A 48501-nucleotide genomic window follows, 5' to 3' on the forward strand; every position below is an offset into this window, starting at 1 on the left:
GATGCATTGCGCATGGCGTGGTTCAAGCGTCATCCGGGCAAGCAGGCCGGGCTGCTCTTCCACAGCGACAGGGGCAGCCAGTACGCCAGCCAGGCCTTCAGGGACGCACTCCAGGAGTACGGCATCACCGGCTCGATGAGTCGCAAAGGAAACTGCTGGGACAACGCATGCAGCGAGACGTTGTTCGGCTCGTTGAAGGTGGAGCGACTGCACGGCAAGCGATTCAAGACCAGACGCGAGGCGAAGGACGAAACCATCGACTGGCTGCTCTGGTACAACCGCGCTCGGCTGCATTCGACACTGGCCTACGTCAGCCCGATGCAGTTCGAGCAGGACTGGCTTGCCAATCAGCCACAGCAAGCCAATTCATGAACTCGGCTATGGGGTACGGATTCCGGGGGCAAGGTCATACCTCCGAATGAACGCGCGCGTCATCGAGATCACACGGCATTTCCTGTCGAGCGACAAGCCTATCGCCTCCGTCTGCCATGGCGCGCAGATACTGGCCGCCACCGGCATGATCACGGGCCGCAAGCTCAGCGCTTATCCGGCCTGCCAGGTCGAGGTGGAGCTTGCGGGCGCTGAGTACATGGGCATCGCAATCGACAGTGCCGTGACGGACGGCAATCTGGTGACGGCGCCGGCCTGGCCTGCGCACCCGGCGTGGATCGCCCAATTCTTGATCGTGCTCGGCACGCGCATCAGCCTGTAGCATTCCGACGGGTCACCCCGACAGGAGTCATCAATGTGCAAGATATTCATCAGCGCCGACCCCGCCAGTTATGAGAGCCGCACCGGATCCGTACGCCTGCATGGCGTAGTCACCAGCCTCAGGTTGGAGAACCTGCATTGGGCTGTGCTGGAAGAGATCGCTGGCCGCGATGGCATGACCGTGGCGCAGTTGATCGAAAGGCTTTACGACGAATTGGTGGTCGAACGCGACGCTGTCGGCAACTTCTCCTCCTTCCTGCGGGTCTGTGCACTGCGCTATGAGAACCCGATCGCCCATGGCCTCATCCCTCGAGACGCAACCATCCCGATCCGCTCCCTCGATGCAAACCGCGTGCTCGAAGGTCTGCCCCGCGCGTCGAGAGTGGTGGCGCCATCAGGCGAAGGCCTGCATCCCAAGCGGGCACTGAACTGAGCTTGTATTGTTCGAGCTGCACGGCAGAGGGTGGTCGAAAGCAAGTTTAATTGTCGTCGAGGGACCGCTTTCACACTGTGGCTCATGCGCTTCGGGTCGGAAGTACCAGTTCGCCGCCATCAGGAGCTGTTGTGCGCAGGACATCGTCGCCGAGTAGTTGATCGGCCAATCCCCCCGCAGGTGCCGAACGGCAAATTCTGAGTTACCGCGGACAGACGTTCATGGCGCCGGCCAAACTCAAGTATCGGCGCACGCGGCCATTCGGGAGGTCAATGGCCGACAGCATCCAGTCTGGTTCGGTCCGTTGACCGGTAAGCAATGGGATGAACGCCCCCACCCGTACCGGCATCGACGTGCCAAAGTGGCGGCGTTGATCAACCACTTGTGTTGCGGCCGGTCGTGATTCGAACCACTTACTGGGAATGTCGTTGACCCATCAGCCGGAATTGGTAATCATTGCCAGCATTGGGTTCGGGAGGTAACGGTATGGGTCAGCCCAATGCCGGCATATGGGTCAGATATGAGCCGGCGCCAACAACCATGCCCAGCTGCGACTCCGCAAGAAGGACAAGAGCGAAGTTCTCGCGGATAGATGGTTTAAAAATCAAGAGCCGGGTTGGGTTTCCTGGCATGACAACTACGTGTGTTACCGAACTGGCGATGACGGCGGAGTGATTCAGCTCCCGCCCATCTGGCTAGAAAGATGGTTTGCGAAGCTGCCTTGATGGCGCTTCGAGGAGCCGCCCCTTCTCACACAGCCAGCACCGTCCCGCGCACCTCACCCATCCCGATGCGCACCGCCCCGTCACGCTCGCACCAGCCGCGCAGCGTCAACGTGTCGCCGTCTTCCAGGAACGTTCGCTTCTCCCCATTCGGCAGCGTGATGGGTTGCTTGCCGCCCATCGTGAGTTCGAGCAGCGAACCGGCCTGATCGGGCTCGGGGCCCGACAGCGTGCCGGAGCCGAGCAGGTCGCCGGGCTGCAGGTTGCAGCCGTTCACCGTATGGTGCGCAACCAGTTGCGCGGCGGTCCAGTAGGCGGCCTGCGTGGTGTTGCCGAGCGTGAGACGCACCGGTGCGCCGCCGGCCTCACGCATGGCTGCGGTCTGCAGCAATACCTCGAGCGTGATGTCGAGCGCGCCCGCATCGCGGTTGGCTTGCGAATCGAGGTACGGCATCGGCTGCGGGTCGTCGGCCGGCCGCTCGAACTTCGCGCGGAACGGCGCAAGCGCGTCCATCGTCACCAGCCACGGCGACACGGTGCTGGCGAAATTCTTCGCCAGGAACGGGCCGAGCGGCTGGTATTCCCAAGCCTGCAGATCGCGCGCCGACCAGTCGTTGAACAGCGTCACGCCGAACAGGTGCTGCTCGGCCTCGCCCATGCCGATCGGCTCGCCCAGCGCATTACCCTGGCCGATGAAAAAGCCGAGCTCCAGTTCGTAATCGAGCCGCTTGCTCGGGCCGAACGACGGTTCGGCCGCATCGGGCGCCTTGGTCTGCCCTTGCGGCCGTTTGAACTGCTGGCCGCTGACGCCGATCGACGAACTGCGACCGTGGTACCCGATGGGCACCCATTTGTAGTTGGGCATCAGCGGCTGGTCCGGGCGGAACAGTTTTCCCACCGTGGTCGCGTGATGGATGCCTGTGTAGAAATCGGTGTAGTCGCCGATGCGGCAGGGCACGTGCATCGTGACCTGCGCAGGATTGACCAGCGCGTTTTCCCACTCCGACTGGCGCGCACTGCCCTTGGTCAGGCCTTGTGAAATAAGGGAGCGCAACGCGGCACGTTTTGCTGGTGTGGCGGCCATCAGCACGTTCATGTCGTCGGTGTCGATCAGCTTGGCCATGCGCAGATCGAGGATCTTGTCGCCGATGGCCACACCGATGCGCCGCTCGTGTCGCGGTGCGCGGCTGAAGGTGCCGAAAGGCAGGTTCTGTATTGGAAAATCGCAGCCCGTGTCGTTGGCCGATTCGACCCAGCTGCGGCGCTTCGGGTCGTGCGTTTCATTGATCGTGGTCATGACTTGAATTGGTCCTTGAGGCCAGCCCAGCAATCGGCATAGGCGTGGTCTAGCACCGGGCTCTGCATGGCCCACTGCGTCGGGATGAACCGAAAGCGGCTCTCGAACATGAAGGCCAGCGTGTTGTCGAGCTTCTGCGGTTTGAGGTCGGCGTGGCTGGCCTTGTCGAAGGCTTCTTCATCCGGGCCGTGCGGCACCATCATGTTGTGCAGGCTGGCGCCACCGGGCTTGAAACCGCCCGGCTTGGCGTCGTACTCACCGTAGACCAGCCCCATGAATTCGCTCATCAGGTTTCGGTGATACCACGGTGGTCTGAAGGTGTTTTCCATCACCAGCCAGCGCGGCGGAAAGATGACGAAGTCGCAGTTGGCCGTGCCGGGCGTGTCGCTCGGCGAGGTCAGCACGGTGAAGATCGATGGGTCGGGGTGGTCGAAGCTGATCGAGCCGATCGTCATGAAGTTGGCCGTGTCGTACTTGACCGGCGCCAGGTTGCCGTGCCACGCGACCACGTTGAAGGGCGACTGCTTCATGGGTGCGCGCCAGAAGCGGCCACCGTATTTCTTGACGATCTCGTAGGCGCCGCCTGCGTCTTCGAAGGCTGCGACGGGCGTCAGAAAGTCACGCGCGTTCGCGAGTCCGTTCGAGCCGATCGGGCCCAGCTCGGGCAAGCGGAACTGCGCGCCGTAGTTCTCGCAGACGTAGCCGCGCGACGGACCCGCGCCAGCCTCCGAATCCGGCAACGCAACCTTGAACACCACGCCGCGCGGCAGCACCGCGATCTCGCCGGGCTTGACTTCCAGCACGCCGAGTTCGGACGTGATGACCAGTCGGCCCTGCTGCGGCACCAGAAGCATCTCGCCATCGGCGTTGACGAAGGCGCGACGGTCCATCGACCGGCCGGCCAGGTAGACGTGCGCGGCGACGCCGCTCTGCGCCTCGGCATCGCCGTTGGCGGCCAGCGTGTGCATGCCGTCGACGAAGTCGGCGGTGGCGGCACTGCCCGCGCCGGTTGCGGTGTCGAATGGGATCGCGCCCCAGCGCATGGGCTCCGGCGGCAGCGCGATGCTGCGGTCGCCCCCCGTGGTCCACACCGGCTGCTCATAAGGCGCATAGCGGCCGGACACTACGGAGGGCTGGCGGCGGTAGACCCAGGTCCGCCGGTTCTCGTGGCGGGGCGCGGTGAAAGCGGTGCCGGAAATCAGCTCCGGGTAGAGATCGAACGGCGCGCGCTGCGGGCTGTTGCGATGCTGCGGCAGCGCGCCGGCAACGGCTTCTGTCGCGTACTCGTTGGCGAAGCCGGATTGATAGGAAAGGATGTCTGTGCTTGTCATGGAATGTCTCGACGAGGGGTCGATATGAACAGAATTTTCTCAGGCCTGCCGCGCCGTGGTCAGCGCCTGGCGCAGCACCGCCATCGATCCGATGTGGTTGGCGAGCACCAGCACCAGACGGGCGTTGAGTGCGTGGCTTTGTTCGGTGTTGAAGCCTTGATGCGCTTCGATGAGCGCTTCGTAGAAATCATCGGGCGCTTCGAGATTGGGCGTGGTGACGAGAGGGGCTGAAGTTGTGTTCGATGGGCTGGACATGACAGGTTCCTTTTCAGCCACGCGCAAGGGCACGGTCGAGCGCTGCTCGGATCGCTCGCGCATCCGGTTGCCGCCATCGCGCGCACACATGCTGGTCGGGACGCAGCAAATAGACAGTGCCGGCTTGTGCGTCGTAGCGCTGCGTGGCGAGGGCATGCGCATCGTCGAGCGGCACCTGAAAGACTGCGACCTGCACATCGGCAGCGGACGCACCCTCTGCAACAGCACTCGCGCTTCGGTCGGCGGCGGCGCCATCGCCGAACACCAGCGCTGCGAAGTTGCCGGTGCCGACGGCGCGCAGCAACCATCCGGGCTCGCCTACTCTGACGCGTGACGCCAGCGGCGCATCAGCCGCCACGGCACCCGGCACCATGCGCCCTTCGAACCCATCGCCCTGCACGTCCGCGGTGTTGAGTGGCGACGCATGCAATGTCGCCGGCACCGACAAGCGCCCGCTGTTCACCAACGTGCGCGCGAACGGTTGCGTCTTGGCGAGTTGCAGCACGGCATCGCGAAACAGCCGGCTCACTTCGCTCTTGGGCGTGATGAAGTCGGTGGCGCGGGTCGAGTTGAGGATGTTCTCGTCGGCAGCCGCTTCGCGCTCGTCGGCGTAACTGTCGATCAGCGAATCGCTCGCGTGACCCCGCAGCACCGCAACCAGCTTCCAAGCCAGGTTCTCCGCGTCCTGCACGCCCGAGTTGGCACCGCGCGCACCGAAGGGCGACACGCCATGCGCAGAGTCGCCGGCGAACAGCACGCGGCCGTGCCGAAAGCGCGCCATGCGTAAACAAGAGAAGGTGTAGACGCTGGCCCATTCGAGCTCGAAGGGCGCGTCTTTCATGGCCGAGTTGGCGAGCAGCGCCTGCACGCGCGGAATGATGTTTTCCGGCTTCTTCTCTTCCTCCGGGTCGGCGTCCCAGCCGAGCTGGAAATCGATGCGCCAGACGTTGTCGGGCTGCATGTGCAACAGCACGCTCTGATTCGGATGGAACGCCGGATCGAACCAGAACCAGCGCTCAGCCGGCCGGTCGAGCTTCATCTTGACGTCGGCGATGAGGAAGCGGTCCTTGAAAGTTCGGCCCTGCGCCTCTTGCCCGACGAGTTGCCGCAGCGTCGAGCGTGATCCGTCGCACGCAGCCACGTGATCGGCCGCGATGCGGTAGTCGCCCTCGGGTGTCTCGATGGTCAGCACCGCATGCTCGTCGAACTGCGCGATGGCCTTGACCTTGCTGCGCCAGCGGATGTCGATGAGAGGCAATGCGGCGGCACGCTCCGCCAGAAAGCCTTCGACGTAGTACTGCTGCAGGTTGATGAAGGCCGGGCGCTCGTGGCCGGGTTCCGGCTGCAGGTCGAATTCGTAGACCTGCTCGTCCTTGAAGAAGACACGACCCAGCTTCCACGACACACCCTTGACGACCATGCGGTCGCCGCAACCGAGCCGGTCGAAAATTTCAAGCGTGCGCTTGGCAAAGCAGATCGCTCGGGAACCCGTCGAAAGGCGATCGTCGTTGTCGAGCAGTACGACCGGAATACGCTGCTGCGCCAGGTCGATCGCCAGTGCGAGCCCGACCGGGCCGGCACCGACGACGACGACCGGATGACGCGCTGGCGAAGCTGCGTCCTTAGCGGCGTCTTGATCCGGATGTCGAACGTAGTCGAATACTTGCCGCTGATAGTCGACCGGCGCCACGGTCAGCCCTCCAACGTATTCCACATCTCCACATCCCGCTCCGCAGTCCAGATGCGCGGATGGTCGTAGCCAGTGGCTTCGTCGTAGGCCCGTGTCACGTCGAACGGCATGCAGTGATCGAAGATCACCCAGTGGCCGTAGGTCGGGCGCAAGGCGGCCATCGTTTCCTTGTAGATGGTGTTCAGGTTCTTGCCGGCGGCCACGCCGTTGTTGACCATCGTGTAGACGTCGGAGATGAAGGCGCGGGTGGAGGCAATGGCCTTCTTGACGTCGAAGGCGTTCTCCAGCGCGGCGCCGCGGCCGGGCACGAGCTTCTCGAAGCCGTAGGCCGACAGGTGGTCCAGCGTGGTGGGCCAGTCCCTGAAGTAGCAGTCGCCGGCGTAGGCGGTGCTCTGGTACTCGACCAGGTCGCCGGCAAAGCAGATCTTCTGGTCTTCCAGGTAGGCGATGGTGTCGCCCTTGGTGTGGCCGCGGCCGATCTGGGCGATCTTGACTTCGAGCTTCTTGCCGAGCCAGACGCTCATGGTGCCGTCGAAGGTCATGGTCGGCCAAGTGAGGCCGGGCGGCATGGATTCGACGTTGCGAAACAGGCGCGGGAAGCGGCCGATTTCGCTGGCTTTGTCTTGTTCGCCGCGCTCGACGATGAGGTCGTAGGTGTCGCGGCTGGCGATGATCTGCTCGGCGCCTTCCTTGAAGTAGGCGGAGGCACCGAGCACGCGCACCGCGTGGTAGTGGCTCAAGAGCACGTACTTGATGGGCAGCGGGGTGATCTCGCGGATGCGGCGGATGACGTCTTGCGCCATGCCGGGAGTGGCTTGCGTGTCGACGACCATGACGGCTTCGTCGCCGATGAAGATGCCGGTGTTGGGGTCGCCTTCGGCGGTGTAGGCGTAGGCGTTCTCGGAGAGGCGGGTGAAGCTGACGGTTTTCTCGGCGAGGTCGGCCTGGCTGGCGAAGACTTTGGGGGGGGTGTTCGTGGGTTGGGTCATGGTGCGTGTCTCCGGTTTGTCGCGGGCGCATGCCGCGGCGGTTCGATCTTCGATTCGTCTAAAAAGAATACGTTCGCTCTGTGCGAATCATCGAGTCTAGGATGCCGATCAGTTAATGTCTAACTCTTTTCACATGAACGAACTTGCCACGCGCCCATGACCATCGACATCGACCGCACGCAACGCGGCATCCAGAGCATCGAAGTCGGCGGCCAGTTGCTGCGCGCGCTGGTGCACAACGGCCGGCCGATGGCGCTCAAAGACCTCGCCCGCGAAGCCGAAATGAGCGCCGCCAAGGCGCATCCGTACATGGTCAGCTTCGGGCGGCTCGGGCTCATCGAGCAAGACGCCATCAGCGGTCACTATCTGCTCGGTCCGCTCGCTTTGCAACTGGGGTTGATCGGGTTGCAGCAGGCCAATCCGGTGCAGATCGCGACGCCGCTGATCGATGCATTGGCACAGCGCATCGGCCAGACGGTCGCGATCGCGGTGTGGGGCGATCGCGGCGCGACCATCGTGCGCATTGCGGAGTCGCCAGCGGCGGTGCACGTCGCCATGCGGCACGGCACGGTGTTCTCGCTGACCGACACGGCGTCTGGCCGGCTCTTCGGCGCCTACCTGGATGCGGCCATCGTGAAGCAGCAGCTCGAGGCCGCCCGCGCGCGTCGCAAGCTGCGCGACCGCGAAGGGGCGGCCAAGGTTGTCGGCATGCCGCCGCAGCCGCCTGTGCCGGCATGGAAAGACTTTGAAGTGCAGCTCGACGAAGTTCGGCGCCACGGCATCAGCCGCTCGGAAGGCGAGATCGTGCCGGGCGTCAATGCGATGTCGGCGCCGGTGTTCGACCACACGGGTGCGATCAAGTTGGCCATCACCGCCATCGGTGCGGCCGGCATCTTCGACAGCCGCTGGAACGGCGAACTGGCGAAGGCGCTCAAGGCGTGCGCCGACGCGGTGTCGCAGCGGCTGGGTGCGCCGCGGCGCTGAATCAGGTCATCAGCCAGCCGCCGGCGACATCGATGACCTGGCCCGTCACGAATGCGGCGTCCGGGGACGTGAGATAGCAACACACATCGGCGACCTCGGACGGTTCGCCCAGGCGCTGCAGCGGCGTCACATCGATCACGGCATTGTTGGTGGCATCGGAGACGGTGCGGACCAGCGGCGTGGCAATGCGCCCCGGCGCGAGGGCATTGACGGTGATCCCGTGAGGCCCGAGTTCGCCGGCGAGGTGACGGGTAAAGCCGATCAAGGCCGATTTCGTCGCACTGTAGTGGCACGCCACGATATCGCCCAGGTAAGCCTTGGCGGCAACCGAAGACATCGACACGATCCGCCCGTAGCGCCGATCGATCATGCCGCCGGTCACCAGGCGCGAGAAGTTGAAGGCGCCGTTCAAGTTGACGCCGACCACGCGCTGCCACTCGGCCGGGTCCATGCGATGCACCGGCACCGGCTTGCCCTCGTGCTTGGGCGAGATGCCTGCGTTGTTGATCAAGATGTCGATCGGGCCGAGCACCGATTCGATCTCATGCTGCGCCTGCTCGCAACTCGCGTAGTCGGCCACGTCGGCCGCCGCGAAGTGTGCGCGGCACCCGCGGCTGCGCAGCTCGGCCACTTGACGCTCTCCTGCCTCGCTGTTGAAATCGACGATGCCCACGGCGGCACCTTCGGCGAGATAGCGCTCGACGAGCGCAGCCCCGATGCCGCCGCTTCCGCCAGTGACGAGCACGACGCGGTCAGCGTGCCGCATCGGCACCCTCTTTCACCACCAGCATGATCTTGCCGATGTGCCGGCTGCTCTCCATCAGCTGGTGCGCCTCGACCGCGCGGGCGAGCGGAAACACCGCGTGGATGACGGGCAGGCAGCGTCCCTGCTCGAGCACCGGCCAGACCTTCTCGCGCAGTCTCGACACGATGGCCGCCTTCTGCTCGGCGGTGCGCGCACGCAGCGTCGAGCCGGTCAGCGTGAGACGCCTCAGCATCACCGGGGTCGCGTCGAAGTCGAAGCGGCTGCCCTCCAGGAACGCCAGCTGCACCAGGCAGCCTTCGAGCGCCAGGCTCGCGATGTTGCGCACGATGTAAGGCGCACCGACCATGTCAATGATGATGTCGACGCCCTGGCCTGCGGTCTCTTCTGCCACCACGACAGCGAAGTCTTCTTCGCGGTAGTTGATGGCGCGGCGCGCTCCCGCGGCCACGCAGGCCTGCGCCTTCTCCGCGTTGCCGACGGTCGTGTAGACGGTGGCGCCGAACTCGCGGGCCAGCTGGATCGCGGTGAGGCCGATGCCGCTCGAGCCGCCGTGGACCAGGACCGACTGGCCCGACGCGAGCCGCGCGCGATCGAAAAGATTGGCCCACACGGTCAGGTACGTTTCCGGCAGTGCCGCGCCCTGCAGCAGGCTGAGGCCCTGCGGCACCGGCAGGCAGTGCCGCGCATCGGCGACGCAATAGTCCGCATAGCCGCCGCCGGGTGTCAGTGCGCAGACGCGATCGCCCACGCGCCAGGCATCGACGCCGTCGCCCGTCGCCGCGATCACGCCCGCGACTTCGAGCCCCAAGTAGGGCGAAGCGCCTTTGGGCGGCGGATAGTTGCCCGAGCGCTGCAGCACGTCCGGCCGGTTGACGCCGGCCACGTGCACTTCGATCAGCACCTCGCCCGGCCCGGGGATGGGGCGCTCGTCGTCGACCAGTTGCATCACGTCGGCATTGCCGCCTGCACCATGCACTATTCGTTTCATGTCTTGTTCTCCTGTTCGGTTGTGGGTGGATTCGATTCGTTCCGCGTGAGGTCCTTGAGACTCTCGCGCAGCGTCAACGTCGTCTTCAAGGCGCCCGTTTCGCCCAGCGCACGGCCTTCGATCAGGGCGACGATGCGTTCGGCCGACAGGCGTCCAACCTCCGACGTCGGCACGCGCAGGGTCGTGAGCCGCGGCTCCACGAGGCTGGCAAGTTCGATGTCGTCGGAGCCGGTGATCGAGAGCGTGTCGGGCACCCGGACGCCGCGGTCGCGGCACTCGCCGATGGCGCCCACGGCCTGGATGTCGGTGCCGCAGATCAACGCCGTCGGCCGGTCGGATGTGCCGAAGAGTCGGGCGATGGCACTGCGCCCGCCCTCGAAGGTGAAAGGGGTTTGGACGATCCAGTCTTCCCGCAGTGCGAGTCCGTGCGCCTTCAGCGCAGCGCGTGTTCCCTGGATGCGTGCGCGCACCCGTTCGTTTCCCTCGGCGATGCCCGGACACAGCGCGATGCGCGTGTGGCCGCGCTCCGCCACGAGGCTCGCCATGCGTTGTGCGCCGTCCAGATAGGAGAAGCCCACGCATTGCCCCGGCTTTGTCTCGTCGACGGCGAAGCTCAACACGCAGGGCAGCCCGTGCTGGCGCTGCAGTTCGTACACGCCGTCGGCATGGTCGGTGCCGACCAGCACGATGCCGTCGACGCCGCGCTCGACGATCGTGCGCAGCAGATCGACCTCGCGTGCCGGTTCATAGTCGTGGCTCGCGACGAGCACCTGATAGCCGAGGCCCCACAGCCTCTGCTGCAGCGACTGGATCGAGGCCGCGAAGATGGGGTTGTCGAGCGTCGGATAGATGGCCGCGATCGTCTTCGTGCGGCGCGATGCCAGCGCTTGCGCCGCGCCGTTGCGCACGTAGCCAAGTTGCGACACCGCACGCTGGACGCGTTCGAGCGTGTCGGGACGCACCTCGCGCGGCACCGAGAGCGCGCGCGACGCGCTGCCGAGCGAGACGCCGGCCAGGCGTGCGACGTCTTCGAGCGTGGCGCGGCTCTTCATGGCGATTCGTTCATCGCGGCCGGTCCGCCAGGATCATGTCAGCGCCCCTCTCGGCCACCATCATCACGGCGGCCTGGACGTTGCCCGACACGATCTTCGGCATGACCGATGCATCGACCACGCGCAAGCCCTGCACGCCGTTGACGCGCAACCGCGAATCGACCACCGCGAGCGCATCGCTGCCCATGCGGCAGGTGCCGATCGGGTGGTAGATCGTCTGTCCGTTCTGCCGTGCGAAGTCCAGCCATTCCGCATCGTCGTGAACCGCATCGCCGGGACCGGTTTCGTGCGAGATGTAGTGCGCCATCGCAGGCTGCGCGACGATGCGGCGCGCCAATTTCATGGCTTCGACGAGGCATTCCTGATCGACAGCGCTGTCGAGAAAATTCGGCCGGATCGCGGGCTGCGTTTGCGGATCGGGCGATGTCGCGTGCACGCTGCCGACCGATTCGGGTCGCAGCTGGCTCACGCCGATGGTCATGCCCGGCTCGCGATCGAGGATGCGCTCGGCCGCGTTGGCGTAGCTCGCATGCATGAAAAAAAACTGCGCGTCCGGACGCGCCATGTCGGGCCGGGTCTTCACGAAACCGTGCACGAGCCCGGTGCCAAGCGTCAGGATGCCGCGCCGCTGCACGTAGTAGCGGACGACTTCGCGCACCAGCCGCCAGCCGCGCGACATCTCGTTCAGCGTCACGGCATTTCGAACGCGCCAGTTCATGCGCGTGGCGTAGTGATCGATGTAGTTCTCGCCGACGCCGGGCGCGTCCATGCGCACTGCGATCCCGAGCGGGCCGAGCACGTCTTTGCGACCGATGCCCGACAGTTCGAGCAGCTGGGGCGATTGAAAAGCACCGGCCGCGACGATAACTTCCAGCTGTGCATCGACCGAAATTTCCTGCCCGCCCTGCCGATAGACGACCCCGACGCAGCGCGTGCCTTCGATGCGCAGGCGTTGTACGTGCGCGTCCGTCTCGACGACGAGGTTCGATCGGTGCCGCACGGGTGCGAGGTAAGCGTCGTACGCGCTCCAGCGCCTGCCTTTGTGCTGGTTGACCTGGTAGTAGCCGAAGCCTTCCTGGTCGTCGCCGTTGTAGTCGGCGTTCATCGGCTGGCCGTCTTCCGCGGCGGCGGCGAGGAAGCTTTCCGCGATCGGGAAGCGCTCGCTCACACGCTCGAGTCGCAGCGGGCCTTCCTTGCCGCGCAGCGCAGCGCCCACGGCGTAGTTCTCCAGCTTGCGGAAGTAGGGTTCGATGTCCTGGTAGCCCCAGCCGGCCGCACCTGCGCGCGCCCAGTCGTCGTAGTCCTCGCGCTGGCCGCGCACGTAGATCATCCCGTTGATGAGCGTAGAGCCGCCCAGGCCGCGGCCGCGTGGCACCGAGATGCGGCGCTCGTGGGTATTGGCTTCGGCCTCGGTCTTGAAGAGCCAGTTGTAGCGCTTGTCGACCAGCAACTTGCTGAAGCCCGCGGGTATCGCGATCCAGCGGCTCGCCGGTTCCCCGCCCGCCTCCAGTAGCAGCACGCGCTGCTTGCCGTCTGCGCTCAGCCGGTTGGCCAGCACGCAGCCAGCAGCGCCACCCCCGACGATCACATAGTCGAAGGGTTTCACGCTGGCGCTCCGGCGCGCGCAGCGACCGCCGGCATCGGCTGGTCGAGCATGAAGGCCGCCATGTGGCGAATCTGGCTCGCGAGCATCGGCGCGCCTTCGTGCACGCGGCAGCCGCGGGCGCGGGCGGCCGCCAGCAAGGCGGTCTCCGCCGGGTCCATGATGATTTCGGCGACGATCTGTTTCGCGTCGAGCCGCGTCGCATCGAACGGCAGCGCATCGCCGGGGCGCAGACCGAGCGAGGTCGCGTTGACCACGATGTCGTGGCCCGCCGGGTCGGAAGTACCGACCGAGACCTCGATGGCGGGGTGCGCCTCGCGAAGCCGCCCGACCAGGCTCACCGCCCTGTCGACACTGCGATTGGCGACCGTGATGCGAGCCACGCCGGCCTGCACCAGCGCGAACGCGATAGCGCTCGCGGCACCGCCGGCGCCCGCGAGATAGACGCTACGGCCTGCCGGGTCGATGCCCGCGCCGCGCAGCCCATCGACGAAGCCGATGCCGTCGAGCATGGCGCCACGCAGCCGCCCATCGGGCATCCGATGCACGACGTTGACAGCGCCGATCTGCCGCGCCTCGTCGCTCACTTCATCGCACAGCGCGACCGCACTGGTCTTGTGCGGCACCGTGACCACGCAACCGAAAAAGTTCTGCATGCCGCGCAAGGCGTTCATCACCCGGGGCAGGTCGACCTCACTCACATGCAACGGCACCATCACCGCATCGATGCCGTGCGCGCGCACCAGTTCGTTGATTCGCTGCGGCGTCTTCACATGGTGAATCGGGTCGGCCACGATCGCCAGAAAGCGCGTGTGACCCGTGATCTCGAACGGACTCGAAGTCATGGTGCAAGGTGTCGGTCAATGGCCAAGATAGGCCTTGCGGATATGCGGGTTCACCAGGAGATCCTTGCCGGTGCCGGACAGCACCACCTCGCCGTTCTCAAGCACGTAGCCACGGTCGGCGAGCTGCAAGGTGTGAAAGACGTTTTGTTCCACCAGCAGCACGGTGGTTCCCTGGTCGGCCACCTTGCGAACGATCTCGAACATCTGTTCCACCAGCAACGGCGAAAGGCCCAGCGAAGGCTCGTCGAAGATCAAGAGGCGCGGGCCGGCCATCATGCCGCGCGCGATGGCGACCATCTGTTGCTCGCCGCCCGAGAGCGAGACGGCGAGTTGCTTCAATCGCTCCTTGACCCTGGGAAACAGCACCAGCAGTTCTTCCAGTTTCTGCGGATAGGTATCGCGTGCCGATTTCTTGAACGCGCCCATGCGCAGGTTTTCTTCCACCGTCAGGAAAGGAAAGAGCTGCCGACCCTCGGGAATCATCGTCACGCCGAGTTCGACGATCTCGTGCGGCTGGCGCGCGCTGAGCGCAACGCCGTCGAGTTCGATGCTGCCGGCGGTGGCGCGCACGATGCCGCAGAGGGTTCGCAACGTCGTCGTCTTGCCGGCGCCGTTGGCGCCGACGATGGTGACGATCTCGCCTTGTTTCACATCGAAAGAGATGCCGCGCAGCACTTCGCTCTTGCCGTAGCCGGCCCGCAAATCACGAACCTTCAGCATGGGTGTAGCCCTTTCCGAGGTATGCCTGGATGACCTCGACATCGTTGGCGACTTCCGCGGGCAGGCCTTCCTTGAGCACCTTGCCCAGATGAATGACGACGATGCGGTCGGACAGCGCCATCGTGGCCTGCATCAGGTGCTCGATCATCAGTACAGACACGCCCGCGTCGCGGATGCGCCGGATCATCACGATGGCCCGCGCGACGTCCGACGGGTTGAGTCCGGCGAGCACCTCGTCGAGCAGCAGCACGCGCGGGGATGTGGCCAGCGCGCGCGCGATCTCCAGCCGCTTCATGCCGCCGACGGTGAGGCTTCTGGCTTCGGTGTCGAGCAGCGGGGTCAGCTCGGTCAGTTCGGCGACGGAGCGTGCCAGGGCCTCGGCTTCGTCGCGCCCCTTGGTGCGCATGAAGGCGCCGAGCAGCAGGTTCTCCAGCACCGACAGGCCGGCGAACGGCTGCACGATCTGGAAGGTGCGGCCGACGCCCGCGCGCGCAAAGCTTTCGGGGCTGTGCGGGGCTGACCACGCACCCGCGGCATCGCGGATCGTCACCGTGCCGCCATCGGGCCGCAGGAAGCCGGAGAGCTGGTTGAAGACAGTCGTCTTGCCGGCGCCGTTGGGCCCGATCACCCCGAGGATCTCGCCCTCGTGCAGCGTCAGCGTCACCTTGTCGGTCGCCTTCAGGCCGCCGAAGCGCTTCTCGATGTTGTCGGCCTTGAGGATCGGCTGGCCGACGCTCGCCGTGTCGCGCGCGACCACCGGCAACGGCGCCACCTCGACGCGCCGGGCTCTCGCGAAGTTCGGTAGCTTCTCTATCCATCGGCCCACGCGAGGGCCGAGCTGGCCGACCAGTCCGCGCGGAAAGAACAGCACCACCACCACCAGCACGACACCGTAGACGAAGCCATGCGTGCCGTTGCCGAAGGCGCTCAACCAGCCACGCGCCAATTCGGCGATCGGCAGCACGATGACCGCGCCGAGCACCGGACCCGCCACGGTGCCGAGACCACCGATGAGCGCGAACATCGCCACCTGGATCGACAGCTCCAGCGAGAACGCCGACGACGGCTCGATGAAGGTCAGGTACATGCCGTGGAAGCTGCCCACCAAGCTGGTGAGCACGGCCGAGATCACGGCGGCCGCGATCTTCACCTTGACCGGATTGATGCCGATCGCACGCGCTGCGTCTTCGCGTTCGCGCACCGCGATGAGGTAGTAGCCGAAGCGCGAGTGACGAATCGCATGGCAGATGCCGAGCACCCCGATCAGGAAGCCGAACGCGACCAGGAGGTAGGCCCACTTCTCGCGAAAGATCATCCACTTCAGCCCGATCTGCAGCGGCACGTTGATCCCGCCCGCGCCGTGCGTCCAGGCTTCTTCATGGTTGACCAGGAGCCGCGCGACTTCGAGAAAGGCGATCGACGCTAGCGAGAAGAAGGGCCCGCGCAGGCGCAGCGTGGGGTAGGCGATCACCAGCGCGACGACGGCCGAAACCGCGACCCCCGCGAACATGCCGATCCACGGCGAAATACCGAAGTTCAGCACCAGCAGGCCGGCCGCGTAGCTGCCAATGCCGTAGTACACCGCGTGCCCAAGCGACAACTGGCCGGCGAACCCGCCCACGATGTTCCAGGCCGAGGCCAGCGCCGCGAACACGCACACCTGGATCGCCAGGTGAATGACGAAAGGCGACTGCGTCGCGATGGGCAACAGCAACAGCGCGGCAAGCGCCAGGTAGGCGACGTACCCCCGCGGGGCCAACAGATTGGGCATCATTCGGAACCTTCGCCGAGGCCGAACAGCCCGGTCGGCCGCACGATCAAGATCACCAGGAAAATCACGAAGTAGACGACCTCCTTGAGGTCGGGGCCGACATAGAACCCCGCCAGGCTGTCGATCAGGCCGATGAACATCGAACCGATCACCGCGCCGGGCAGGCTGCCCATGCCGCCGAGCACGACGATCACGAAAGCGGTCAGCACGAAGTAGCTGCCGACCGTCGGGAACACCGGGTATTGCAGGGACAGCAGGCACGCGGCGATGCCGACGAGCGCCGAGCCGATGCCGAACGCCAGCACGTAGGTCTTGTTGACATCGACGCCCATCAGCGCCGCGGCGGTCCGGTTCTGCGCCAGCGCCCTGAACGCGCGGCCGGTGTAGGTCCGCGTAAGGTAGAAGTGCATCGCCACCGCTACGGCGATCGCAACCACGAAGGTGACGACCTGGCCACTGACGAACGTCAGCGGGCCGAGGCTCAGGTTCTGGTTACCGAATGCGAACTCGACCTTGCGGATGTCGGCACCGAACAGCAGCAGTCCCAGGTTGAGCAGCGCCGTCGAGACGCCGACGGTCGCGAAGACCTGGATGTGCGCGTCGGCCGAGAGCAGCGGCTGGATCACGTAACGCTGCATCGCGGCGCCGACCAGGAACAGGAAGACGATGACGATAGGAACCGCGAGGTAAGGGTGCAGGCCGAGGCGGCTGGCACAGAGCCATGCCACGTACATGCCGACCATCAGGAATTCGCCGTGCGCGAAGTTCACGACGCGCACGACGCCGAAGATCAGCGTCAGACCGATGCTGATGATGGCGAAGGCCCCGCCGAGCAGCAGGCCGTTCACCACCAGCTGGAGCAGCAATGACATGGGAACTCCCTGTGCGCGGGAGAGCCCCGCGCGATGGATGGCTAGTCGCCTGAAAAGCGACTCAGGGTGCCGCGATGGGCTTGGCGTTGGCCACGTCTTCGGGATATACCGTGGCGAGCTTGCCCTGCTGCCACTGCATCAGGTTGAGCGTCGCGGCCGTGTTCTGGCCTGTCTCATTGAACTGCACGCCCCAGCCAGCCGCCGTGCTGCCGACCGGGGCGCGATAGGCCATCGCCGCATCGCGAATCTTGTCCTTGTCGGTCGACTTGGCACGTGCCAGCACTTCAAGCATCGCCTTCGCGCCGACGTAGTTCGCGAGGCTGTGACCCGAGCGGGGCGCCGACGAGAACTTCTTCTGGTAAGCCGCGACGAACTCGGGCAGGCCGGGTGCGCCCGCCGGGTTCATCGTGATCTGCGGGAAGTCGACGTCGTACACGCCTTCGATCGGTGCGCCCACCGCCTGCGCGGTGTCGGTCAACGAATGACCGCCGCCGCCACCGATCACCGCGCGCGGCTTGTAGCCCGCAGCGGCCGCCTGGCGGAAGAACAGGACCGCGTCGTTTTGGTAGGCGGTGTGCAACACGACATCGGCGCCCGCGCCCTTGAGGCGCAGGATCACCGAAGACAAGTCGACCGTCTTGGAAGAGTAGGCCTGCACCTCGACGACGGGAATGCCGAGGCGTGCAGCGCCTTCCTTTTGGGCTGCGGCCACAAGCGAGCCGTAAGGGCCGTCCTCGTGAATGATCGCGAGCTTGAGGGTCTTGGGATCGACTTTCAGCATGGGCGCGACCACCTTGACCAGCGCCTCGAGCGTGCGGTCGCCGATGTTCTTAGCGGTGGGGTTCACGCGAAACAGGTACTTGAAACCGCGGCCCGTGATCGTGTCGGCGGTGGCGCCGAGTTCGAAGTACGGGACGCCCGCCAACTCGGTGACTTGCGTGGCCGCCTGCGAGATGCCCGATGCATAGCTGCCGAAGACGGCGACGACGTTTTCGACCGATGTCAGCCGCCGCGCTTCACCCACGGCTTGGCTCGCATCGACCGCATCGGCCTTCACCAGCGTGATCTGCCGACCGTTGATGCCGCCGGCGGCATTGCGTTCGTCGACCGCGAGTTGCACACCCCGATAGCTCTCGTCGCCCAGCAGGGCAAGGCCGCCGCTGAACGGATAGAGCGCTCCGAGCTTGAGTTCCTGGGCATGGGCCGGCGCGCCCACCAGTGCGACCGCGATACCGACGCCCGCCACGACACGGCGCAGAGCTTTGAACATGGTTTGTCTCCAAGTGGTTTTGAGTGCGATGAAACGCTTCAGACCCACCGGATCGAACTGTCCGGCTATGGGGCGATGAACGTGAAAAAGTCTAGTTTGAAGCGCTTCATTTAAATATCCGGGTTGACCCGCGGTGCCGCGGATCTAGGCGCGCACCTGCGAGATCTGCGTCACCGGCTTCAGGTTGGTGTAGTTCGCGACATCGTTGCGGATGTCCTTCGCGTGCGGCGAAAACGCAGCGTAGAACGCATCGGTCGACTCGAAGTACATGTGCACCGCAGCCACGAACGAAGGCCGGCTGCCCGGTGCCGGGCCCGACACGCCTTCGTCGATCTCGACCTTCTTCAAGGCATCGCCGAGCATCTTCTGGATCATCGTCACATGCTTGTCGGCGTAGTAGTTCATGTCGAAGGTGCTGCCTTCGTCGTTGGGATAGAGGACGCTTACTTTGATCATGCGAATTACCTTTCGAGGTTGGAAGAACTCATTGCGCCGCTTTGTTCCCGACGCCTGTACCGATACCGAGATACGTATCGATGATGCGTCGGTCGTGCAGCAGATCGCGGGCCGCACCGGTGAGCGCGACAGCGCCCATTTCGAGCACGTAGCCGCGGTCAGCCACCTGCAGCGCGGCACGCGCGTTCTGCTCGACCAGCAGCACCGACACGCCGTGTTGCCGCAACGACGACACCACCTGCAACACCTCGCGCACGATGAGTGGCGCCAAGCCGAGCGATGGTTCGTCGAGCATCAACAGGCGCGGCCGTGCCATCAGCGCGCGGCCGATGGCGAGCATCTGTCGTTCGCCACCTGACAGCGTCGAGGCCATCTGGCCGCGCCGTTCGCGCAGCCGAGGAAAGATCTGGAAGACCTCGTCCATGCGCGCCTTCTGGTCGCGCCGGCCGGTGCGCCAGCGATTGAAGCCGCCGAGCAGCAGGTTGTCTTCGACCGACATCTCGGCGAACAACTCGCGCCGCTCCGGCACCAGCGACACGCCACGCGCCACCATCGCCTCGACGCTCGGGCGCGCGATGCGCTCACCGCTCAGCGACAGCGCGCCCTTCGCCGGCAGCAAGCCCATCGCAGCGCACAGCAAGGTGGTCTTGCCGGCGCCGTTGGGGCCAATCACGGTGACGATCTCGCCTTCGTTCACATCGAGTGCGACGTCGTGCACCGCTTCGACCGCGCCGTAAGAGACGCTGAAGTTTTCGAGCCTGAGCAAAGGGATCATGCGTTGCGCCTCACTGCTTCGAGCGCTTCGAAAGGTTCATCGTCGGCGACCCCCAGATAGGCTTCGAGCACCTTCGGATCGGCCTGTACTTCGGCTGGCGTGCCGGCAGCGATGACGGTGCCGAACTCGAACACCGTGATGCGATCGGCCAGGTTCATGACGAACTCCATGTCGTGTTCGACCACCAGGATGCCGAGTCCTTCACCCCGCAACTGCGACAGCAGATCGGCCAGCGCGCGCTTCTCCAGATGGCGCAGGCCAGCGGCCGGCTCGTCGAGCAGCAGCACCGCGGGCTGGCTCGCCAATGCGCGGGCGATTTCGACCACGCGCTGCTGCCCCAATGCGAGCGAGGCCGCCGGTGCATCGGCGTGCGCGCCGAGGCCGCAGCGCTCGATCTGCACGCGCGCTTCTGCCAGCAACGCAGCCTCTTCGGCGCGGTCGAGCCGTAGCATCGAAGCGACCCAGCCACGCCGCGCTCGGCGGTGCGCACCGAGCGCCACGTTCTCGATCACGCTGCGCTGGCCGAGCAGGCGGACATGTTGAAAGGTGCGGCTCAGACCCAGTGCAGCGAAGGCACGCGAAGGCTGTAGCAGCATGGTGCGACCCATCAGCTGGACTTCGCCCTCGGTCGGGTCGTCCACGCCGGAGATCATGTTGAAGAAGGTGCTCTTGCCTGCTCCGTTGGGGCCTATGAGCGCATGAATTTCGCCGGCCTTGCAGTCCATCGTCACCGCGTTGTTCGCGATGAGGCCGCCGAAGCGCTTGGTCACCGCGGTCGCCTGCAACAGCACTTCGCCGCGCGCCGGCAACGTGCGCTGCGTCAGGGCCGCGACATCGCGTGGCGCATGCGCTGTCTCGGGTCGGAGATAGCGCTGCGCCAGACGCCCCAGAGTCGGCCACAGTCCGTCGGCGAAACGCTGCAGCACCAGCACCATCAGGAGACCGAATACGATCACTTCGAAATTGCCGCTGGTGCCGAGCAGGCTCGGCAACACGTCCTGCAACTTCTCTTTCAACAGCGTGATCACGGTCGCACCCAGCACGGCCCCCCACAGGTGCCCCGAGCCGCCGACCACCGCCATGAAGAGGTACTCGATACCGATGTTCAGGTTGAACGGCGTCGGGTTCACGAAGCGCTGCATGTGCGCATAGAACCAGCCGGAAATCGCCGCCATCAGCGCCGCCAGCACGAAGAGCTTGACGCGATAGCGGGCGGTGTCGACCCCCATCGATTCCGCCATCAGCCGCCCGCCTTTCAATGCGCGAATGGCGCGGCCTTCACGCGAGTCGAGCAGGTTGTGCAGCAGCCACAGGCCGACCAGCAACGCCGCCCAGACCACGATGCCGAGCGCCCGCGGCGACGCCAATGACACGCCGGCGATGACCAGCGGCGGCACGCCGGTGATGCCGGTCTGCCCACCGAGAAAATCCATGTTGCCGAACAGGTAGTAAAGGCTCAGTCCCCAGGCGATGGTGCACAGCGGCAGGTAGTGGCCCGACAGCTTGACCGTGACCGCGCCGAGCGTCCATGCAACCGCGAAGGTCAGCACCAGCCCAAGAACCAGCCCGACCCATGGCAGACCCGCCGCACCAACGACGCTGCCGAGCGCGGCGACCGCCATCGGCGAGGTGCAGACCCACGCCGTCGCATAGGCGCCGATGCCGACGAAAGCCGCCTGGCCGAACGACGTCATGCCGCCGACGCCGGTCAACATCACGAGCCCGACCGCGACCAGCGAATAGAGCCCGATGTAGGTCATCACCACCACGGTGAACTCGGGCAGAAAACCCCACACCACAGCGAGCGCCACGATGACCGCCGCGGTGAGATGGCGGCGTGTGAGCCAACGCTTTTCCACCGTCATTCTTCGTCCTCCACGTGATGACTCTTGAGCGAGCGCCACCACAGCACCGGAATGATCAGCGTGAACACCAGAACCTCCTTGAAGGCACTGGCCCAGAACGACGAAAACGCTTCGAGCTGACCGACCAGCAGCGCGCCGGCCAGCGCCATCGGATAACTGCCCAGCCCGCCGACGATCGCAGCGACGAAGCCCTTGAGGCCGATCAGAAAACCTGTGTCGTAGTACACGGTCGTCAGCGGCGCGATGAGCAAGCCGGACACGGCTGCGATCAACGCCGACAGCGCGAAGCTGACGTCACCCGACAGTTCGGTCGGGATGCCCATCAGCCGCGCGCCGACGCGGTTCATCGCGGTGGCGCGCAAGGCCTTGCCGACCATCGAGCGGCCGAAAAACAGGAACAGCAGCACAACCAGCACCAGGGTCGTCCCGACCACCACCAGCGACTGCCCGCTGACCTGGAGGCCGCCGACTTCGAATCGGGCATCGGAGAAGGCCGGCGTGCGAGATCCTTCGGCGCCGAAGAAGAGCAAGCCGAGCCCGGTCAGCACGCCGTGCAGCGCGACCGACACGATCAGCAGCATCAGCACCGTGGCGTCGGCCAGCGGTCGGAATGCCAGCCGATAGAGCAGCGGCCCCAGCGGCGTGATGATGACCAGGGTGTTGGCCGCCTGCGTCCACAACGAAGCAGGCCGCCAACCGAGCACCAGCACGCAGGCCAGCACCGGCAACGCGACGCACCAGACCAGTGCCGAAGTCCAGTCGACCGTGGCACCACGTTTCCAGCGCCACGCTTCGACCACCAGCACCATGACGGCCAGTGCGACCAGCAGCCACAAAGTCGGCGGGATGCGGCCAGCCTGCATGGCGGCCATCGACAACGCGCCGAACGCGACCAGCTCGCCCTGCGGGATGAAGATGACGCGGGTTACCGAAAAAACCAGCACGAGGGCCACCGCCATCAGCCCGTAAACCGCGCCGTTGACCAGGCCGTCCTGCACCAGGAGCAGGGCGATCTGAAAATCCATTACTTACTTTCCGAAGTCACGCCTCAAGGCTGATCAGGGCTGGTATTTCCACGCGCCGTTTTCGATCTTGACCATCACGCGGGCTCGCTGATCGAGACCGAGGTGATCGGTCGGCGACATCGTGAAGATGCCGTGGGCGCCGGGCATCTCCTTGGTCTGCTCGAGCGCGTCGCGCAGTGCTGCGCGGAACTCCGGCGTGCCGGGCTGCGCTTTCTTGAGGGCGATCGGCACGGCCGCCGTCATGAGCAGGCCGGCGTCCCAGGCGTGCGCGCCGAAGGTCGATACCGTCCCCTTGCCGTACGCCGCTTCATAGGCCGCGACATAGGCCAGCGCGCTCTTGCGCACCGGGTTCGAGGCCGGCAGCTGCTCGGCCACCAGCACCGGACCGGCAGGCAGGAAGGTGCCTTCAACATCCTTGCCGCCAACGCGCAGGAAGTCGGCGTTGGCGACGCCGTGCGTCTGGTACATCTTGCCGGCGTAGCCGCGCTCCTTGAGCGACTTTTGCGGCAGCGCGGCCGGCGTGCCGGAACCGGCGACCAGCACCGCATCGGGCTTGGCGGCCATCAGCTTCAAGGTCTGGCCAGTGACCGACGTATCGGACCGTGCGAAGCGCTCGTTGGCGACGACCGTGAGGCCCTTGAGGCCTGCAGCCTTGGCGAACTCCTGCGACCAGCCTTCGCCGTAGGCATCCGAGAAGCCGATGAAGCCGACCGTCTTGATGCCGCTCTTCTGCATGTGCTCGGCGATGGCGAGCGACATCATGATGTCGTTCTGCGGTGTCTTGAATACCCATTTTCGCTTGGCGTCCATCGGCTCAATGATGCGTGCCGAAGCGGCCATAGAGATCATCGGCGTCAGCGCCTCGGCCGCGACGTCGATCATCGCCAGCGAAGCCGGCGTGACGGTCGAACCGAGGATGATGTCGACCTTGTTTTCGGCCAGCAGCTTGCGCGTATTGGTCACGGCCGCGGTGGTGTCCGATGCGTCGTCCAGCACGATGTAGTTGATCTTTTGGCCGCCGATGGTCTTGGGCATCAACGCGATGGTGTTCTTTTCGGGGATGCCGAGCGATGCGGCCGGGCCAGTGGCCGACAGCGTGACGCCGACGTTGATGTCGGCATGCGCGGACAGCGCCGCAGCCAGCAAGCCGACCAGCAACAGGGGATTCAAAAGCTTCATTCTTGTCTCCAGGAAATTGAACTCAAACAGAAAAGTTGGAACGACGGGCGCAGCGCGCCAGAAGGTCGGGGAGAGGCGTAGTAGAGAGTCTCGCGGGCGTTGCCGCCATCGGGATTGACCCCGGCTCGCGTGAAGATTTCAACGCTCGTCGAACGACAGCACTACGCGATCGGTCAGTGGATGGGCCTGGCACGTCAATACGAACCCGGCGGCGACTTCCTGCTTGTCGAGCGCGAAGTTGCGCTCCATGCGCACCTCGCCTTCGACCAACTTGGCGCGGCAGGTACCGCACACGCCCGAGGTGCACGAGAAAGGCACTTCGAGCCCTGCAGCAGAGGCGGCATCGAGGATGCTCGGCTGGCCCTTGCGAAACGAGATCTCGCGCTGCAGTCCATCGCGCACGATGACGATGCGGGCCTGTTCGGCATCGCCGGGCAGTGCTTCGTGCAACACCGCGTCCACTGCCGTCCCGGCTGCGGCGCCAGTCGGAAGCGCGACGCCGAAGCGCTCGATGTGAATGCGTTCTTCGGGCACGCCGGCAGCGAGGAGCGCCGCCTCGGCCTCGTCGTTCATCTGGAACGGCCCGCACACGAACACCTCGTCGATCTGGGCTGCAGGCACCACGCTTCGCAGGAACTCACCGATCTTGTCGCGGTTCATCACGCCATGGTTCAACGGCGCATCGGTCTGCTCGTCGGAGAACACGTGCTGCAGCACCAGCCGCGTCATGTAGCGGTTCTTCAGGTCTTCGATCTCTTCCTTGAACATCGTCGACTGCAATTGCCGGTTGCCGTAGATGAGCGTGAAGCGGCTCAACGGCTCGCGTGCCAGCATCGTCTTCATGATCGACAGGATCGGCGTGATGCCGCTGCCGCCCGCGATACCGACGTGATGCCGCTTCGTGGTCGGATCGAGCGGCACGAAGAAGCGACCTTGCGGTGCCATCACGTTCACCGTATCGCCAGGCTGCAGGTGCGCGTTGATCCAGTTGGAGAACACACCCCCCCGCACCTTGCGGACGCCGACGCGCAGCTCGCCGTCGTCGACGCCGGCGCAGATCGAATACGAGCGCCGCAAGTCCTGGCCGTCGATGTCGGTGCGCAGCGTGAGGTACTGCCCTTGCGTGAAGCCGAAGACTTCGCGCAACTCGGCCGGCACCTCGAACGACACCACGACCGCCTCCTGCGTATCGGGCTCGACCGCGCGGACGCGCAGCGGATGAAAGATGACGCTCATATCGGCTTGAAATATTCGAAGGGTTCCTTGCACGCGAGGCAGCGGTAGAGCGCCTTGCATGCGGTGGAGCCGAAGGCCGACAGCCTCTCGGTATGGCGGCTGCCGCAACGCGGGCATTCGAGTGGCTGCATGTCGAGGCCGCGACCGAAAAAGCGGATCGGTACCGCCTCACCTACCCTGACTTTGGCGATCACGTGCGGTGGCGCAATACCGTATTCGGCCAGCTTGCGACGGCCTTCGGCGCTGATCCAGTCGGTCGTCCATGCCGGCGCGCGGCGCAAGGTGACACGGGCCGGGCCGAGCCCTGCTCCGTCGATGGCCGCCAGCACATCGTGCTCGATGACCTCTGTCGCGGGGCAGCCGGAGTACGTCGGCGTCAGCACGATTTCCAGTCCGTCGTCATGCGCGATCACGTCGCGCACGATGCCGAGATCCCGCACCGACACAGCCGGCACTTCGGGGTCGAGCACCGTCGCAAGCACCTCCCAGGCGGCCTCGACTTGCGCGGCATTCGGCACGAGCATTGCAGCAGTCACCACACACCTCCAGGGAACGCGCGCTGCAGGTATTGCATGTCTGCCAGGATGAAACCCATGTGCTCGCTGTGCCGGCCCCGCTTGCCGTCGCTGCGGAAGGCGGAATCTTTCGGCACCGTCAAGCCGGCTTCGTCGAGGATGAGCCTCATGTCGGCCATCCATGCTGTCTGAAGATCAGCCCAGCGCGGGCCGATGCCAGCAGCGCTCGCTTCATCGTCGATCGCATCGGTGTCGAACAGTTCGGGCACGTAGCGCCACAGGTCGACCAGCGCAGTCTCCATCCGGCGGCGCGACTCATCGGTGCCGTCGCCCAGTCGCACGACCCAGTCACCCGAGTGCTGCTGGTGGTAGCGCGCCTCCTTCACCGCCTTGCCGGCAATGGCCGCGAGTTCGCTGTCGCTCGACGCGGCCAGCCGTTCCCACAGCAGCTTGAGCCAGGTCGCGATCATCGTGTTGCGCAGCACGCTGAACGCGAAGTCACCGCGCGGCAACTCGACCATCGTGAGATTGAGGTAGTCGCGCTCGTTGCGCAGAAACGCAAGCTGGTCTTCGTCGTGCGGCACGTCTTCCAACTCGCCGGCACGGGTCAACACCGCACGCGCTTGGCCGAGCAGATCGAGCGCGATGTTGGCCATTGCGATGTCTTCTTCGAGCACCGGCGCATGGCCACACCACTCACCCAAACGCTGGGCGAGGATGAGGCAGGTGTCGCCGATGCGCAGCAGGTATTGCGTGGCGGGCTTGCGATCGAGTTCGATGGAGGATTGCATTGTTAGTAGCTCCCGTTGTGCTGCGGGTTGCCTTGTTCCTGGCGGTGATCAGAGCGCTTTGAACAAAGATCACGTCGGTGGCGTGCTCTCCGCAGCGAAATAAAGGAGGAGCCCGAAGGGCGGGGGACATTCGCGGAGGAGAGCACGCCGTCGGCGTGAGCCCACCCCCTACTGCACCGCATTGAAGCTGGAACAACTTTCATAGCTCACATGTGATCGACAGCTTTAGGCAACACATAGAACGTCGGATGCCGATACACCTTGTCTTCCGCCGGATCGAAGTACGCGGCCTTGTCCCCCGGGTCGTTGGCGACGATCTGGTCGGAGCGCACCACCCAGATGCTGCTGCCTTCTTGCCGTCGGGTGTACACGTCGCGCGCCATCTGGATCGCCATCTTCGGGTCGGCCGCGTGCAGGCTGCCGCAGTGCTTGTGATCGAGTCCAGCCTTGCTGCGCACGAAGACTTCCCACAGCGGCCACTCAGGTTGAGTAGCCACGTTGGCAGTCGAAGCTTCGCTCGTCATGCGGCCTCCTTCATCGGCTGCTTCTGCGCGTGCGCCATCGCTGCTTCGCGCACCCATGCACCGTCGTCCCACGCTTTGACACGCGTTGCCAGACGTTCGCGATTGCACGGCCCATCGCCACCAACGACACGCCAGAACTCGCTCCAGTCGATGGTGCCGTGGTCGTGCGCCTGGCGCTCTTCGTTCCACTTGAGGTCCGGGTCGGGCAAGGTCACGCCGAGGATGCGCGCCTGCTCGACGGCGGCGTCGATGAACTTCTGCCGCAGGTCGTCGTTGGAGAACCGCTTGATGCCCCAGCGCATCGATTGCGCCGAGTTGGGCGACTGATCGTCGGGCGGGCCGAACATCATGATCGACGGCCACCACCAGCGATTTACCGCGTCTTGCACCATCGCCTTTTGCGCGTCGGTGCCTTGCGTCATCATGGTCAGCAGCGCTTCATAGCCCTGGCGCTGATGGAAGCTTTCTTCGCGGCAAATGCGAATCATGGCGCGGGCATACGGCGCGTAGGAGCAGCGGCAGATCGGCACCTGGTTCATGATCGCGGCGCCATCGACCAGCCAGCCGATGGTGCCCATGTCGGCCCATGTCAGCGTCGGGTAATTGAAGATCGAGCTGTACTTTGCTTTGCCCGTGTGCAGTGCATCGAACATCTGGTCGCGCGAGGTGCCGAGCGTCTCTGCCGCAGCGTACAGATAGAGACCGTGACCGCCTTCGTCCTGCACCTTCGCCAGCAAGATCGCCTTTCGCTTCAAGGTCGGCGCGCGGCTGATCCAGTTGCCTTCGGGCAGCATGCCGACGATCTCCGAATGCGCGTGCTGGCTGATCTGCCGCACCAGCGTCTTGCGGTAATGGTCGGGCATCCAGTCCTTGGCCTCGATGAAATCGCCGGCATCGATGTGCGCATCGAAGCGCTCTTCGAGGCGCATCTCTTCGGCCGAGCGGATGGCTTTCTTCTTGCCATCGGCGTCACTACCGTCCTTGCCCATCGTGTCCATCGCTTGCGTGTACATGGTGTCTCCTGTGTTCAATGTGGGCGCGTGTCGACCACGCGCCGCGCCTTGCCGGTTTGAGTGCGCTCGATGCTGTTCGGATCGAACACGCGCACCTGCGTCGAAATGCCGATCAGCGTCTTCACGCGGTGCTGCACCCACTGCGCGATCGCGCTGCGGTCGCCTTCGGTGATCGCGCTTCCGGTGGGCTGCAGCTCGCAGTGCACTTCGACCTGGTCGAGCAAGCCGTCGCGGCTCACGTGCACTTGATAGAGGCCCGACAGCCGCTGGTGCGCGAGCACGATTTCTTCGACCTGCGTCGGGAACACGTTGACGCCGCGGATGATCATCATGTCGTCGCTCCGCCCGACGATCTTGCCCATGCGGCGGAAGGATCGCGAGGTCGGCGGCAGCAGCCGGGTGAGGTCGCGCGTGCGATAGCGGATGACGGGCATCGCCTCTTTGGTGAGCGAGGTGAAGACCAGCTCGCCCTCTTCGCCATCGGGCAACAACTCGCCGGTGTCGGGGTCGATGATCTCAGGGTAGAAGTGGTCCTCCCACACCACCGGACCATCCTTGCTTTCGATGCACTCGCTTGCGACACCGGGGCCCATCACTTCTGACAGACCATAGATATCGACGGCGTCGATGCCGGCCTTGTTCTCGATGTCGTGGCGCATCGCTTCGGTCCACGGCTCGGCGCCGAAGATACCGATCTTGATGCCGCTGCTGCGCGGATCGACGCCCTGGCGCACGAACTCTTCCATGATCACCTGCATGTAGCTGGGCGTCACCATGATGATGTCGGGCTTGAAGTCGCGGATGAGTTGCACCTGCTTTTCGGTCTGGCCGCCCGACATCGGGATGACGGTGCAACCGGCGCGCTCGGCCCCGTAGTGCGCACCCAGGCCGCCGGTGAAAAGGCCGTATCCATAGGCGACATGGATCATGTCGCCGGCCCGGCCACCGGCCGCACGAATCGAACGCGCGACCAGGTCGGCCCAGATGTCGATGTCGTTCTTCGTATAGCCAACCACCGTAGGTTTGCCGGTCGTGCCCGAGGACGCATGGATGCGTGCCACCTGCGTGCGCGGCACCGCGAACATGCCGAACGGGTAGTTGTCGCGCAGGTCGCCCTTCACCGTGAACGGGAACTTCGCAAGGTCGCTCAGTTGCTTCAGGTCGCCGGGCTTCACGCCCTTGGCGTCGAAGGCTTTGCGGTAGTGCGGCACATGGTCATAGGCGCGTTGCAGCGTCGCCTGCATGCGTTGCAACTGCAGCGCGACGATCTCGTCGCGGCTGGCGACTTCGATCGGCGACAGGTCGCCGGGTTCGGGGCGCTTCGCGGTCATGGGGTGTCTCCCGCAGCGGCCACGGTTTCGGGCGCGATCGCTGTTGCGATGGGCTTTACCGCTGGCCTGCCTTTCAGGGTGTGCGAGCGGCCACGGAACACCGCGATGCGCTCACCGCGCTGGTTGGTCACTTCGGTGTCGTAAACGCCGGTACGGCCGCTCTTGGAAATCTCGATGCAGCTTGCAGTGAGCTGGTCGCCTTGCCGCGCCGGCGCGATGAAGTCGATGCCGAACGACGACGCCACCGTGAGCTCGTCGTACGAGTTGCAAGCGAAAGCGAAAGCCGAATCAGCGAGCGTTGCGATAAAGCCACCGTGGCAGGTGTCGTGGCCATTGAGCATGTCTTCGCGCACACGCATCGCCAGCGTGGCCGCGCCGGGCGCAATGGCGAGTACCGCCATGCCCAATGTGCGGGTCGCGCGGTCGTTGCGCAGCATGCCCTCGCCCACGCGCTCGGCGGTTTGCTGCGGTGTCGGCTGCAACGTTGGCATGCTTCAGCGATCGGTGAAGCGCGGCGCGCGCTTGTTGCGGAAAGCGTCGACGCCTTCGAGGTAATCGTGCGCGGCGCCGAAGCGGCTTTGCAGCTGCGCTTCGTTGGCGAGCGCACCGGCCAGGTTCATGTCTTGCGCTGCCGACAGCGCTTGTCGCGTCGCGACCAACGCCTGCGTCGGCATACCGGCGAGGCGCGTCGCCAACGCGGTGACGGTGTCGATCAGCGCAGCGTCGTCGACGCACTGCCAGATCATCCCCATCGCCGCGGCGTCTGCAGCCGGCACCTTGTCGCCGAGCATCGCAAGGCCCAGCGCGCGGGCACTGCCGACAAGGCGCGGCAGCAGCCACGTGCCGCCGGTGTCGGGCACCAGGCCGATCTTGGAGAACGCCTGGATGAAGCTGGCCGAGCGCGCCCCGATCACGAAGTCGCAGCACAGTGCGAGATTGGCGCCGGCACCCGCCGCGACGCCGTTGACAGCTGCGATCACCGGTACTGGCATCGATCGGATACGTTCGACCAGTGGCGCGTAAGTGCCGGTGATCAGCTGGCCGAGGTCTTTGCCGGGCGCAGCCATCGGATCGCTCAGATCCTGCCCGGCGCAGAAACCGCGTCCGGCGCCGGTGATGACGACGCAACGCACATCGGCATCGTCGGCCGCAGCGTTCAGCGCAGCAATCAGCTCGGCGTGCATGGCGGTGGTGAAGCTGTTCATCGCGGCCGGACGGCTGAGCGTCAGCGTGGCGATCGCGCCGCTTCGGGCTGCAAGTATCGAAGGCTCCGTCATCGTGGTGTATCTCCGTCGCTCGGCAAAACACTATTGACCGACCGTTCGGTAGATTTTAAGATTCGTCGATCGGGTCGCGCAAGCCCCCGCCGTCGCATTGACGTCGGTGCAAACCCTGAGGAGACAAAACATGCCCTGCTATGCCATCGAAGGCGTCGTGCCCGTGGTCGACCCGACCGCCTACGTGCACCCGACCGCCGTGCTCATCGGCGACGTGATCGTGGGCCCGGGCTGCTACGTCGGACCGCTGGCCAGCCTGCGCGGCGACTTCGGCCGCATCGTGATGAAGACCGGCTCCAACGTGCAGGACACCTGCGTGGTGCACGGCTTTCCGCTGCAGGACACGGTCATCGAGGAGAACGGCCACATCGGCCACGGCGCGGTGTTGCACAGCTGCATCGTGCGGCGCGATGCGCTGGTCGGCATGAACGCGGTGGTGATGGACGAGGCCGAAGTCGGTGAAGCATCCTTCGTCGCGGCCTGCGCTTTCGTGCCTGCCGGCATGAAGATTCCGCCGCGCAGCCTGGTCGCCGGGATGCCGGCCAAGGTCAAGCGCGAACTAGGCGACGCCGAGATCGCCTGGAAACTCGAAGGCACCCTGACCTATCAGGCGCTCGCGCGCCGCTGCCTCGCCAGCCTGGTCGAAGTGCAGCCGCTCACCGTCGTCGAGGCCGATCGGCCGACCGTGCAGCGTTCGTCGGTGCGCTCGCTGGTCGACACCAAGCGCAACGCTTCGGCGGACTGACCCGATGGCACGCGGAAGAGCCGCCAACTACGACGACCAACGCGACATGATCCTGGCGCGCGCGGCCGGGTTGTTCGCGCAGCGCGGCTATCCGTCGACGTCGATGAACCAGGTGGCGGAGGCGTGCGGGCTGTCGAAGGCGACGCTGTATCACTACTACCGCGACAAGTACACCTTGCTCGTCAGCATCGCCGACGATCACGTGTCGCGCCTGGCCGCGCTGGTGGAAGACGAAGCCAGCCTGGCGCTGCAAGGCGAAGCGCGCCTGCGGCACTTCATCCAGCGCATCGTCGCGGAATACGCCGATGCACAGGACGCGCACCGCGTGCTGACGGAAGACGTCAAGTTCCTGGGGCCGACCGACCGCGAGCGCGTGCTCGGCAAGGAGCGCAAGGTGGTCGCCGGTTTCGCTAAAGCGGTGGCCGAAATGCGCGGAGACAAGCCGGGCAAGGCGCTGTCAAAGCCGCTGACCATGCTGCTTTTCGGCATGATCAACTGGATGTTCACCTGGATGAAGCCGGGCGGCAACCTCGACCATGCGGCGATGGGACCGATCGTGGCGGATCTCTTCATCGGCGGCATCGGTGCCGTCGCTGCGCCGGTGTCGCCGGTGAACGTCAAGCCGGCTTCATGAATCCGACATCGCGCGGGTAGGTGTAGGTCGTGCCGTTCACCACCAGCGTGTTGCCGTTGAAGTTCTTCAGGTTTGGCAGGATGTCGAGCAGTTGCGCATCGTTCAGGCCGAACCACTTGCCCATGGTCGCGCCGTACTGATCGACCGAGGTGGTCGGGATCAACCGGCCCTGGCCGACGTGGCCTTCGTAGCCGTCGAGCGTGGAGGTGTTGTTGATGCTCACTGGTGGCGGCGCACCGTAGATCATGTTGCCTCTGACCGCGCCGCCGACCACGAAGTGGTGGTTGCCCCAACCATGGTCGGCGCCGTCGCCGTTCGATGCCAGCGTGCGGCCGAAATCGGATGCCGTGAAGGCGGTCACCTTGTCGCCGAGGTTTTCGGCAACCATCGCCGCATGAAAGCTGGCCATGGCGTCGCTCACTTGCTTCAACAACGGCGCCTGGTTGTTGATCAGGTTGTCGTGCAGGTCGAAGCCGCCCATCGAGACCATGAACACCTGGCGCTTGGCACCCGTCGTAGCGCGTCCGCGAATCAGGCGCGCGACCATGGCGAGCTGGTTGCCGAGGTTGGTGGCCGGCACCGGAAACGTCCCGGCGGCATAGGGCTGCGCGATGGCGGTCGTCACCGTGCCTTCAGCCTCCACCGCGCGCTTGGTGACTTTGTTGTATTCGTTCTCGAGCTTGTGCGTACGGGGTTGTTGGGTCAGCGCCTGCATCGCCGACTTGACCGTAGCCGAGCCGTACAAAGTGGTGCCGGAGGCCGGACTCACACTGTTGATGCGCACGGCACCGCCGCTGCTCACCTGGTATTGCAGCGCACTGTCGCCCGACAAAAACACCGCGTTGCCGGTGACCGAAATACAGGTGAAGAGCGACGTGCTGTTCTGGCCGAGCACCAGGTCGCCGATGTTGCCGCCCCATCCCACGGTCGAGCCTTCGGGCGACGACGATTGCCATGTCGACTGTTGGTCATTGTGCGAGAAGAGCTTGGGCGGTTGCGGAAACAGCTTCTTGTTGCTGTTGTTGAAACCGGCGCGGCTGAGCGGCACGACCAGCGGTCCGACGTTGAGCTGCACCGCCGCATTGCCGGCATCGAAGAGGCTCTTCATCGCCGTCATTGACGGGTGCAATGCGTATTGGCGATTGCCCGACAGCGGCGTGGTGGGGCTGAGCGCGGTGGCGGCCAGGTCGGCCTTCGCGATCGCGATGCCGCCGGCCGACTGAACGCCGCCGCGGATGGTGCTGTACTTGCCGTAGCTGTCGTCGTCGTAGGTAACGACGGTGTTGGCGTAGTCGCAGCCACCGTACAAAAACACGCAGACAAGCGCCTTGTAGTCGGTGGCGGTCTGCGCAGCGGCCTCACCCATGGTGGCCAGGTTGAGCGCGAACGGCATGGCAGTGCCAGCCAATGCCAGGGAACTGGAACGCTTCAGAAACGCTCGGCGCGAATGGCCCTTCGGGTCGATGTAATGCATGGGGGCGCCTATTTCTGGATCAGGTATTCGGGGGAGGCCAGCACCATCAAAATCGCCGCGTAGATGCGGTTGTTCTTCAGGGTGTCGTTGGTGCTGCCGGCCGGGATGGGCGGCGTTGCGAGCGCATTGGTGATCAGCGCCACAGTGGCCGCCGAAAGCTGGTTGGCGCACATCACGAGGTTGAGCCGGCGCACGAGTGCGGCTGCATCGAACACCAGCGATTTTTCGACCGTGTAGCTCGCGCTCACATCCTTGGTGTCGTAACCGTTCTGAAGGATGTTCTGCATGTAGTTGAGGTACCCGCCGACGCTGGTCTCGTTTACCAACTGGAACTCCGGCGCGACCTTGCCTTCACTGGCCAGCACCGTCGACGGCGGCACATAACCGGGCCTGAAAAAATTGAACACCGAAGGCGAGCGCAGCGGGCTCTGGCCGAGCCGATTGGCCGCATCCGAGGTGTTGTCGACTTTCCAGGTGTCCTTGACCGAGGTCACGCCGAAGCTGCGTGCCCATTGCACGAGGCGCAGCATCGGTTCGCGCAGGCGGCCGAAGTTGGGGTCGGTCAGACCGGCCGGGCTGCGTGCTTCGTTATCGAGCAACACGGCCGCGAAGACGCTCTTCATGTCGCCACGAACACCGGCACCGTTGTCGGCGAACACGGCCGCGACGCGTGCAATGTAGGCTGCGCTCGGGTTGCTGGTAATGAGCCGCTCGATCAGCTGCTTGCAGATGAAGGGCGCGGTGTTCGGATGATTGGTGAGCGTGTCGAGCGCCGTCTTCAGTGAAGCGGCACCCTTGGTACCGGCCGCGATCGTGGTGCCGAGAAAGTTCGACGCCATCGTCGAATGGTTGTTTTCGGTCAGCACCATGGGCCGTTGGGTCCACTGGTTGCTTTCGATCGTGTAGGTCTGGCCCGGTGGCGTGAAGACGCCTTTTTCGGCCGTCTTGATGTCGAGGTCGTAGCCGGTGAAGACCCGCGCGATGTTGGTCACGTCGTCTTGCGTGTAGGTGTCGAGCGGCGTGCCGTCGGCCGCGCGCTTGATGCTGCCGTCGGCATTGAGCTGATACAGCCCCAGCGTCATCAACTGCATGACTTCGCGGCCAAAGTTTTCATCGGGCTGGCGGCCGGACGAATTTTCTTTCATGTTGCCGCGCGTGTTCAGGTAGAAGCCCATCGCCGGATTCAGCGTGATGTCTTCGAGCAGCTTGCGGAAATTGGTGGTCACGCTTGCGACCATCGTGTCCCAGTACTGCGCCATCATCATGTCGGGCCAACTCGATCCGATGTCATTGGCCGACACCACGAAGATCTCGGAGAAGACCATCGCCATGCGCTTGCGGAACCCGTCCGGCGACGACATGAGCTGGTTCCAGATCATGTTGTCGGTGTAGGCCGTGTTGTAAGGCTTGCTGGCGAGCCATTGCCAGCCGGTTTGCGAAGGCGCCAGGTCGGCCTGCTCGCCGATCCAGGTCAGGTAGCCCTTCGCGCGGACCGCCGCGATGTCGGTTTCCGTCGCCGAGAACTGCGCCTGCAACAAGAAGCGCGCGGCCTCGTCGTCGGTCTTGGCGGTGGTGTAGATGTAGGTGCCGGCGGTCGGCGTGTTTTGCAATGCGGTGAGAGACCCGGCCGCGACCTGGGTGCTTCCGGTCGAGGTGGCTCCGTTGGTGCCACCGGCGGCCAGAAAGGCAGCGCCACTGCTCCCTCCACCGCCGCCACCGCCGCATGCGGCGAGAGCCGCCGCGGCCGCCAGCGCCGCCGTCAGCGAGAGCCGGCTGCCGTGTCCGGCTTCGCTGGGTGTGCTGCCAGAACTTTCGTTTGACGAAAGGGCGCGCGTTGTCTCTTCGGTCGCGATTTCGCGACCGGTCTGCAAGTCTTCGACCATGGGTTTCCTCGTCCTCGACGCTGTTGCGTCACTCCGCTCAAGGCAAATGCCGTGCCCGACCATGGGTGGGCCACAGGAACTCTAAAGGACGTCTGTAGGACAAGGACTGTAAGAAGATGTGACTTTTTTCGTCACATCGATACAACTCGGCATTGCGCGTGCCGAAAAATGTCGGTCAGTTTTTGGCTGCTTCGAGCGCGTTTCGGGTCTGCAGGGCGACCGCCCTTGCCGCCGCCGCAAAGTCGTCTTTGTCAGAGGCGTAACAGATTGCGCGCGATGAATTGACGACGATCGGCGCATCGCTTCGCCAACCTGCGCGGACAGTTGCAACGGCGTCACCACCTTGGGCTCCGACGCCCGGGATAAGTAACGGAACCGTCGGCGCTAAAGCACGCACCCGTTCTATTTCTGCCGGGTACGTCGCGCCGACGACAAGGCCGAGTTGCCCGTTCAAATTCCATGGACCTTGCGCGAGCCGTGCAACGTGTTCATACAAAAAAGGTTCTCCTTTTATGCCGGCGAGTCGCTGGCCCTGCAGATCGGCACCGCCCGGGTTGCTGGTTCGGCACAGCAAAAAGGCGCCTTTGCCGTCGTGCCGGAGATACGGCTCGACCGAATCGAACCCCATAAAAGGCGACAACGTGACCGCATCGGCGCCGTAACGCTCGAAAGCCTCACGCGCATATTGCTCAGCGGTCGAGCCGATGTCGCCACGCTTGGCGTCGAGGATGACCGGGACATGCGGCACGTTGCGGCGCAAGTGCTCCATCAACTGCTCGAGTTGGCCTTCTGCGCGGTGCGAGGCGAAGTAAGCGATCTGCGGCTTGAAGGCGATCGCCAAGTCGGCAGTGGCGTCGACGATGCGGGCGCAAAAGTCGTAGATCTTGCTGGCGTCGCCTTTGAGGCCTGCCGGAAAGCGGGCCGGCTCCGGATCGAGGCCGACGCACAGGAGCGAGCCGTTCTGGCGCTCGGCGGCGCGCAACTTGTCGAGAAATGTCATGGGCCGATTCTAGGAAGCGACGCGCTCGAACTCGGCGGCGGCCAGACAGAGGTCGGCCCAAGCCTTGGCCTTGTCGGCCGGATTGCGCAAGAGATAGATCGGGTGATAGCTGGCGACCAGCGGGGTTTCCGCCACGCCTTGATCGACTTGTACTTGTGCAACGCGGCCGCGCAACTTTCCGAGCGGCTCGTCGCTTTGCATCAGACCCTGGGTCGAGAGCGGCCCCAGCGCCAGCACGAGCCGGGGTGCCAGCGAGGCAGCCTGCGCGGCGAAGCCGGTGCGGAGCGGCGCTACGTCGCCTGGCGGCGCACCGGTGGCGCTGCGGTGAACGCGCGCCAGATGCACCGGCGCCGTCCCGCGATCGAGTTGCAGCGCGCGCAGCATGTTCTGCAGCAGACGCCCCGCCTCGCCGGCAAAGGGTTCGTCGTCGTGGCGACGGTCGGCCGAGGGCGGAGTGTCGACCACCAGCAGCCAGCCGTTTTCGGGCGGACCGCTGCCGTCGTAGAGGCGGATTGCGGGTTCGATCAGGATGGCGGCGGTTTGTGCCGTGCCCGGTGTGCGCCGGGCCGCTGACGTTGCCGCCGGCACACCTGCCGCTGTCCCGTCATGCGCCGCTGGAGCGTTCGCGGCTGGCGGCACGACGGCGACGCGTTCGCGTGCGGCAACGGGCGCCTCGGGCGCCGCGCTGGTGGCCATCCGCTCCGCCGTCGGCCACCAGACCTTGACGCCCATTTCTTCGAGCATGGCCCGCTGGCGTGCATCGAGCTGCATCGTCGCTTCGGTCATTGCAGGGCGCCCCAGGCGCTGCCGGTTTCGTCGAGCCGCAAGCTCATCACCACGGCGTCTTCGCGACGATTGCCGAGGTCGGGGTAGTAGGCCTTGCGCACGCCGACACGGCGAAAGCCCTGGCGCGTATAGATGTCGAGGGCGCGCTGGTTGCTCTGCCGCACTTCGAGCCAAAGCCATTGCGCCGCCTGGACGCGCGACCAGCCGCAAAGGGCTTCGAGCATCAACGGCGCCCAGCCCTGCCGCTGAAACGCCAGTGCCACGGTGAAATTGAGCAGATGGACCTCATCGACGCCCTTCATGGCAACGAAGTAGCCGATGAGCGTATCGCCGCCCATCAGCAACTGGCAGTGATAGCCGGCCGTCATCGAGTCGGAAAAGTTGGTCGGTGTCCAGGGGTGGCTGTACGCAGTGCGCTCGACCGCGCAGACCGTGTCGATCCAATCGGCGGTCAGTGGTTCAAGCCGGGCTTCGAGGGGCTGGAGGACGGCGCTCATTTCAATGCAGTAGCAACAACGGCGCCAGCTTTAAGGGCGGCCCGTTCTTCGGTGGTCTGGGCGACTTTATCGCGGACGTACAGCGGTGCGGCGTCGGCCGGGGCGACGGCGCGGCCGGCCACGAGCAGTGCAGGTGCCAGCCGCAGCATGGCGACGGCGGTCGGCAGTACCGGATGGCGCGCGGTGCCGGCTGCCAGACGCTCGCCGTAGGCGGGGAAGGCGTTGCCGGCGAGCGCGAAACCGGGCGGGACGACCAGCGCTTCGGGCGCCAGCAGCTGTGCTTCGCCTAAGTCGGCGAGATCGCTGATCTCGGTGCGACAGGCCTCGGCTCGGCTGCCATCGCCCAGTTCGTTTTGGCCATCGAACACGTAACACGCCGCATAAACCTGGTCCATCCGCGCATCGAGCACCGACACCACCCGCGTCGCGCCGAAACGATGGTGCGCTTCTTCGGCCACTGCATGCAGGGTGTCGACCGGCAGCAGCGGCACATCGGCGCCGAAACCCAGCCCCTGCGCCACCGCACACGCGGTGCGCAACCCGGTGAACGATCCGGGCCCGCGACCGAAGGCGATCGCGTCGAGCTCGCGCAGCGTGAGCCCGGCCTGGGCAAGCAGTTGCAGGACCAGCGGCAGCAGCGTGGTCGACGACTGCGCCCCGCCGGCACCGCTGTGCTCGAAGAGCAAGTCGCCGTTCTGCACCGCGACCGACAACTGGTCGGTGCTGGTGTCGAAGGCAAGCAATTTGGGCATGCGGCGATTATCGAGGCGCGGGCCGGCCGGGATAATCCGGCGATGCCTTTCGCCCTTCCCAAGCCCTGGCGCCAAGCCGTCGTTTTCGCATGTGCCCTGGCCGCCATCGCGCACGCCACCGCGCAAGCGCTCCCGTCTGAAGTCGATGCCGCCCTGACGCGCGCCAAAGTGCCGCGCGATGCGATCGTCATGTTGGTCGCCGATGCCGATGGTGTACGGCCGCCGCGGCTCGCCTGGCGCACGCAAGTGCCAGTCAATCCGGCATCGATCATGAAGCTGGTCACGACCTATGCCGCGCTCGACCTGCTCGGCCCGGCCTTCACCTGGACCACGCCCGTCTACGTCGATGGGCCCATCGTCAACGGCGTGCTCAACGGCAACCTGTACATCAAGGGCCAGGGCGACCCCAAGCTGGTGATCGAACGCATGTGGCTGCTGCTGCGGCGCATTCAGGGGCTGGGCATCAACAGCATCGCGGGCGACATCGTGCTCGACCGCAGCGCATTCGAAACCGTGGAGGCCGATCCGGCCGCGTTCGACGGCGAAGGCTTGCGCCCCTACAACGTGGCGCCCGACGCGCTGCTGCTCAATTACAAGTCGGTCGTGATGACCTTCGTGCCGAACCGCGCCGCGCAAACGGCCCAGGTCAACTTCGAGCCGTCACTGACTGGCGTGACGATGCAGCGCACGGTGCCGCTGTCGGCCGGCGACTGCGGCGATTACCGCGCCACGCTCGCCGCCGACTACGCCGATGGCGCACGCATCGGCTTTGCCGGCAGCTACCCCGCAAGTTGCGGTGAAAAGGTCTGGGCCGTTGCGTACGCCGACCCGCGCAGCTACGCGGTGCGGGCCATCGGCGGGCTGTGGAGCGAAATGGGCAGCCAGCTCAAGGGCCAGGTGCGCGAAGGTCGGGTGCCGGCCGGGCTCAAACCAGTATTCGAAGTCGCCTCGCCGCCGCTCGCCGAGGTAATTCGCGACATCAACAAGTACAGCAACAACGTGATGGCGCAGCAGCTCTTCCTGACGCTCGGGCTGCAGCAAAAAAACCGCGGCACGCTCGACGGCGCGCGCGACACGGTCAAGCAATGGTGGAACGACCGCATCGGCACCGGCGAAGGTCAGCCGGTGTTCGACAACGGCTCGGGCCTGTCGCGCAACGAGCGCATCACCGCCGCCGCGCTGGCCAAGATGCTGCAGGTGGCCTGGCGCTCGCCGGCCATGTCGGAGCTGATGTCTTCGCTGCCGGCCTCCGGCGTCGACGGCACGCTGCGCAAGCGCGCACTGCGCTCGGGCGGCGCGGCGCACCTGAAGACGGGCACGCTGCGTGACGCGGCGGGCGTAGCGGGCTTTGTCGATGGCGCCAGCGGCCGGCGCTACATCGTGATCGCCATCGCCAACCACGCCAATGCGAGTGCGGCACGGCCGGCGTTCGATGCACTGGTCGACTGGGCGACCCAGGACTGAAACTGACTGGCTGATTCAGGCTGCGGCGCGCTGCAGCCTGTCGCGCACGCCTTCCCACTCGGCGTCGGCCGGTGGCGTTTCGACCCATATCAGCCTCACGCCCTGTGCATCGAAGGCCCGCAGCACGGCGAACAACTGGTGCGCGCTGGCGACCGCGTCGTCGGGCATGCGCCGTTGCACGATGTGCGGCGACGGGCTCCTGAGCACGCTGCGCGACCACACCGCGATGTGGCGCGCATTGGCGCCGAGCACGTCGAGCGCGGTCTGCATGGCGCGTGCGTCCATCAAGCGCAGCTTGGCGGCCGGGGCGTAGTGCGATTCGAGCGTGCCCGATGCGCGCGGGTCGGGCGACGCCAGCTCTTGCTTGCTGCGGAGCGGCTGGCCGCAGGCCGCTTCGATTTGCGCACGCGTGATGACGCCGGGCCGCAGCAGCACCGGCGCGCCGCGGCTGCAGTCGACGATGGTCGATTCGATACCGACCTCGCACGCGCCGCCGTCGAGCACCAGCAACGCGTCGCCGAACTCCTCGTGCACGTGCTGCGCGGTGGTGGGGCTGACCCGGCCGAACCGATTGGCGCTCGGGCCGGCCAGGCCGGGAACGCCCAACTCGGCGCAGGCGACCAGCAGGGCCTGCGCGACCGGGTGCGCCGGACAGCGCAGACCGATGGTGTCTTGTCCGCCGGCGGCGGCGGCGCCAACGCCGGGCTGCCGCGTGACGACCAGCGTCAGCGGGCCGGGCCAGAAAGCATCGGCGAGCGCTTTGGCGAACGGCGGTAGCGGCTGCGCAAAGCGCGACAGCGATTCTTCGCCCTTGATACCGGCCGCGATGTGGACGATCAGCGGATGGTCGCTCGGCCGGCCCTTGGCCTTGAAGATACCGGCCACCGCCGCATCGCTGCTCGCGTCGGCGCCCAGCCCGTACACCGTCTCGGTCGGAAAGCCGACCAGCCCGCCGGCTCGCAACACGAGCGCTGCGTCGTGCAGGGCGTCAGGCGTTGTCCCATCCCTGATCATTGGCAGCCTCTTCGGCGAAGCGAGGTGTGCACGATCACTCGGACAACGGAATCGGAAGGCCCAGCAATGCGGCTGCGAAATCCGCCGTGCCGCGCACTTCGTCGATGTCCGCGCCAGTGATGTTCAGGTGCCCCATCTTGCGACCGCGCCGCGCCTCCGTCTTGCCGTAAAGATGCAAGTGCACCCCTGACAGCGCCAGCACGTCCGCCCATTCAGGCTCCATCGGCTCGTCGGCCGATGGGCCGCTGCTCTCGTTCCTGAACCACAGATCGCCAAGCAGATTGAGCATGACCGTCGGGCTGTGCTGTCGCGGCTGCGTCAACGGCAGACCGGCGAGGGTGCGCACCTGCAACTCGAACTGCGACAGGTCGCACGCGTCCATCGTGTAGTGACCGCTGTTGTGCGGGCGCGGTGCCATCTCATTGACGACCAGCGCGCCGTCGGCCAGCACAAAAAATTCGACGCACAGCACGCCGACGTAGTCGAGCCCGGTGGCGATCGACTTGGTCGCCGCGATGGCACGCGCCGCCAGATCGGCCGGCATGTTGCCTTCATGCACCTCGGTGACGGCAAGGATGCCGTCACGATGCAGGTTGCGCTGCGCCGGAAAGTTGACGACCTGGCCATCGTGCCCGCGTGCCACGAGGACCGAGCATTCGAATTCGAGCGGCAATCGTTTTTCGAGAACGCAGGCGACGCTGCCGGTGTCGGCCCAGGCATCGGCGAGCTCGGCGCGAGTCGTCACGTGGCGCTGGCCCTTGCCGTCGTAGCCGAGGCGCGCTGTTTTCAGGATGCCGGGCAGCAGATCGTCGGCCACGGCGTCGAGCTGGGCTACCGACTCGATCACCGCATACGGTGCGCACGGCACGCCGCAGCGGGCGAAGTGCGCCTTCTCGGCGATACGGTCTTGCGCGATGGCGACGGATGCCGCAGCGGGTGCGACGGGCCTGGCGGCTGCCAGGTGGTCGAGCGACGGTGCGGGCACGTTCTCGAACTCGGTCGTGATGGCGTCGGCAAGACCGGCGAGCCGCGCAAGTCCATCGACATCGATGTAGTCGGTCTGGATGAAGTGGTGGCTGACGCGGCCGGCCGGGCTGGCGGTGTCGGGGTCGAGCACTGCGGTGAAGTAGCCCATGCGCTGCGCCGCGTGCACGAACATTCGGGCCAGCTGGCCACCGCCCAGCACACCCAGCGTGGTGCAGGGCATCAGCGGCAGACCGCGAATCACAGCGCGCTCCCGCCCTGCGGGCCTTGCGTCGCCAGCGCGATCACGCCAGCGCTTTCGTAGCCGGCCGGTGGCAACGTCATCGCCGTGGCCGCTTCGGTCTGCCGGGCACGGAAGGCGTCGAGCTTCGCGCGCATCGGCGCATCGTTGACCGCCAGCATCGCCACCGCGAAGAGTGCCGCGTTGGCCGCGCCCGCGTTGCCGATGGCGAAGGTCGCGACCGGCACGCCCCTGGGCATCTGCACGATGCTGTAGAGCGAATCCACACCTTGCAGATGGCGGCTGGCGACCGGCACGCCGAGGACAGGCACGGTGGTCTTGGCAGCCAGCATGCCGGGCAAATGGGCCGCGCCGCCTGCGCCGGCGATGATCGCAGCGAGCCCCCGGCCGGCAGCGGATTCGGCATACGCGAACAGTTCGTCCGGCATCCGGTGGGCCGACACCACGCGCGCTTCGTAACGGATGCCGAATTGCACGAGAATCTCGACCGCATTGTGCATCGTCTCCCAATCGGAGCTCGAGCCCATCACCACACCGACCTGAATGGATTCGTTCATGGTTTCAATTTTACGTTTCACCCTTACGTATTCCCGATGATCGACATCACCCTCGAAAACTTTCAGTCCGAACTCGTCGAAGGCTCGACGCCGATCCCGGTGCTGCTCGACATCTGGGCCGAATGGTGCGGCCCGTGCAAGCAGCTCGGCCCGGTGCTCGAAAAGCTCGAAGTCGAATACGCCGGCCGCTTCAGGCTGGCCAAGCTCGATGCCGACGCGGTGCCGCAGATTTCGGCACAGCTGAGCCAGATGTTCGGCGTGCGCAGCATTCCGTTCTGCGTGATGTTCAAGGACGGCCAGCCGGTCGACGGCTTCGTCGGCGCCCTGCCAGCCGAAAAAATCCGCGAGTTTCTCGACAAGCATGTACCAGCCGCGGCCGAGCTCGAAGCCGCCGAAGAAGAAGACGCAGCCTTGCAAGCGATGGCCGAGGGCGATATCGAAGGCGCGCTCGAAAAGCTGGAACACGCGGTCGCGACCGATCCGGCCAACGACGATGCCCGCTTCGACTTCGTCAAGCTTTTGCTGCAGGAGGGCCGCACCGATGAGGCCAAGGTCGCCTTCGCACCCGTCATCGCCAAAACCGCGGCGGTGCGCCGCTTCGACGCGCTGCAGCGCTGGATGTCGGCCATCGATTTCGCAGCGCCACCGGTCGGCGAGTTGCGCCAAGCCGCCGAGTTCGATTCGAAGATCGCCGCCAACAAGCGCGACTTCGAAGCCCGCTTCGGCCGCGCCCAGGTGCTCATGGCCGAGCAGCGCTGGACCGAAGCGATGGACGAGCTGCTCGACATCCTGATGCGCGACAAGACCTGGAGCGAAGAACTCGCCCGCAAGACCTACATCGCCATCCTCGAACTGATCGAGCCGCCGAAGGTGAAGGTTGCCGACGGACAGATTCCACCCGTCGATCCGACGGTGGCGACCTATCGGCGCCGCCTGAGCAGCGTCATCCTGAGCTGACTGCCTGACACCCTGAGCGCGGAACCATTGCCATGCACCTATCGATGATTCGTCTCGCACGCCTTTCAATCGGCACGCTGGTGCTCGCAGCCGTCAGCGCTTGCGGCAGCGGCATCAGTCTCGACGAGCCGATCGAGGGGCCGTCGTGGCTGCTGGTGCAACTCGGCGATCAACCCGTCGGGGCCGGCGGCGATCCGCGACGCGATGCACAAATCGAGTTCGACCGAAGCAGCGGCCGGGTGAGCGGTTCGGGCGGTTGCAACCGCTTTTCGGGCGGCTTCACACGGACCGGCAGCCATCTGAAGATTTCGCAGTTGGTCGCGACCAAGATGGCATGTCTGGACGGTGCCCGCACTGCCAACGAGATGCAGTTTTTGCAGGTGCTGCAGACAACAACGAGCTATCGGCTGGTGGGCCCGGGGCGGATGTTGCTGATCGACGCGAGCGGGCAGACGCTCGCGACATTGGCCGGCGCCACGGCGCGCTAAGCCGCTAGAGAACCCACACGCAGCGCGCTCGGCGCCGACGGGTCAGCCCGTCAGCCGCTGCAACGCTTCGCGATATTTCGCCGCCGTCTTTTCGATCACTTCGGCCGGCAGGCGCGGTGCCGGCGGCGTCTTGTCCCAGGGCTTGCCGTTGATGCGCGTGGCTTCGAGCCAGTCACGGACGAATTGCTTGTCGTAGCTTGGCGGATTGGTGCCAGCAGCGAACGCGGCCTCGTAGCCTTCGATGGGCCAGTAGCGCGAGCTGTCGGGCGTCAGCACTTCGTCCATCAACACCAACGTGCCGGCTTCGTCCAGGCCGAACTCGAACTTGGTGTCTGCAATGATCATTCCCTTGCCGAGTGCGATCGCAGCCGCCGCTTCGTAGATGGCGATGCTGGTTTCGCGAATCTGCTGCGCCATCAACGGGCCGACCACCTCGACCACGCGGTCGTAGCTGATGTTCTCGTCATGCTCGCCGGCAGCAGCCTTGGCGGCCGGCGTGAAGATCGGCCGCGGCAGCTTGCTCGCATTGCGCAAGCCCGATGGCAGGGGCACGCCACACACCGCATGGTTCTCCTGGTATTCCTTCCAGCCGCTGCCGGCGAGATAGCCGCGAACAACCGCCTCCACCGGTATCGGCTTCAGCCGCTTGACCAGCATCGAGCGGTCTTTGACCTGTGCCACTTCGTCGGCGGTGACCACGCTTTCGGGCGCCTCGCCGGTCAGGTGGTTCGGGCACAGATGGCCGAGCCGGTCGAACCACCACAGCGCCATCTGCGTGAGGATCACGCCCTTGCCCGGAATCGGCTCGCCCATGATCACGTCGAAGGCCGAAAGCCGGTCGCTTGCCACCATCAGGATGCGGTCGTTGCCCACCGCATAGTTGTCGCGCACTTTGCCGCGCGCGAGCAAAGGCAGGCTCTGGATGGAGGAAGTGTGGACGGTGGTCATGGGCAAATGCGGTGCAAAAACGGGACAGGCGACGCGCCGAAAAATCTCAAGGGAACTGAATTGTGCGCGCAGAAAAAAGCCACCTCGAACGGTGGCTTGCATGCCGGCAGCGCCGAAGCACTGTCGGTCTTGAGTCAGCCGACCGCTTCGCTGACAGAGGCGCGGTAGATCGACTCGATGGCAACGTCCAGCGCAGCATTGAAATCGGCATCCGACTGCTGCGCGCTCAGGCCTTCGGTCAGCGCGCGGCTGAAGCTGGCGATGATGCCGGGGTTGCGCATGAGGCGCGCATTGGCTTCGTCACGCTCGTAACCGCCCGACAGCGCCACCACGCGGACCACCTGCGGGTGCGCGACGAGTTCCCTGTAGAAACCGTCGACCGTCGGGATCGTCAACTTGAGCATCACCTTCGTGGCCGAGGGCAATGCATTCAGGCGCTCGATGAAACCCTTCTTCAAGATGACTTCAGCCTGTTCCTTGTCGGCCGCGCCGATTGAAACTTCGGGCTCCAGGATCGGCATCAGGCCGGCTTTCAGGATCTGCTGGCCGACGGCGAATTGTTGGTCGAGCACGGCGCCGATGCCCTTCTCATTCGCACCATTCACCACCGAGCGCATCTTGGTACCGAAGACGCCTTTGCCGGCCGCGCGGGCAAGCAGCGCGTCGAGTTCAGGCATCGGCTTCATGAGTTGCACGCCGTCGGCTTCGTTCGCCAGGCCCTTGTCGACCTTCAGAAACGGCACGACCTGCTTGTGCTTCCAGAGGTACTCGGCCGAGTCGATGCCGTCGATCTGACGGTCCATCGTGGCTTCGAACAGGATGGCGCCGAGCACGCGGCGGCCATCGAAGGCCGGACTGGTGACGATGCGGGTGCGCATCGCATGCACCAGGTCGTACATCTCGGCGTCGCCCTTGTAGGCGCTCTCTTCGATGCCGTACAGCTTCAACGCCTTTGGCGTGCTGCCACCGCTTTGATCGAGTGCGGCAATGAAGCCCTTGCCTTGGCTGACTTTGTCGAGTTGTTCCTGATTCACTGCGTCACTCTCTTGTTCATGCCGTGGCACGGCGGTATTTGGATGGTGAAAGATTGTATCGATGGCCCGTTCCGCGCCTGTCGGCGATAAAGCCGCAACAGCCTGCGGCGAACAAACTCAGTTGCCGCTCGTTGGGCGCGCACCGGCCTTTGCCGAGGCTGCAGAAACCGCCGGCGCTGCAGACAACCCCACGAACTCCATGATCGGCGGCAACACCGGACCGCCCAGCCATTGCAGCGGCTTGGCCACCGCACCGATCAGCGTGATATGGCTCAGGTCGTTGAATTCCCGCAATTGCACGGGTACGCCGGCGGCACGCAGACGGCTCGCCATTTGCTCTGTGTTCTGCACATAGTCGACCAGCTTGTCTTTGGTCGTGGCGATGAGTAGCGTGCGCGGTGCGGCGGCCGAGACGTGCGCCATGGGTTGCGAATCTGGCGGCGTGCCCGGCCAGTTGAAGGCGGCTTTCACCTGTGGGTCGATGGGCGGGAGAAAGTCGAACGGCCCGGCCAGTGCGATCCATCCGGCCAACTGCTTCGGGCTGGCGCCGACATCGGCCAACCAACGGTCATCGAGCGCGACCATCGCCGCGTTGTACCCGCCCGAACTGTGGCCCATCACGTAGACCTGCTTCGGATCGGCTCCCAGCCGATCCGCGTTGTCGAGCGCCCACTTGGTCGCCAGCGCGCTGTCCTGCACGAACACCGGGTATCGAAAGTCCGGTGACAGACCGTAGTCCGGAATCACCGCCGTCACGCCCCGCGCGGCGAGCGCCTCGCCGACGAACTTGTACATGGCGCGATCGCCGCTGCTCCAGGTGCCACCGTAAAAGAAAATTACCAGCGGCCGCGCTGCGTTAGCTGCCATCGCTGAAGCCAGGGGTTTGTAGATATCAAGACGCTGCCGTGCCGCGCCACCGTAAGCTACATCCCCCTCGAACCGGTAAGTGCTCGTAGGCACCAACCCGTTGACGATCTTGACCGGGGAACAAGCCGCCAGCAGGGCGGTAAGTAACGCTGCGAGCGCGACGCAAGCCAGCGAGCGCAATGGCAAAAGAGTGAAGTTCATCGGGCATGTACGCAGAACGACGCGCACTGGTTTCGAAAGGTGCGTGAGCTTGCACATTTCTGCGGCCAGGCCCGGTAGGACGCCACTTCAACCGCCCGCAGTCCCCGCACCCGAATCCAAGCCAAAGGCCGAAGGCCGGCGCCCTTCCGGAGACACCGCGGAACTGGCTTCGCCAGGCCGCTGGTGTCGCCCCCGGCAGGGGGTGGGAGTCGCGACACGCAGTGCGCAGCGACCTGGGGGCGAGCAACTATCTAGCGATGCAGATTTTCAACATGTTGGTGCCACCGGGCGCACCCATCGGTTCGCCGCAGGTGATCGCATACACGTCGCCGCTCTGCACTATGCCGCGCTGCTTCAGATGCGCTTCGGCCTGCTCCAGCGCGGTGTCGCGATCGGTCTGCGAATCCATCAGAAGCGGCCGCACGTTGCGGTACAGCGCCAGCTTGCGCTGCGTCGCCAGCCGCGAGGTCAACGCGTACATCGGGATGTGCGCGCGGTGGCGGCTCATCCAGAGCAAGGTCGAGCCCGACTCGGTCAGCGCCACGATCGCCTTGGCGCCCAGGTGATGCGCGGTGAACAGCGCACCCATCGCGATCGACTGGTCGATGCGCGTGTAGTTCTTGCCGCTGAAGTCGGCGTCGAGCTGCAGGTCTTCGGCGGCCTCGGCGGCCTCGCAGATGCGGCTCATCTCCTGCACGGTTTCCAGCGGGTAGCGGCCCGATGCGGTCTCGGCCGAGAGCATGACCGCGTCGGTGCCGTCGAGCACCGCGTTGGCCACGTCGCTCACCTCGGCGCGCGTCGGCACGGGGTTGGTGATCATCGACTCCATCATCTGCGTGGCGGTGATGACGACCTTGTCCAGCTCGCGGGCCATGCGGATCATCTTTTTCTGCAGCGCCGGCACCGCCGCGTTGCCCACCTCGACTGCCAGGTCGCCGCGCGCCACCATGATGCCGTCGCTGGCGCGGATGATTTCTTCCAGCTTGGGAATCGCCTCGGCGCGCTCGATCTTGGCGATCATGCCGGGGCGATGGCCGTACTCGGAACCCGCCACGTTGCACAACTGGCGCGCCATTTCCATGTCGGTGGCGTTCTTTGGAAAGCTCACCGCCACGTAGTCGGCCTGGAAGCTCATCGCGGTCTTGATGTCTTCCATGTCCTTGGCCGTCAACGCGGGTGCGGTCAGTCCACCGCCCTGTTTGTTGATGCCCTTGTTGTTCGACAGCTCACCGCCCAGCTTGACAGTGGTCATGACCAGCTCGCCCTTGACCGCATCGACCACGAGCACGATCAGCCCATCGTTCAGCAGCAGCCTGTCGCCCGGCTTGACGTCGCGTGGCAGGTCTTTGTAGTCGAGGCCGACGCCGTTGATGTCGCCTGGCTCCGTGCGCGCCGCATCGAGGATGAACTTGGCGCCCGGCTCCAAGAAGACCTTGCCTTCGGCGAACTTGCCGACGCGGATCTTCGGGCCCTGCAGGTCGGCCATGATCGCCACCTCGCGCCCGGTCTTGCGTGCCGCCTCGCGCACCATCGCTGCGCGATTGATGTGGTCCTGCGCCGTGCCATGGCTGAAGTTCAGCCGCACCACGCTGACCTTGTTCAGGATCATTTGCTCGAGGATCTCGGGCGTGTTGGACGCAGGGCCGAGGGTGGCGACGATCTTGGTGGCGTGGCGGGGAACGCGGGGGG

The 48501-nt window shown here is 65.3% G+C and carries 48 protein-coding genes and 1 pseudogene; 9 read left to right on the forward strand and 40 right to left on the reverse strand.

Annotated features, from left to right (window positions below; genetic code table 11):
• The 3 genes and pseudogenes from QN413_RS23415 to QN413_RS23425 form a co-directional block, all read left to right on the forward strand.
• The coding region (locus QN413_RS23415; RefSeq protein ID WP_323498998.1) for an IS3 family transposase at positions 1–372 on the forward strand (372 nt) is incomplete at its 5' end.
• Between the two features lie 19 nt (positions 373–391).
• Positions 392–712 (forward strand): annotated as a pseudogene (locus QN413_RS23420) (DJ-1/PfpI family protein); the annotation flags it as partial.
• Positions 713–745: 33 nt separating this feature from the next.
• Positions 746–1144 carry a ribbon-helix-helix domain-containing protein gene (locus tag QN413_RS23425; RefSeq protein WP_323498999.1) on the forward strand — a complete coding sequence of 133 codons (399 nt, stop codon included), beginning with the start codon at positions 746–748 and terminating at the stop codon, positions 1142–1144.
• Positions 1145–1894: 750 nt separating this feature from the next.
• On the opposite strand, the gene fahA is transcribed toward QN413_RS23425, so the two are convergent.
• Genes fahA through QN413_RS23450 form a run of 5 tightly spaced genes read right to left on the reverse strand, consistent with a single transcriptional unit; the run spans position 1895 to position 7428 of the window.
• On the reverse strand, positions 1895–3163 hold the full coding sequence (fahA, locus tag QN413_RS23430) for a fumarylacetoacetase (protein ID WP_323499000.1): 1269 nt from the start codon (positions 3161–3163) through the stop codon (positions 1895–1897).
• Positions 3160–4494: a homogentisate 1,2-dioxygenase gene (gene hmgA / locus QN413_RS23435; protein WP_323499001.1), complete on the reverse strand. Its 1335-nt coding sequence runs from the start codon at positions 4492–4494 to the stop codon at positions 3160–3162. Before hmgA ends, fahA begins: the two co-directional genes overlap by 4 nt.
• A 39-nt stretch (positions 4495–4533) precedes the next feature.
• A complete protein-coding gene (locus QN413_RS23440) occupies positions 4534–4749 on the reverse strand; it encodes a DUF2783 domain-containing protein (protein ID WP_323499002.1) in 216 nt (71 codons plus the stop codon).
• Between the two features lie 13 nt (positions 4750–4762).
• Complete coding sequence (locus QN413_RS23445) at positions 4763–6463, reverse strand: FAD-dependent oxidoreductase (RefSeq protein ID WP_323499003.1); 1701 nt, start codon at positions 6461–6463, stop codon at positions 4763–4765.
• Entirely contained in the window at positions 6442–7428 is a 987-nt protein-coding gene (locus QN413_RS23450; protein WP_323499004.1) for an MBL fold metallo-hydrolase, read from the reverse strand. Before QN413_RS23450 ends, QN413_RS23445 begins: the two co-directional genes overlap by 22 nt.
• A gap of 156 nt (positions 7429–7584) precedes the next feature.
• On the opposite strand from QN413_RS23450, the gene QN413_RS23455 reads away from it, so the two are divergent.
• Complete coding sequence (locus QN413_RS23455; RefSeq protein WP_323499005.1) at positions 7585–8412, forward strand: IclR family transcriptional regulator; 828 nt, start codon at positions 7585–7587, stop codon at positions 8410–8412.
• 1 nt (position 8413) lies between these two features.
• Here the strand turns inward: QN413_RS23455 and QN413_RS23460 are convergent, their stop codons facing one another.
• The 22 genes from QN413_RS23460 to QN413_RS23565 all read right to left on the reverse strand — a co-directional run bounded on the left by QN413_RS23460 (position 8414) and on the right by QN413_RS23565 (position 30286).
• The gene (locus QN413_RS23460) at positions 8414–9178 is read right to left on the reverse strand and encodes an SDR family NAD(P)-dependent oxidoreductase (protein WP_323499007.1); all 765 of its coding nucleotides are present in this window, start codon (positions 9176–9178) and stop codon (positions 8414–8416) included.
• Positions 9165–10166 carry an NAD(P)H-quinone oxidoreductase gene (locus tag QN413_RS23465; protein WP_323499008.1) on the reverse strand — a complete coding sequence of 334 codons (1002 nt, stop codon included), beginning with the start codon at positions 10164–10166 and terminating at the stop codon, positions 9165–9167. The genes QN413_RS23460 and QN413_RS23465 overlap by 14 nt, the downstream gene beginning before the upstream one ends.
• Entirely contained in the window at positions 10163–11218 is a 1056-nt protein-coding gene (locus tag QN413_RS23470) for a LacI family DNA-binding transcriptional regulator (RefSeq protein ID WP_323499009.1), read from the reverse strand. The genes QN413_RS23465 and QN413_RS23470 overlap by 4 nt, the downstream gene beginning before the upstream one ends.
• Before the next feature lie 10 nt (positions 11219–11228).
• Positions 11229–12824, reverse strand: coding sequence for a GMC family oxidoreductase (locus tag QN413_RS23475; RefSeq protein ID WP_323499010.1), 1596 nt, complete (start codon positions 12822–12824; stop codon positions 11229–11231).
• Positions 12821–13666: a shikimate dehydrogenase gene (locus QN413_RS23480; RefSeq protein WP_323499011.1), complete on the reverse strand. Its 846-nt coding sequence runs from the start codon at positions 13664–13666 to the stop codon at positions 12821–12823. The genes QN413_RS23475 and QN413_RS23480 overlap by 4 nt, the downstream gene beginning before the upstream one ends.
• 15 nt (positions 13667–13681) lie before the next feature.
• A complete protein-coding gene (locus tag QN413_RS23485; protein WP_323499012.1) occupies positions 13682–14386 on the reverse strand; it encodes an ABC transporter ATP-binding protein in 705 nt (234 codons plus the stop codon).
• On the reverse strand, positions 14370–16160 hold the full coding sequence (locus QN413_RS23490) for a branched-chain amino acid ABC transporter ATP-binding protein/permease (RefSeq protein ID WP_323499013.1): 1791 nt from the start codon (positions 16158–16160) through the stop codon (positions 14370–14372). Before QN413_RS23490 ends, QN413_RS23485 begins: the two co-directional genes overlap by 17 nt.
• Positions 16157–17029 (reverse strand): branched-chain amino acid ABC transporter permease, encoded by an 873-nt coding sequence (locus QN413_RS23495; protein WP_323499014.1) that lies wholly within the window; start codon positions 17027–17029, stop codon positions 16157–16159. The genes QN413_RS23490 and QN413_RS23495 overlap by 4 nt, the downstream gene beginning before the upstream one ends.
• 61 nt (positions 17030–17090) lie before the next feature.
• Positions 17091–18299 carry an ABC transporter substrate-binding protein gene (locus tag QN413_RS23500; RefSeq protein WP_323499015.1) on the reverse strand — a complete coding sequence of 403 codons (1209 nt, stop codon included), beginning with the start codon at positions 18297–18299 and terminating at the stop codon, positions 17091–17093.
• A gap of 144 nt (positions 18300–18443) precedes the next feature.
• Complete coding sequence (locus QN413_RS23505) at positions 18444–18755, reverse strand: EthD family reductase (protein ID WP_323499016.1); 312 nt, start codon at positions 18753–18755, stop codon at positions 18444–18446.
• 28 nt (positions 18756–18783) lie between these two features.
• Entirely contained in the window at positions 18784–19530 is a 747-nt protein-coding gene (locus QN413_RS23510; RefSeq protein WP_323499017.1) for an ABC transporter ATP-binding protein, read from the reverse strand.
• Positions 19527–21395: a branched-chain amino acid ABC transporter ATP-binding protein/permease gene (locus QN413_RS23515; protein ID WP_323499018.1), complete on the reverse strand. Its 1869-nt coding sequence runs from the start codon at positions 21393–21395 to the stop codon at positions 19527–19529. The genes QN413_RS23510 and QN413_RS23515 overlap by 4 nt, the downstream gene beginning before the upstream one ends.
• Positions 21392–22420: a branched-chain amino acid ABC transporter permease gene (locus QN413_RS23520; RefSeq protein ID WP_323499019.1), complete on the reverse strand. Its 1029-nt coding sequence runs from the start codon at positions 22418–22420 to the stop codon at positions 21392–21394. The genes QN413_RS23515 and QN413_RS23520 overlap by 4 nt, the downstream gene beginning before the upstream one ends.
• A 33-nt stretch (positions 22421–22453) precedes the next feature.
• On the reverse strand, positions 22454–23599 hold the full coding sequence (locus QN413_RS23525; protein WP_323499020.1) for an ABC transporter substrate-binding protein: 1146 nt from the start codon (positions 23597–23599) through the stop codon (positions 22454–22456).
• Positions 23600–23737: 138 nt separating this feature from the next.
• Positions 23738–24835, reverse strand: a complete 1098-nt coding sequence (gene paaE / locus QN413_RS23530) for a 1,2-phenylacetyl-CoA epoxidase subunit PaaE (protein WP_323499021.1) — start codon at positions 24833–24835, stop codon at positions 23738–23740.
• On the reverse strand, positions 24832–25359 hold the full coding sequence (gene paaD / locus QN413_RS23535) for a 1,2-phenylacetyl-CoA epoxidase subunit PaaD (RefSeq protein ID WP_323499046.1): 528 nt from the start codon (positions 25357–25359) through the stop codon (positions 24832–24834). The genes paaE and paaD overlap by 4 nt, the downstream gene beginning before the upstream one ends.
• Positions 25360–25367: 8 nt before the next feature.
• Positions 25368–26141 carry a 1,2-phenylacetyl-CoA epoxidase subunit PaaC gene (gene paaC / locus QN413_RS23540; protein ID WP_323499022.1) on the reverse strand — a complete coding sequence of 258 codons (774 nt, stop codon included), beginning with the start codon at positions 26139–26141 and terminating at the stop codon, positions 25368–25370.
• A 206-nt stretch (positions 26142–26347) separates the two neighbouring features.
• Positions 26348–26665, reverse strand: a complete 318-nt coding sequence (gene paaB, locus QN413_RS23545; protein WP_323499023.1) for a 1,2-phenylacetyl-CoA epoxidase subunit PaaB — start codon at positions 26663–26665, stop codon at positions 26348–26350.
• Entirely contained in the window at positions 26662–27678 is a 1017-nt protein-coding gene (gene paaA / locus QN413_RS23550; protein ID WP_323499024.1) for a 1,2-phenylacetyl-CoA epoxidase subunit PaaA, read from the reverse strand. The genes paaB and paaA overlap by 4 nt, the downstream gene beginning before the upstream one ends.
• 14 nt (positions 27679–27692) lie before the next feature.
• On the reverse strand, positions 27693–29009 hold the full coding sequence (gene paaK / locus QN413_RS23555) for a phenylacetate--CoA ligase PaaK (protein ID WP_323499025.1): 1317 nt from the start codon (positions 29007–29009) through the stop codon (positions 27693–27695).
• Positions 29006–29500 (reverse strand): hydroxyphenylacetyl-CoA thioesterase PaaI, encoded by a 495-nt coding sequence (gene paaI, locus QN413_RS23560; RefSeq protein WP_323499026.1) that lies wholly within the window; start codon positions 29498–29500, stop codon positions 29006–29008. The genes paaK and paaI overlap by 4 nt, the downstream gene beginning before the upstream one ends.
• A gap of 3 nt (positions 29501–29503) precedes the next feature.
• On the reverse strand, positions 29504–30286 hold the full coding sequence (locus QN413_RS23565; RefSeq protein ID WP_323499027.1) for an enoyl-CoA hydratase-related protein: 783 nt from the start codon (positions 30284–30286) through the stop codon (positions 29504–29506).
• A gap of 130 nt (positions 30287–30416) precedes the next feature.
• On the opposite strand from QN413_RS23565, the gene QN413_RS23570 reads away from it, so the two are divergent.
• Both QN413_RS23570 and QN413_RS23575 read left to right on the forward strand, forming a co-directional pair.
• The gene (locus QN413_RS23570; RefSeq protein WP_323499028.1) at positions 30417–31031 is read left to right on the forward strand and encodes a phenylacetic acid degradation protein PaaY; all 615 of its coding nucleotides are present in this window, start codon (positions 30417–30419) and stop codon (positions 31029–31031) included.
• 4 nt (positions 31032–31035) lie between these two features.
• Positions 31036–31665, forward strand: coding sequence for a TetR/AcrR family transcriptional regulator (locus QN413_RS23575; RefSeq protein WP_323499029.1), 630 nt, complete (start codon positions 31036–31038; stop codon positions 31663–31665).
• On the opposite strand, the gene QN413_RS23580 is transcribed toward QN413_RS23575, so the two are convergent.
• From QN413_RS23580 to tsaB, 6 genes are all read right to left on the reverse strand, one after another.
• Positions 31649–33139, reverse strand: a complete 1491-nt coding sequence (locus tag QN413_RS23580; protein ID WP_323499030.1) for a DUF1501 domain-containing protein — start codon at positions 33137–33139, stop codon at positions 31649–31651. The two genes, QN413_RS23575 and QN413_RS23580, sit on opposite strands and share 17 nt — an antisense overlap.
• An 8-nt stretch (positions 33140–33147) precedes the next feature.
• Complete coding sequence (locus QN413_RS23585) at positions 33148–35022, reverse strand: DUF1800 domain-containing protein (protein WP_323499031.1); 1875 nt, start codon at positions 35020–35022, stop codon at positions 33148–33150.
• A 175-nt stretch (positions 35023–35197) separates the two neighbouring features.
• The gene (pyrF, locus tag QN413_RS23590; protein ID WP_187053557.1) at positions 35198–36022 is read right to left on the reverse strand and encodes an orotidine-5'-phosphate decarboxylase; all 825 of its coding nucleotides are present in this window, start codon (positions 36020–36022) and stop codon (positions 35198–35200) included.
• Between the two features lie 9 nt (positions 36023–36031).
• Positions 36032–36808 (reverse strand): uracil-DNA glycosylase family protein, encoded by a 777-nt coding sequence (locus tag QN413_RS23595; RefSeq protein ID WP_323499032.1) that lies wholly within the window; start codon positions 36806–36808, stop codon positions 36032–36034.
• Positions 36805–37305 (reverse strand): ribosomal protein S18-alanine N-acetyltransferase, encoded by a 501-nt coding sequence (rimI, locus tag QN413_RS23600; RefSeq protein WP_323499033.1) that lies wholly within the window; start codon positions 37303–37305, stop codon positions 36805–36807. The genes QN413_RS23595 and rimI overlap by 4 nt, the downstream gene beginning before the upstream one ends.
• Positions 37302–38057, reverse strand: a complete 756-nt coding sequence (gene tsaB, locus QN413_RS23605; protein WP_323499034.1) for a tRNA (adenosine(37)-N6)-threonylcarbamoyltransferase complex dimerization subunit type 1 TsaB — start codon at positions 38055–38057, stop codon at positions 37302–37304. The genes rimI and tsaB overlap by 4 nt, the downstream gene beginning before the upstream one ends.
• A gap of 42 nt (positions 38058–38099) precedes the next feature.
• On the opposite strand from tsaB, the gene dacB reads away from it, so the two are divergent.
• Entirely contained in the window at positions 38100–39521 is a 1422-nt protein-coding gene (dacB, locus tag QN413_RS23610) for a D-alanyl-D-alanine carboxypeptidase/D-alanyl-D-alanine-endopeptidase (RefSeq protein ID WP_323499035.1), read from the forward strand.
• A gap of 15 nt (positions 39522–39536) precedes the next feature.
• On the opposite strand, the gene QN413_RS23615 is transcribed toward dacB, so the two are convergent.
• From QN413_RS23615 to purE, 3 genes are read right to left on the reverse strand one after another with little or no spacing between them, the layout of a single operon-like run.
• The gene (locus QN413_RS23615) at positions 39537–40535 is read right to left on the reverse strand and encodes an L-threonylcarbamoyladenylate synthase (RefSeq protein WP_323499036.1); all 999 of its coding nucleotides are present in this window, start codon (positions 40533–40535) and stop codon (positions 39537–39539) included.
• A 34-nt stretch (positions 40536–40569) separates the two neighbouring features.
• The gene (locus QN413_RS23620) at positions 40570–41742 is read right to left on the reverse strand and encodes a 5-(carboxyamino)imidazole ribonucleotide synthase (protein WP_323499048.1); all 1173 of its coding nucleotides are present in this window, start codon (positions 41740–41742) and stop codon (positions 40570–40572) included.
• A 17-nt stretch (positions 41743–41759) separates the two neighbouring features.
• A complete protein-coding gene (gene purE / locus QN413_RS23625) occupies positions 41760–42317 on the reverse strand; it encodes a 5-(carboxyamino)imidazole ribonucleotide mutase (protein WP_323499037.1) in 558 nt (185 codons plus the stop codon).
• Between the two features lie 36 nt (positions 42318–42353).
• Between purE and QN413_RS23630 the strand changes: the two genes are divergently transcribed.
• Together QN413_RS23630 and QN413_RS23635 are read left to right on the forward strand one after the other, a co-directional pair.
• On the forward strand, positions 42354–43274 hold the full coding sequence (locus QN413_RS23630; RefSeq protein ID WP_323499038.1) for a tetratricopeptide repeat protein: 921 nt from the start codon (positions 42354–42356) through the stop codon (positions 43272–43274).
• 32 nt (positions 43275–43306) lie between these two features.
• Positions 43307–43762: an META domain-containing protein gene (locus tag QN413_RS23635; protein ID WP_323499039.1), complete on the forward strand. Its 456-nt coding sequence runs from the start codon at positions 43307–43309 to the stop codon at positions 43760–43762.
• Between the two features lie 42 nt (positions 43763–43804).
• On the opposite strand, the gene QN413_RS23640 is transcribed toward QN413_RS23635, so the two are convergent.
• The 4 genes from QN413_RS23640 to pyk form a co-directional block, all read right to left on the reverse strand.
• Entirely contained in the window at positions 43805–44710 is a 906-nt protein-coding gene (locus tag QN413_RS23640; protein ID WP_323499040.1) for a phosphoribosylaminoimidazolesuccinocarboxamide synthase, read from the reverse strand.
• A gap of 134 nt (positions 44711–44844) precedes the next feature.
• Positions 44845–45744, reverse strand: a complete 900-nt coding sequence (locus tag QN413_RS23645; RefSeq protein WP_323499042.1) for a fructose bisphosphate aldolase — start codon at positions 45742–45744, stop codon at positions 44845–44847.
• Positions 45745–45861: 117 nt separating this feature from the next.
• Positions 45862–46812 carry an alpha/beta hydrolase gene (locus QN413_RS23650; protein WP_323499044.1) on the reverse strand — a complete coding sequence of 317 codons (951 nt, stop codon included), beginning with the start codon at positions 46810–46812 and terminating at the stop codon, positions 45862–45864.
• Between the two features lie 247 nt (positions 46813–47059).
• The coding region (gene pyk / locus QN413_RS23655) for a pyruvate kinase (RefSeq protein WP_323499045.1) at positions 47060–48501 on the reverse strand (1442 nt) is incomplete at its 5' end.

It is taken from the genome of Variovorax sp. LG9.2 (genome assembly GCF_035018885.1).
In the GTDB taxonomy this organism is placed as follows: domain Bacteria; phylum Pseudomonadota; class Gammaproteobacteria; order Burkholderiales; family Burkholderiaceae_C; genus Variovorax.

Bases quoted from the DNA above. Each gene is read 5' to 3' on its own strand.
- rimI (WP_323499033.1), bottom strand. From the start codon at position 37,305: ATGAGCGCCGTCCTCCAGCCCCTCGAAGCCCGGCTTGAACCACTGACC.
- QN413_RS23520 (WP_323499019.1), bottom strand. From the start codon at position 22,420: ATGGATTTTCAGATCGCCCTGCTCCTGGTGCAGGACGGCCTGGTCAAC.
- QN413_RS23455 (WP_323499005.1), top strand. From the start codon at position 7,585: ATGACCATCGACATCGACCGCACGCAACGCGGCATCCAGAGCATCGAA.
- pyrF (WP_187053557.1), bottom strand. From the start codon at position 36,022: ATGACATTTCTCGACAAGTTGCGCGCCGCCGAGCGCCAGAACGGCTCG.
- QN413_RS23580 (WP_323499030.1), bottom strand. From the start codon at position 33,139: ATGCATTACATCGACCCGAAGGGCCATTCGCGCCGAGCGTTTCTGAAG.
- QN413_RS23565 (WP_323499027.1), bottom strand. From the start codon at position 30,286: ATGACGGAGCCTTCGATACTTGCAGCCCGAAGCGGCGCGATCGCCACG.
- dacB (WP_323499035.1), top strand. From the start codon at position 38,100: ATGCCTTTCGCCCTTCCCAAGCCCTGGCGCCAAGCCGTCGTTTTCGCA.
- QN413_RS23615 (WP_323499036.1), bottom strand. From the start codon at position 40,535: ATGATCAGGGATGGGACAACGCCTGACGCCCTGCACGACGCAGCGCTC.
- paaB (WP_323499023.1), bottom strand. From the start codon at position 26,665: ATGACGAGCGAAGCTTCGACTGCCAACGTGGCTACTCAACCTGAGTGG.
- QN413_RS23460 (WP_323499007.1), bottom strand. From the start codon at position 9,178: ATGCGGCACGCTGACCGCGTCGTGCTCGTCACTGGCGGAAGCGGCGGC.
- QN413_RS23425 (WP_323498999.1), top strand. From the start codon at position 746: ATGTGCAAGATATTCATCAGCGCCGACCCCGCCAGTTATGAGAGCCGC.
- fahA (WP_323499000.1), bottom strand. From the start codon at position 3,163: ATGACCACGATCAATGAAACGCACGACCCGAAGCGCCGCAGCTGGGTC.
- hmgA (WP_323499001.1), bottom strand. From the start codon at position 4,494: ATGACAAGCACAGACATCCTTTCCTATCAATCCGGCTTCGCCAACGAG.
- QN413_RS23635 (WP_323499039.1), top strand. From the start codon at position 43,307: ATGCACCTATCGATGATTCGTCTCGCACGCCTTTCAATCGGCACGCTG.
- paaD (WP_323499046.1), bottom strand. From the start codon at position 25,359: ATGCTCGTGCCGAATGCCGCGCAAGTCGAGGCCGCCTGGGAGGTGCTT.
- QN413_RS23650 (WP_323499044.1), bottom strand. From the start codon at position 46,812: ATGAACTTCACTCTTTTGCCATTGCGCTCGCTGGCTTGCGTCGCGCTC.
- paaA (WP_323499024.1), bottom strand. From the start codon at position 27,678: ATGTACACGCAAGCGATGGACACGATGGGCAAGGACGGTAGTGACGCC.
- QN413_RS23510 (WP_323499017.1), bottom strand. From the start codon at position 19,530: ATGATCCCTTTGCTCAGGCTCGAAAACTTCAGCGTCTCTTACGGCGCG.
- paaE (WP_323499021.1), bottom strand. From the start codon at position 24,835: ATGAGCGTCATCTTTCATCCGCTGCGCGTCCGCGCGGTCGAGCCCGAT.
- QN413_RS23575 (WP_323499029.1), top strand. From the start codon at position 31,036: ATGGCACGCGGAAGAGCCGCCAACTACGACGACCAACGCGACATGATC.
- QN413_RS23515 (WP_323499018.1), bottom strand. From the start codon at position 21,395: ATGACGGTGGAAAAGCGTTGGCTCACACGCCGCCATCTCACCGCGGCG.
- QN413_RS23490 (WP_323499013.1), bottom strand. From the start codon at position 16,160: ATGATGCCCAATCTGTTGGCCCCGCGGGGGTACGTCGCCTACCTGGCG.
- QN413_RS23495 (WP_323499014.1), bottom strand. From the start codon at position 17,029: ATGTCATTGCTGCTCCAGCTGGTGGTGAACGGCCTGCTGCTCGGCGGG.
- QN413_RS23620 (WP_323499048.1), bottom strand. From the start codon at position 41,742: ATGCCCTGCACCACGCTGGGTGTGCTGGGCGGTGGCCAGCTGGCCCGA.
- QN413_RS23525 (WP_323499020.1), bottom strand. From the start codon at position 23,599: ATGAAGCTTTTGAATCCCCTGTTGCTGGTCGGCTTGCTGGCTGCGGCG.
- QN413_RS23465 (WP_323499008.1), bottom strand. From the start codon at position 10,166: ATGAAACGAATAGTGCATGGTGCAGGCGGCAATGCCGACGTGATGCAA.
- paaK (WP_323499025.1), bottom strand. From the start codon at position 29,009: ATGACCGCGAAGCGCCCCGAACCCGGCGACCTGTCGCCGATCGAAGTC.
- QN413_RS23505 (WP_323499016.1), bottom strand. From the start codon at position 18,755: ATGATCAAAGTAAGCGTCCTCTATCCCAACGACGAAGGCAGCACCTTC.
- paaC (WP_323499022.1), bottom strand. From the start codon at position 26,141: ATGCAATCCTCCATCGAACTCGATCGCAAGCCCGCCACGCAATACCTG.
- QN413_RS23440 (WP_323499002.1), bottom strand. From the start codon at position 4,749: ATGTCCAGCCCATCGAACACAACTTCAGCCCCTCTCGTCACCACGCCC.
- purE (WP_323499037.1), bottom strand. From the start codon at position 42,317: ATGAACGAATCCATTCAGGTCGGTGTGGTGATGGGCTCGAGCTCCGAT.
- QN413_RS23480 (WP_323499011.1), bottom strand. From the start codon at position 13,666: ATGACTTCGAGTCCGTTCGAGATCACGGGTCACACGCGCTTTCTGGCG.
- QN413_RS23585 (WP_323499031.1), bottom strand. From the start codon at position 35,022: ATGGTCGAAGACTTGCAGACCGGTCGCGAAATCGCGACCGAAGAGACA.
- paaI (WP_323499026.1), bottom strand. From the start codon at position 29,500: ATGCCAACGTTGCAGCCGACACCGCAGCAAACCGCCGAGCGCGTGGGC.
- QN413_RS23595 (WP_323499032.1), bottom strand. From the start codon at position 36,808: ATGACCGAAGCGACGATGCAGCTCGATGCACGCCAGCGGGCCATGCTC.
- QN413_RS23640 (WP_323499040.1), bottom strand. From the start codon at position 44,710: ATGACCACCGTCCACACTTCCTCCATCCAGAGCCTGCCTTTGCTCGCG.
- QN413_RS23630 (WP_323499038.1), top strand. From the start codon at position 42,354: ATGATCGACATCACCCTCGAAAACTTTCAGTCCGAACTCGTCGAAGGC.
- QN413_RS23500 (WP_323499015.1), bottom strand. From the start codon at position 18,299: ATGTTCAAAGCTCTGCGCCGTGTCGTGGCGGGCGTCGGTATCGCGGTC.
- QN413_RS23570 (WP_323499028.1), top strand. From the start codon at position 30,417: ATGCCCTGCTATGCCATCGAAGGCGTCGTGCCCGTGGTCGACCCGACC.
- tsaB (WP_323499034.1), bottom strand. From the start codon at position 38,057: ATGCCCAAATTGCTTGCCTTCGACACCAGCACCGACCAGTTGTCGGTC.
- QN413_RS23485 (WP_323499012.1), bottom strand. From the start codon at position 14,386: ATGCTGAAGGTTCGTGATTTGCGGGCCGGCTACGGCAAGAGCGAAGTG.
- QN413_RS23450 (WP_323499004.1), bottom strand. From the start codon at position 7,428: ATGACCCAACCCACGAACACCCCCCCCAAAGTCTTCGCCAGCCAGGCC.
- QN413_RS23470 (WP_323499009.1), bottom strand. From the start codon at position 11,218: ATGAAGAGCCGCGCCACGCTCGAAGACGTCGCACGCCTGGCCGGCGTC.